Annotated in this window: 53 protein-coding genes and 1 pseudogene (1 of these 54 running past the window's edge); 14 read left to right on the top strand and 40 right to left on the bottom strand. The window is 71.7% G+C overall.

The annotated features are described in order from the left end of the window. A protein-coding gene (locus AC5L30_RS22980; protein WP_494869744.1) for an MFS transporter crosses the window boundary here: on the bottom strand, positions 1 to 817 show its 5' portion. 569 nt of this gene lie to the left of the window's left edge; 817 of the gene's 1,386 nt are visible here — the first part of the coding sequence; its start codon is at positions 815 to 817; the stop codon falls past the left edge of the window. A 156-nt stretch (positions 818 to 973) separates the two neighbouring features. Further along, positions 974 to 1,288, bottom strand: a complete 315-nt coding sequence (locus tag AC5L30_RS22975) for an MGMT family protein (RefSeq protein WP_494869743.1) — start codon at positions 1,286 to 1,288, stop codon at positions 974 to 976. Positions 1,289 to 1,349: 61 nt separating this feature from the next. Between AC5L30_RS22975 and proB the strand changes: the two genes are divergently transcribed. Then, positions 1,350 to 2,459, top strand: coding sequence for a glutamate 5-kinase (proB, locus tag AC5L30_RS22970; RefSeq protein WP_494869742.1), 1,110 nt, complete (start codon positions 1,350 to 1,352; stop codon positions 2,457 to 2,459). Positions 2,460 to 2,496: 37 nt separating this feature from the next. Continuing rightward, positions 2,497 to 3,738 (top strand): glutamate-5-semialdehyde dehydrogenase, encoded by a 1,242-nt coding sequence (locus tag AC5L30_RS22965; protein WP_494869740.1) that lies wholly within the window; start codon positions 2,497 to 2,499, stop codon positions 3,736 to 3,738. A gap of 10 nt (positions 3,739 to 3,748) precedes the next feature. Here the strand turns inward: AC5L30_RS22965 and AC5L30_RS22960 are convergent, their stop codons facing one another. The 6 genes from AC5L30_RS22960 to AC5L30_RS22935 form a co-directional block, all read right to left on the bottom strand. Beyond that, positions 3,749 to 4,636 carry a prenyltransferase/squalene oxidase repeat-containing protein gene (locus AC5L30_RS22960; RefSeq protein ID WP_494869868.1) on the bottom strand — a complete coding sequence of 296 codons (888 nt, stop codon included), beginning with the start codon at positions 4,634 to 4,636 and terminating at the stop codon, positions 3,749 to 3,751. A gap of 126 nt (positions 4,637 to 4,762) precedes the next feature. Then, positions 4,763 to 5,944 (bottom strand): adenylyltransferase/sulfurtransferase MoeZ, encoded by a 1,182-nt coding sequence (gene moeZ, locus AC5L30_RS22955; RefSeq protein WP_494869739.1) that lies wholly within the window; start codon positions 5,942 to 5,944, stop codon positions 4,763 to 4,765. Positions 5,945 to 6,067: 123 nt separating this feature from the next. Further along, positions 6,068 to 6,898: a DUF3152 domain-containing protein gene (locus AC5L30_RS22950; RefSeq protein ID WP_494869738.1), complete on the bottom strand. Its 831-nt coding sequence runs from the start codon at positions 6,896 to 6,898 to the stop codon at positions 6,068 to 6,070. 100 nt (positions 6,899 to 6,998) lie between these two features. Continuing rightward, on the bottom strand, positions 6,999 to 7,853 hold the full coding sequence (locus tag AC5L30_RS22945; protein ID WP_494869737.1) for a DUF3152 domain-containing protein: 855 nt from the start codon (positions 7,851 to 7,853) through the stop codon (positions 6,999 to 7,001). Positions 7,854 to 7,858: 5 nt separating this feature from the next. Further along, a complete protein-coding gene (locus AC5L30_RS22940) occupies positions 7,859 to 8,833 on the bottom strand; it encodes an alpha/beta fold hydrolase (RefSeq protein ID WP_494869736.1) in 975 nt (324 codons plus the stop codon). 23 nt (positions 8,834 to 8,856) lie between these two features. Further along, on the bottom strand, positions 8,857 to 10,968 hold the full coding sequence (locus AC5L30_RS22935) for a hypothetical protein (protein WP_494869867.1): 2,112 nt from the start codon (positions 10,966 to 10,968) through the stop codon (positions 8,857 to 8,859). Between the two features lie 1,322 nt (positions 10,969 to 12,290). Between AC5L30_RS22935 and AC5L30_RS22930 the strand changes: the two genes are divergently transcribed. Beyond that, a complete protein-coding gene (locus tag AC5L30_RS22930) occupies positions 12,291 to 12,929 on the top strand; it encodes a TetR/AcrR family transcriptional regulator (protein ID WP_030489514.1) in 639 nt (212 codons plus the stop codon). A gap of 64 nt (positions 12,930 to 12,993) precedes the next feature. Then, positions 12,994 to 13,221 carry a DUF3107 domain-containing protein gene (locus AC5L30_RS22925; RefSeq protein WP_494869734.1) on the top strand — a complete coding sequence of 76 codons (228 nt, stop codon included), beginning with the start codon at positions 12,994 to 12,996 and terminating at the stop codon, positions 13,219 to 13,221. Between the two features lie 96 nt (positions 13,222 to 13,317). Here the strand turns inward: AC5L30_RS22925 and AC5L30_RS22920 are convergent, their stop codons facing one another. Beyond that, the gene (locus AC5L30_RS22920; protein WP_494869732.1) at positions 13,318 to 13,959 is read right to left on the bottom strand and encodes a ferritin-like fold-containing protein; all 642 of its coding nucleotides are present in this window, start codon (positions 13,957 to 13,959) and stop codon (positions 13,318 to 13,320) included. Positions 13,960 to 14,362: 403 nt separating this feature from the next. Here AC5L30_RS22920 and AC5L30_RS22915 point away from each other — a divergent pair, with 403 nt between their 5' ends. Together AC5L30_RS22915 and AC5L30_RS22910 are read left to right on the top strand one after the other, a co-directional pair. Then, positions 14,363 to 16,051, top strand: coding sequence for a DEAD/DEAH box helicase (locus tag AC5L30_RS22915; protein ID WP_494869731.1), 1,689 nt, complete (start codon positions 14,363 to 14,365; stop codon positions 16,049 to 16,051). Between the two features lie 88 nt (positions 16,052 to 16,139). Next, positions 16,140 to 17,300 (top strand): class I SAM-dependent methyltransferase, encoded by a 1,161-nt coding sequence (locus tag AC5L30_RS22910; protein WP_494869730.1) that lies wholly within the window; start codon positions 16,140 to 16,142, stop codon positions 17,298 to 17,300. Here the strand turns inward: AC5L30_RS22910 and AC5L30_RS22905 are convergent. After that, positions 17,297 to 17,758, bottom strand: a complete 462-nt coding sequence (locus tag AC5L30_RS22905) for a hypothetical protein (RefSeq protein ID WP_494869729.1) — start codon at positions 17,756 to 17,758, stop codon at positions 17,297 to 17,299. The genes AC5L30_RS22910 and AC5L30_RS22905 overlap by 4 nt on opposite strands. Positions 17,759 to 18,006: 248 nt before the next feature. On the opposite strand from AC5L30_RS22905, the gene AC5L30_RS22900 reads away from it, so the two are divergent. Beyond that, positions 18,007 to 18,423, top strand: a complete 417-nt coding sequence (locus AC5L30_RS22900; protein ID WP_091402568.1) for a helix-turn-helix domain-containing protein — start codon at positions 18,007 to 18,009, stop codon at positions 18,421 to 18,423. Positions 18,424 to 18,478: 55 nt separating this feature from the next. Here AC5L30_RS22900 and AC5L30_RS22895 read toward each other — a convergent pair whose 3' ends face one another. Further along, on the bottom strand, positions 18,479 to 19,114 hold the full coding sequence (locus tag AC5L30_RS22895) for a TetR/AcrR family transcriptional regulator (protein WP_494869727.1): 636 nt from the start codon (positions 19,112 to 19,114) through the stop codon (positions 18,479 to 18,481). A gap of 147 nt (positions 19,115 to 19,261) precedes the next feature. On the opposite strand from AC5L30_RS22895, the gene AC5L30_RS22890 reads away from it, so the two are divergent. Further along, positions 19,262 to 20,041 carry a glucose 1-dehydrogenase gene (locus AC5L30_RS22890; protein ID WP_494869726.1) on the top strand — a complete coding sequence of 260 codons (780 nt, stop codon included), beginning with the start codon at positions 19,262 to 19,264 and terminating at the stop codon, positions 20,039 to 20,041. 252 nt (positions 20,042 to 20,293) lie between these two features. On the opposite strand, the gene AC5L30_RS22885 is transcribed toward AC5L30_RS22890, so the two are convergent. The 8 genes from AC5L30_RS22885 to AC5L30_RS22850 form a co-directional block, all read right to left on the bottom strand. After that, positions 20,294 to 21,220, bottom strand: coding sequence for a DUF8832 domain-containing protein (locus tag AC5L30_RS22885; protein ID WP_494869725.1), 927 nt, complete (start codon positions 21,218 to 21,220; stop codon positions 20,294 to 20,296). 320 nt (positions 21,221 to 21,540) lie between these two features. Continuing rightward, a complete protein-coding gene (locus AC5L30_RS22880; RefSeq protein WP_494869723.1) occupies positions 21,541 to 23,673 on the bottom strand; it encodes a RecQ family ATP-dependent DNA helicase in 2,133 nt (710 codons plus the stop codon). Between the two features lie 99 nt (positions 23,674 to 23,772). Further along, a complete protein-coding gene (locus AC5L30_RS22875; RefSeq protein WP_494869721.1) occupies positions 23,773 to 24,876 on the bottom strand; it encodes a branched-chain amino acid ABC transporter permease in 1,104 nt (367 codons plus the stop codon). Continuing rightward, positions 24,873 to 25,763 (bottom strand): branched-chain amino acid ABC transporter permease, encoded by an 891-nt coding sequence (locus AC5L30_RS22870; protein WP_238644447.1) that lies wholly within the window; start codon positions 25,761 to 25,763, stop codon positions 24,873 to 24,875. The genes AC5L30_RS22875 and AC5L30_RS22870 overlap by 4 nt, the downstream gene beginning before the upstream one ends. Continuing rightward, the gene (locus AC5L30_RS22865) at positions 25,763 to 26,542 is read right to left on the bottom strand and encodes an ABC transporter ATP-binding protein (protein WP_494869720.1); all 780 of its coding nucleotides are present in this window, start codon (positions 26,540 to 26,542) and stop codon (positions 25,763 to 25,765) included. Before AC5L30_RS22865 ends, AC5L30_RS22870 begins: the two co-directional genes overlap by 1 nt. Beyond that, on the bottom strand, positions 26,542 to 27,285 hold the full coding sequence (locus tag AC5L30_RS22860) for an ABC transporter ATP-binding protein (protein ID WP_238659585.1): 744 nt from the start codon (positions 27,283 to 27,285) through the stop codon (positions 26,542 to 26,544). Before AC5L30_RS22860 ends, AC5L30_RS22865 begins: the two co-directional genes overlap by 1 nt. A 2-nt stretch (positions 27,286 to 27,287) precedes the next feature. After that, a complete protein-coding gene (locus AC5L30_RS22855; protein WP_494869719.1) occupies positions 27,288 to 28,487 on the bottom strand; it encodes a substrate-binding domain-containing protein in 1,200 nt (399 codons plus the stop codon). Between the two features lie 414 nt (positions 28,488 to 28,901). Next, entirely contained in the window at positions 28,902 to 30,014 is a 1,113-nt protein-coding gene (locus AC5L30_RS22850; protein ID WP_494869718.1) for a glycerophosphodiester phosphodiesterase, read from the bottom strand. A gap of 139 nt (positions 30,015 to 30,153) precedes the next feature. On the opposite strand from AC5L30_RS22850, the gene AC5L30_RS22845 reads away from it, so the two are divergent. Continuing rightward, positions 30,154 to 31,488, top strand: coding sequence for a TrkH family potassium uptake protein (locus AC5L30_RS22845; RefSeq protein ID WP_494869717.1), 1,335 nt, complete (start codon positions 30,154 to 30,156; stop codon positions 31,486 to 31,488). A 68-nt stretch (positions 31,489 to 31,556) separates the two neighbouring features. Beyond that, complete coding sequence (locus AC5L30_RS22840) at positions 31,557 to 32,225, top strand: potassium channel family protein (RefSeq protein ID WP_494869715.1); 669 nt, start codon at positions 31,557 to 31,559, stop codon at positions 32,223 to 32,225. Positions 32,226 to 32,359: 134 nt separating this feature from the next. On the opposite strand, the gene AC5L30_RS22835 is transcribed toward AC5L30_RS22840, so the two are convergent. The 7 genes from AC5L30_RS22835 to AC5L30_RS22805 all read right to left on the bottom strand — a co-directional run bounded on the left by AC5L30_RS22835 (position 32,360) and on the right by AC5L30_RS22805 (position 41,050). Then, entirely contained in the window at positions 32,360 to 34,003 is a 1,644-nt protein-coding gene (locus AC5L30_RS22835) for a protein kinase domain-containing protein (protein WP_494869714.1), read from the bottom strand. A 70-nt stretch (positions 34,004 to 34,073) separates the two neighbouring features. Beyond that, positions 34,074 to 35,636: a fused MFS/spermidine synthase gene (locus AC5L30_RS22830; RefSeq protein WP_494869713.1), complete on the bottom strand. Its 1,563-nt coding sequence runs from the start codon at positions 35,634 to 35,636 to the stop codon at positions 34,074 to 34,076. A 36-nt stretch (positions 35,637 to 35,672) separates the two neighbouring features. Beyond that, the gene (locus AC5L30_RS22825; RefSeq protein WP_494869711.1) at positions 35,673 to 36,689 is read right to left on the bottom strand and encodes a coiled-coil domain-containing protein; all 1,017 of its coding nucleotides are present in this window, start codon (positions 36,687 to 36,689) and stop codon (positions 35,673 to 35,675) included. Between the two features lie 180 nt (positions 36,690 to 36,869). Beyond that, positions 36,870 to 37,679, bottom strand: a complete 810-nt coding sequence (locus AC5L30_RS22820) for an inositol monophosphatase family protein (RefSeq protein WP_494869710.1) — start codon at positions 37,677 to 37,679, stop codon at positions 36,870 to 36,872. After that, the gene (locus AC5L30_RS22815) at positions 37,672 to 38,124 is read right to left on the bottom strand and encodes a response regulator (RefSeq protein ID WP_088950306.1); all 453 of its coding nucleotides are present in this window, start codon (positions 38,122 to 38,124) and stop codon (positions 37,672 to 37,674) included. The genes AC5L30_RS22820 and AC5L30_RS22815 overlap by 8 nt, the downstream gene beginning before the upstream one ends. Next, positions 38,121 to 39,854, bottom strand: coding sequence for a sensor histidine kinase (locus AC5L30_RS22810; protein ID WP_494869709.1), 1,734 nt, complete (start codon positions 39,852 to 39,854; stop codon positions 38,121 to 38,123). Before AC5L30_RS22810 ends, AC5L30_RS22815 begins: the two co-directional genes overlap by 4 nt. Next, positions 39,851 to 41,050, bottom strand: coding sequence for a PP2C family protein-serine/threonine phosphatase (locus tag AC5L30_RS22805; protein WP_494869866.1), 1,200 nt, complete (start codon positions 41,048 to 41,050; stop codon positions 39,851 to 39,853). Before AC5L30_RS22805 ends, AC5L30_RS22810 begins: the two co-directional genes overlap by 4 nt. Positions 41,051 to 41,340: 290 nt before the next feature. On the opposite strand from AC5L30_RS22805, the gene AC5L30_RS22800 reads away from it, so the two are divergent. Then, entirely contained in the window at positions 41,341 to 43,761 is a 2,421-nt protein-coding gene (locus AC5L30_RS22800) for a M28 family peptidase (protein ID WP_494869708.1), read from the top strand. A 55-nt stretch (positions 43,762 to 43,816) separates the two neighbouring features. Here the strand turns inward: AC5L30_RS22800 and AC5L30_RS22795 are convergent, their stop codons facing one another. Beyond that, positions 43,817 to 44,305: a hypothetical protein gene (locus AC5L30_RS22795; protein ID WP_494869707.1), complete on the bottom strand. Its 489-nt coding sequence runs from the start codon at positions 44,303 to 44,305 to the stop codon at positions 43,817 to 43,819. A 281-nt stretch (positions 44,306 to 44,586) separates the two neighbouring features. Between AC5L30_RS22795 and AC5L30_RS22790 the strand changes: the two genes are divergently transcribed. Further along, positions 44,587 to 46,737 carry a tetratricopeptide repeat protein gene (locus AC5L30_RS22790; protein ID WP_494869706.1) on the top strand — a complete coding sequence of 717 codons (2,151 nt, stop codon included), beginning with the start codon at positions 44,587 to 44,589 and terminating at the stop codon, positions 46,735 to 46,737. A gap of 4 nt (positions 46,738 to 46,741) precedes the next feature. Here AC5L30_RS22790 and AC5L30_RS22785 read toward each other — a convergent pair whose 3' ends face one another. Both AC5L30_RS22785 and AC5L30_RS22780 read right to left on the bottom strand, forming a co-directional pair. Then, the gene (locus tag AC5L30_RS22785) at positions 46,742 to 47,683 is read right to left on the bottom strand and encodes a threonine/serine dehydratase (protein ID WP_494869704.1); all 942 of its coding nucleotides are present in this window, start codon (positions 47,681 to 47,683) and stop codon (positions 46,742 to 46,744) included. 16 nt (positions 47,684 to 47,699) lie between these two features. Then, on the bottom strand, positions 47,700 to 48,473 hold the full coding sequence (locus AC5L30_RS22780) for a 2OG-Fe(II)-dependent halogenase WelO5 family protein (RefSeq protein WP_494869702.1): 774 nt from the start codon (positions 48,471 to 48,473) through the stop codon (positions 47,700 to 47,702). Positions 48,474 to 48,694: 221 nt separating this feature from the next. On the opposite strand from AC5L30_RS22780, the gene AC5L30_RS22775 reads away from it, so the two are divergent. Next, entirely contained in the window at positions 48,695 to 48,943 is a 249-nt protein-coding gene (locus tag AC5L30_RS22775; protein WP_355429947.1) for a hypothetical protein, read from the top strand. A 113-nt stretch (positions 48,944 to 49,056) separates the two neighbouring features. Here the strand turns inward: AC5L30_RS22775 and AC5L30_RS22770 are convergent, their stop codons facing one another. Continuing rightward, positions 49,057 to 49,554, bottom strand: a complete 498-nt coding sequence (locus tag AC5L30_RS22770; protein ID WP_494869700.1) for an NUDIX hydrolase — start codon at positions 49,552 to 49,554, stop codon at positions 49,057 to 49,059. 83 nt (positions 49,555 to 49,637) lie between these two features. Between AC5L30_RS22770 and AC5L30_RS22765 the strand changes: the two genes are divergently transcribed. Continuing rightward, on the top strand, positions 49,638 to 50,045 hold the full coding sequence (locus AC5L30_RS22765; protein WP_494869698.1) for a hypothetical protein: 408 nt from the start codon (positions 49,638 to 49,640) through the stop codon (positions 50,043 to 50,045). A 181-nt stretch (positions 50,046 to 50,226) separates the two neighbouring features. Here the strand turns inward: AC5L30_RS22765 and AC5L30_RS22760 are convergent, their stop codons facing one another. The 10 genes and pseudogenes from AC5L30_RS22760 to AC5L30_RS22715 form a co-directional block, all read right to left on the bottom strand. Then, positions 50,227 to 51,450, bottom strand: coding sequence for a tyrosine-type recombinase/integrase (locus tag AC5L30_RS22760; protein ID WP_494869697.1), 1,224 nt, complete (start codon positions 51,448 to 51,450; stop codon positions 50,227 to 50,229). Position 51,451: 1 nt separating this feature from the next. Continuing rightward, entirely contained in the window at positions 51,452 to 51,640 is a 189-nt protein-coding gene (locus AC5L30_RS22755; RefSeq protein ID WP_350857699.1) for a helix-turn-helix transcriptional regulator, read from the bottom strand. A gap of 29 nt (positions 51,641 to 51,669) precedes the next feature. Further along, complete coding sequence (locus tag AC5L30_RS22750; protein WP_494869694.1) at positions 51,670 to 53,463, bottom strand: replication initiator; 1,794 nt, start codon at positions 53,461 to 53,463, stop codon at positions 51,670 to 51,672. Next, positions 53,463 to 53,729, bottom strand: a complete 267-nt coding sequence (locus AC5L30_RS22745) for a hypothetical protein (RefSeq protein WP_358086535.1) — start codon at positions 53,727 to 53,729, stop codon at positions 53,463 to 53,465. Before AC5L30_RS22745 ends, AC5L30_RS22750 begins: the two co-directional genes overlap by 1 nt. Then, the gene (locus AC5L30_RS22740; protein ID WP_494869693.1) at positions 53,726 to 54,433 is read right to left on the bottom strand and encodes a hypothetical protein; all 708 of its coding nucleotides are present in this window, start codon (positions 54,431 to 54,433) and stop codon (positions 53,726 to 53,728) included. Before AC5L30_RS22740 ends, AC5L30_RS22745 begins: the two co-directional genes overlap by 4 nt. Then, positions 54,430 to 54,837: an RRQRL motif-containing zinc-binding protein gene (locus tag AC5L30_RS22735; RefSeq protein WP_494869692.1), complete on the bottom strand. Its 408-nt coding sequence runs from the start codon at positions 54,835 to 54,837 to the stop codon at positions 54,430 to 54,432. The genes AC5L30_RS22740 and AC5L30_RS22735 overlap by 4 nt, the downstream gene beginning before the upstream one ends. Next, positions 54,834 to 55,136, bottom strand: a complete 303-nt coding sequence (locus tag AC5L30_RS22730; protein WP_494869690.1) for a hypothetical protein — start codon at positions 55,134 to 55,136, stop codon at positions 54,834 to 54,836. Before AC5L30_RS22730 ends, AC5L30_RS22735 begins: the two co-directional genes overlap by 4 nt. Continuing rightward, positions 55,133 to 55,573, bottom strand: coding sequence for a DUF6197 family protein (locus AC5L30_RS22725; protein ID WP_494869689.1), 441 nt, complete (start codon positions 55,571 to 55,573; stop codon positions 55,133 to 55,135). The genes AC5L30_RS22730 and AC5L30_RS22725 overlap by 4 nt, the downstream gene beginning before the upstream one ends. A gap of 86 nt (positions 55,574 to 55,659) precedes the next feature. After that, positions 55,660 to 55,869: a hypothetical protein gene (locus tag AC5L30_RS22720; protein WP_145789894.1), complete on the bottom strand. Its 210-nt coding sequence runs from the start codon at positions 55,867 to 55,869 to the stop codon at positions 55,660 to 55,662. Then, positions 55,866 to 56,060: pseudogene (locus AC5L30_RS22715) on the bottom strand (FtsK/SpoIIIE domain-containing protein); the annotation flags it as partial. The pseudogene AC5L30_RS22715 and the gene AC5L30_RS22720, both read right to left, overlap by 4 nt.

Here is a 56,060-nt window from a genome sequence, read left to right as displayed (position 1 = left end):
TCTCCTCGTCGCGCAGGATCTGCCCGGCGAAGTAGTTGACCCCGGCCAGGATCGTGGCGACCCCGGCGGACTGCACCACGAAGCAGATGAGCAGCGCCCGGAACGGGCGGTTGGCGCCGGCCACGGCGAGCTGGGCGCGCAGGGTCGGCTCGCTCTCGCCCACCGTGCCGGTCGGCGCGGACCGGGTGCCCAGGAACGCGCCGAGGGCGCCGAGGGCGATCAGCACCGCCACGAACAGCCCCATCCAGCGGTGCCCGGCCACGCCGTCACCACCGGCGCTCACCACCAGCGGCGCGACCGCGCCGGAGACCAGGATGGCCAGCGCCAGCACCGCGATCCGCCAGGTCATCAACCGGGTGCGCTCGGCGTAGTCGCCGGTCAGCTCCGCCGGCATCGCCACGTACGGCACCTGGAAGAACGCGAACGCGGTGGCGGTGGCGAGGAAGGCGAACGCCACGTACGCCGCGGCGCCCGAGCCGTTACCGAAGGGCGCGGCGAAGATCGACGCGAACAGGACGGCGAGCGCGAGGCCGGCGACGAGCAGGTACGGCCGGCGGGCGCCCCACCGCGACCGGGTGCGGTCGGAGATCCGCCCGGCGACCGGGTTGACCAGCACATCCCATGCCTTGGGCAGCAACACCAGCAGGGCGGCCAGCCCGGCGGCCACGCCCAGTGTGTCGGTCAGGTACGGCAGCAGCAGCAGACCGGGCACGGTGCCGAACGCTCCGGTCGCCAGGGAACCGAGCGCGTAGCCGGCGTGCACCGATCGGGGCAGCGAGCCGGTGGCTGACGAGCCGGCGCCCGGCGGCGTTTTCATGGGCCCGAATGTTACTCACGTTATTTCGAGGGCTGACCAACCTGCCGGCCCTGGTACGCACAGCCGAACAGTCAGGTTGACGGCAGCGCAGGCCCGCAACCGCCGTCACCGTCGGTGTGGCACGTCCCGCCCGCGACAGGTCACGCCCGCCGGTGGTCACATCCCCTCGTCCGGCGACCAGGCCGCCGCCGCGATGTCCACACCCTCGCCGCGCAGCGGCACTCCCTCGGCCCGCAGTCGGGCCCGCGCCTCCCGCTCGTGCCCCGGTGGCAGTCGACCACTCGCCGCCACCACCCGGTGCCACGGCACCGAGCCCCCGTGCCGGGCCATGATGTTGCCGACCAGCCGGGCCGAGGCACGCCCCGAGCGCTCGGACAGCGCGTCGGCCACCCCGCCGTACGACATGACCCGGCCCTCCGGGATCCGCTCGACCAGGTCGAGCACCGCCTCGACATACTCGTCAGGAGTCACAATCCGCCACCATATGGGAACGCTAGCGGGCGGTGCGTCCGTGACCACGCAGAATGGTCGGGTGCGCGACGCAGTCACGACGGCCCGGCGGGTCGTCGTCAAGATCGGATCCTCCTCGTTGACCACCGCCACCGGCGGGTTGGCCGACGAGCGCGTCGACACGCTGGTCGACACCCTCGGTCGGCTCACCGCCGAAGGGCGCGAGGTGGTGCTGGTGTCCTCCGGCGCCATCGCCGCCGGGCTCGCCCCGCTCGGGCTGCCCCGACGCCCGCGTGACCTGGCCACCCAGCAGGCCGCCGCCAGCGTCGGGCAGGGGCTTCTGATCGGCCGGTACGCGGCCAGCTTCGCCCGACACGGCCGCACCGTCGGGCAGGTGCTGCTCACCGTCGACGACGTGACCCGGCGAGCGCACTACCGCAACGCCTACCGGACGCTGCGCAAGCTGCTCGACCTGCGGGCGGTGCCGATCGTCAACGAGAACGACACGGTGGCCACCCAGGAGATCCGGTTCGGCGACAACGACCGGCTGGCCGCGCTGGTGGCCGCGCTGGTGCACGCCGACCTGCTGGTGCTCCTCTCCGACGTGGACGCCCTCTGGACCGGCGACCCCACCAAACCCGACTCGACCCGGATCGCCGAGGTTCGTGACGACGCGGACCTCGCCGGCATCACCATCGGCGGGGCCGGCCGCGCCGGCGTCGGCACCGGCGGCATGGTGACCAAGGTCGAGGCCGCCCGGATCGCCACCGGCTTCGGCATCCCGGTGGTGCTCACCGCCGCCGACCTGGCCACGCCGGCACTGGCCGGCGAACCGGTCGGCACGCTCTTCCACCCGCAGCGGCGACGCCCGACGGCCCGGCTGTTCTGGCTGGCCCACGCCACCTCGCCCCGGGGACGGCTGCACCTCGACCCGGGCGCGGTCGCCGCCGTCGTCGGGCGGCGCAAGTCGCTGCTCCCGGCCGGTATCACCGCCGTGGACGGCACGTTCACGGCCGGCGACCCGGTGGACCTGGTGGACACCGCCGGCGCGTCGGTCGCCCGAGGGCTGGTCAACTACGACGCGGTGGAGCTGCCCGGGCTGCTCGGCCGCTCCACGTCCGAACTCGCCGCGGCGCTCGGCCCGGCGTACGAACGAGAGGTCGTCCACCGCGACGACCTGGTGCTGCTGTGAACCGAGGACCTTCCCCCCACCACCGAGGAGTGCTGGCATGAGCGTCGTTGAGCAGGCGCGACGGGCACGGGACGCCGCCGCGGAGTTGGCCGTGGCCACGCGTACGGTCAAGGACGCCGCGCTGGTGGCGATGGCCGACGCGCTGGTGGCGCGTACCCCGGAGATCCTGACCGCGAACGAGACGGACCTGGCGGCCGGCCGCGAGGCCGGGCTGACCGCAGCCGTGCTGGACCGGCTCGCGCTCGACGCGGGGCGGGTGGCCGGCATCGCCGACGCGCTGCGCGAGATGGCCGCGTTGCCCGACCCGGTCGGCGAGGTGGTCCGCGGGTCCACCCTGCCCAACGGCCTGGAGCTGCGCCAGATCCGGGTGCCGTTCGGGGTGGTCGGCATCATCTACGAGGCGCGGCCCAACGTGACCGTGGACGCCGCCGGGATCTGCCTCAAGTCCGGCAACGCGGCGCTGCTGCGCGGGTCGTCGTCGGCCGCGCACTCGAACGCCGCGCTGGTCGCGGTGCTGCGCGACGCGGTCGCCGGGGCCGGTCTGCCCGCCGACGCGGTGCAGCTGCTCGACGCCAGCTCCCGCGACTCGGTCAAGGAGCTGATGCGCGCCCGAGGGCTCGTCGACGTGCTCATTCCGCGCGGTGGGGCGTCGCTGATTCGCACCGTGGTCGAGGAGTCGACAGTGCCGGTGATCGAGACCGGGGTGGGCAACTGCCACGTCTACGTCGATGCCGCCGCCGACCTGGCGAAGGCCGTCGCGGTGACGCTGAACGCCAAGACGCAGCGCCTGTCCACCTGCAACACGGCCGAGTCGCTGCTGGTGCACGCGGGCATCGCCGACGCGTTCCTGCCACCGGTGCTGGCGGCGTTCGCCGAGGCGGGGGTGACCGTGCACGGCTCACCCGAGGTGGCCGCGTACTCCGCCGCCGTGGTCCCGGCCACCGAGGAGGACTACGCCACCGAGTACCTGTCCGCCGACATCTCGGTGGCGGTGGTCGACTCGCTGGACGCGGCGGTCGCGCACATCCGCCGGTACGGCACCGGGCACACCGAGGCGATCGTCACCGACTCGGCGAGCGCGGCCCGCGACTTCGTGGCCCGGGTGGACGCGGCGGCGGTGATGGTGAACGCCTCGACCCGGTTCACTGACGGGGGCGAGTTCGGCTTCGGCGCGGAGATCGGCATCTCCACCCAGAAGCTGCACGCCCGCGGTCCGATGGGCCTGCCCGAGCTGACCAGCACCAAGTACGTCGTCACCGGGGACGGGCACCTGCGCTAGCGGCGGCGGCTCAGCCGGGCGGGGTGGGGCGGGCCGCCCGGATCGCGGCCAGCGTGGCGTGCACGTCGAACTGGTGGCCGTCGTCGCTCTCCCAGCCGCCGTCGCTGCGCTGGGTCTCGGCCAGCCGGCGCAGCGCCCGCACCATGATCCAGTCCTGTGGGTCGACGCCGGCTCGGCGCAGCGTGGCCGCCAGCCACGCCACGTCACCCGGGGACATCTTCGGCATCCGCTCGGCGAGCACCACCTGGATCCGGGCCGACTCCTGAAACATCTCCTGCCGGTGCAGCACGGCCGCGCTCAGCCAGCCGGCGGCGAGGAACGACGGCCAGCTACCGTCCGGGCGCAGCCGCGTGGCCAGCGAGTGGGCCGCTGCCTGCACCACCCCGGCGTACGCCCCACCGACCCGGTGGTCGAGCGGACCCGAGGCCCGGGCGTCCAGGCCGGCGACGGTGAGCCAGAAACCGGCGTTGGCCGACACGAGGAACCCGGCCTCCGGATCGCCGGGCCGGGCCCACTCCGGTGCCGAGTCGGCCAGCGACGCGTCCTCTTCCCAACCGCCGTCGGCCTGCTGTCGGGACGCCAGCCAGTCCAGTGCGCGCCGGGCGGCGGGACGGCCCAGCGCGCCCAGGTCGTCCAGCTCGGCGAGCCGGAAGCAGGTGGCGTCGATCGAGGCGACCTCGCCGCCCCAGGTGGCCGGCCAGCCGCCGTCTGGTGACTGGCCGACCTCGGCCGTCTCCAGCAACCCGTCGGGCACGGTAGTGCCGTTGCGGAGCCAGGAGAGGCGGGCGCGTTCCACCGCATCCCCATGCGCCACGACGAACCCGATCGCGGCTTCCAAGTCGACCACGGCGGAGACGCTACCTGCGCAGACGCGATGCCGCCTCGGAGAATCGGCCAGCCCGGACTGGCTGCGTCGCTCCGGCGGGACGGCCGCTCGGCGTGATCTGCGTCGATTTGCCGGGGCGGCCGGGTGGGCCGCCCCGGCTCGGCGACGTGGCCGAGTGGGCCCACCCGGCCCGATCGGTCAGTACGCCGGGAGCGACGGGTCGATCTGCTTGATCCAGGAGAGCACGCCGCCCTGCACGTGCACAGCGTCCTTGAAACCGGCCGCCTTGAGCGCGGCGAGCGCCTCCGCCGAGCGGACGCCGGACTTGCAGTGCAGCACGATCTGCCGGTCCTGCGGCAGCTTCGCGAGGGCCTCGCCGGAGATGATGTCGCCCTTGGGGATCAGGGTGGCGCCGGGGATCTGGACGATCTCGTACTCGGCCGGCTCCCGCACGTCGACGAGGAAGATGTGCTTGCCGGCGTCCTGCCACTCCTTCAGCTCCAGCGCGGTGATGGTCGAGTCGACCGTCGCCTCCTGGGCCTCCTCGGAGACCGCGCCGCAGAAGTCCTCGTAGTCTTCCAGCAGGTCGGTGACCGTCGGGTTGTCGCCGCAGAGCGCGCAGTTCGGGTCCTTGCGGACCTTGATCTTGCGGTACTCCATCTCCAGGGCGTCGTAGACCATCAGGCGGCCGACCAGCGGCTCACCGATGCCGGTGAGCAGCTTGATCGCCTCGTTCACCTGGATCGAGCCGATCGACGCGCAGAGCACGCCGAGCACTCCACCCTCGGCGCAGGAGGGGACCATGCCGGGCGGCGGCGGCTCCGGGTAGAGGCAGCGGTAGCAGGGGCCGTGCTCGGCCCAGAACACCGACGCCTGACCGTCGAAGCGGTAGATCGAGCCCCAGACGTACGGCTTACCGAGCAGCACCGCCGCGTCGTTCACCATGTAGCGGGTGGCGAAGTTGTCCGTGCCGTCGACGATCAGGTCGTACTGGGCGAAGATCTCGCGGACGTTCTCCCGGTCCAGCGCGGTGTTGTGGATCTCCACGTTGACCAGGGGGTTGATCTCGCGGATCGACGCGGCGGCGGACTCGGCCTTGGACCGGCCGATGTCGGAGACGCCGTGGATGATCTGGCGCTGGAGGTTGGACTCGTCGACGGTGTCGAAGTCGATGATGCCGAGCGTGCCGACCCCCGCCGCGGCGAGGTACATCAGGGCGGGCGAGCCGAGGCCACCAGCGCCGACACAGAGCACCCGGGCGTTCTTCAGCCGCTTCTGGCCGGTCACCCCGACGTCCGGAATGATCAGGTGACGTGAGTAGCGGCGGATCTCGTCTACGGTCAGCTCGGCGGCGGGTTCGACGAGCGGGGGCAACGACACGGTGGACTCCCCGGGATCGGCGGTGTGAACCGCGCCATTGTTGCTCGCGGGAGCCCCGCTCGGCCATGAGGGACGACACGTGGTCCGGTATGCGGGAGCGGGAATAACCGACGAGCCGGCCGATCAGGGGACGATGTCCCCCGCGTAGCGACGGCCGTCGAGGTAGGGCCAGGCGTTGGCGACGCAGCCGTGCAGGCCGTACGTCTGTTGTTGCATCACCGGGGCGGGCTCTCCCGGGCCGGGACACGCCTCGTGGTCCTCGCCGAACTCGTGGCCCACCTCGTGGTTGATGACGTAGGTCCGGTAGGTGTCCAGCGAGGCGCCGTAGTCGGGGACCGCCTCCATCCAGCGGGCCAGGTTGATGATGACCTGACCGGGCAGGCGGCAGGAGGTGTAGCGCTCGGTGGTCAACCCGCCCTCGGCGCACATCCGCTCGGACGTGACCGGGGTGGCCAGGTAGATGGTGAAGTCGGCGGCCTCGGCGTCGACCACCCGCTGCACCCGCAGCTCATCGGAGGCGATCCAACTGCGCGGGTCGGCCAGCACCTCGTCCACCCTGGCGGCGAAGACGTCGGCGTCCTGGCCGGCGCCGCGTTCGACGACGACCCGGTAACGGTGCAACGGCCCGTCCGTGCCGTGCACCGGTGTCTCGCCGTCGGCCGCTGTGAAGCGACCCGCTCCGACCGACGGGTAACTGGTGGGCGCCGGGTGCGCGGCCACCCCACCTCCATGACCCATTCCGCCCTGGGTGCTGGCCGGCGGCTCGCCTGACTGCTCACCGTCCCGGCTCGCCGTCACACCGATAGCGGCGGCGAGCACGAGCAGACCGAGCAGACCGAGCAGCGTGCTGCGGCGACGACGCCGGCCCATCCGAACAAGCGCGGGACGCACAGCCCGGAGCGCCGACCGGTGGTCGGGCGGCCGGGGCGGGCCGTAAGGGGACGACGGCGTCATGAGTCGAGCCTGCCAGATTATTCGGGCATTTCTCCATTATTATCGCTATTGCCGCAAGACGCCTGATGGGGGTGATCCTCGGTGGATCGGGCCGATCGACTCAGAGGGCGGGGCCGGTGTAACGACGCCCGCCGAGGTACGGCCACGGGTTGACCCGGCACCCGTTGAGGAAAAGCGTCTGCTGCATCATCACCGGCGCCGGCCGGCCCGCACCGGGGCACCGCTCGTGCCGGTGCCCAAGCTGGTGACCGACCTCGTGATTGACCACGTACGTCCGGTAGACCGTCAACGGCACGCCGGCCGAGACGAAGTGCGGCACCGACAACCGCCACCGATCCAGATTGATGATCACCTGGCCGGGTGCCCGACAGGACGTGTACGGCCGACCGCCGACCCGGATGTCCACCCCACCGTTGGCGCACATCCGACCCGCGGTGCGGGCGGTGGCCAGGTAGACGGTGAAGTCGCGAGGCGCAGCCCCCGGCACCTGCTGTAGTCGCAGCCGGCCGCTGTCGACCCAACTGCCCGGCCCGGCGAGCGCCACCTGAACCGCCTGGGCGAACTCGGCGGCGTCCTCGTCACTGCCCGACTCCACCGCGACCCGGTACCGCCGCAGCTCACCTGCCCGACCCAGCACGGGGCCGGAGCGGGCGTCGTAGCCGAAACTGCCCGTGCCGGCGCTCGGAACCGCGCCGGGCACCCGCAACAGCGGGGGCGGGCTGGACGGGACCGGGTCGGCGGGCGAGGGGTCGGCCGACGGCGGCAGCGGCCCGGCCACCAGCGGCGGTGGCGTGCCGATCTCCTCGGCGGCCAACCGGTCGGCGCCAGGATGCCCACCCGGCCCCTCGGCGATCACGGTCACCGCCGCGCCGACGGCCACCACCACCGCCACCAGTTGGGCGAGCAGCGCGAAACGTCGCCGACGGCGACCAGGGGGGCGGGCTGAGCTGGGCATCCAGGTCAGCCTGCCAGATCAGACCGCCCGGCGGCGTCCCCCGTTTCGGCGAGCAGGCCGACCACCGCGCGGGCAACCAGCCGGGGAACCTCCAACTGCGCCACATGACCGACACCGTCGAGCATCATCAATCGGCTGTCCGGAATGACCCGGGCGGTCTGCGGCGCGACCCGCACGTCGACCAGACGGTCCTGGCGACCGCCCACCACCAGGGTCGGCGCGCGTACCGCCTCGGCGAGGCGCCACAGCGACCCCGGCCCCGGCAGGTACGCGCGCAGAAAACTGGAGACCAGCCCACGGAACGTCCGGACGTACGCGGCGGCGTAGTGCTCGGCCTCGTACCGCACCCGGATCTCCTCCAGCGCCTCGGCCCGGCGCTGATCACAGATCCGGCTGAGGTCGGCGACGCACGCCTCCAGCACCTGCTGGGCCATCACCTCGGGCGCGAGCTGGGTGAGTCGCCAGGCGACCAGCCGTTCACCCCGTGGAATGGCGAGCACCGGCAGCATCCGCCCCTGCAACGAGCGCCGGAAATCCAGGAACGGCAGCGCCGGGGAGATCAGGGTGAGGGTGCGAATCAGGTCCGGCCGGAGCCCGGCGACCTGGACCGCGACCGCGCCGCCGAGCGAGTTGCCGAACAGGTGTACCGGACCCCGACCGGAATGCTCGATCCAGCGGACGACCAGATCGGCGAAGGCCGGAATCGTGTAGCGCGGGCCCGGCTCGCTACGGCCGAAGCCGGGCAGGTCGATGGCCTGACCGTCCAGCCGGTCGGCCAGCAGCCCGGCCAGGTCGGTCCAGTTCTGCGACGACCCGCCCAACCCGTGCACGTACAGCGCCGGCTCCGCGCCCGCCGCGGTGGCCGGGGTGTCCCGCACGTACGTGACCCGGCCGTCGAGGCGGACTTCCCGGCCCGGCCACGGCGGCGGAACGCGGTCGTCCGGGAGCAGGTGGTCCGGCCAGAGGGTGGCGCGTCTCATTCCTCCAGTTTGCCTTCAACCACTCAGGACAGCAGCGCCTCCAGCCGACGGTTGACCGCCGCCAGCGTCGCCCGGACCACCGCCTGACGCGGATCACCCGCGACCAGGGCCGACCCGGCGAGCTGCTCGACCCAACCCTCGCAGACCAACAGCGCCACCACGGTGGCCACCTCGCAATTGCCGAACGGCACCACCGCCGCGTGTTCGACGAAGCAGCGCCCCCGCTCGGCGTTGTCGGGGCCGCGTAGCAACTCGTCCACCGCGGCGGCCGCTGCCACCGCGCAGAGCCGCAGCACGTAGCCGTCCACCGCCGGTCCGGTGGCGTACCCGGAGGCGCTGTCGCCCCCGGCCAACAGCCGGACCTCCACGTTCGCGTCCAGGCCGAAGGTGCTGACCTGAACGTGGTCGATCACCACTCGGGGGCCCGGCGTGCCGCCGGTCTCCAGCGGCCGGGACGGGGCCGACTCCGTCGTGGTCACCTGACCACCGGAGTACGACGTGCCCAGCGTCGCCGGGCTACCGGTCGCGGCGCCGGCCGGCGCGGCCGAGACCGATCCGGGTTCCTCCACCGTGGCGCGACCCCGGTGCGGGGCGTTCGACCGGCGGCGGCGCGTCGGGTCCGTGCTGGTGCGCTGCTCCGGGCCGGCCGGCGGGGCCTCGACCCGAGCGCCGGGCGGGCGGACGACCGTCGGCGGCTCGGCCGCCCGAACCTCGCCGAGGTCGCGGGAAGCCGCGTTCTGAGTTTCCGGGGTACGCCGCTCGGCGGGTCGGGGCTCGGCCGCGCGACGGCGAACCGGCGCAGGTGGCGTGCTGGGCAGGCCGGGCACGTTCTGCGGGGCCGCGGCCAACCCCATCCGCTCCTGAAGAAGTCGGGCCACCTGCCGGCTGACCTCGGCCGGGTCGGCGCCGTCGGCCAGGTCCAGTCGCAGACTGTGCGCCCCAGCCGGGGTACGGCGCAGGGCCGCGTCGCGGACGCCGGCCACCTCCCGGACGGCGTCCAGGATGGCGTTGACGTCGAACCCCTCGGGGCGTTCCCGCAGTGGGGCTGGCTCGTCGTCCCGACGCAGGTGGGTGGCGATGCGGGCGAGTTCCGGGGTTTCGGCGGGTGGCTCCACGGCTGGCGGCTCCGGCACGACGGGCACGTCCGGTTCCGCGGGGACGCGCTGCGGCAGCACCACCGCGCTCGGGGCCGACTGCCGGCCGTCGCCGGCCGGCGACGTCGGGTCGGGGGCGGATCGGCGCGCCGCGTAGGAAGAGGCGGACGCCGGTGCGGGCTGGTCGCGGCGGCCGGAACCCTTCGTGGCGGTGGGCGGAACCGCTGCGGTGGGGGACGGTGTGGCGTCATTCGACAGCGGGTCGCTGGCCGGCGCGGCCGGTGGGGGCGACTCGACGGGTGACGGACCGGGCTCGGGTGTCGCCGGCCGGAGCCGGAACGGTGCGGTCGGCCGGACCTCGGGCCGGGACCGGCCGGGCGTCTCGCCACCGTCGCCCCCACCGGCGCTGGCCGCTCGGCTGGCCGGCCAGGACGGGCGCTCGATCGGCGTCGCCGGGATCCGGCCCTCGGACCAGTCCGGCCGCTCAACCCGGGAACTGCTGCTCGCCGTCGGCGAGCCGGCGGTCCAGGACGGGCGCTCCTCGACCAGCGACGGGCCTGCCGGGGCGGGTGGCGCCTCGGTCAGCGTGGGAGGTGGCCCGGCCGGTGCCGGAGGCGGTCCGGCGGGTGCCGGAGGTGACGGCTCGGTTGCTGCGGGCGGGTCGACCGGTGACGGGCTGGAGGCCCAGGAGGGTCGCGTCGGCGGGGAGCTGGCCGGTGCCGGATCGGAACCGCCGGCCCAGGACGGCCGCGTCGACGCCGCGCTGGTCGCGGGCGGTTCGGACCCGCCAGCCCAGGACGGTCGTACCGGCGGCACGCTGGTCGCCGCCTCGGACCCGCCGGCCCAGGACGGCCGCACCGGCGGCACGCTGGTCGGTGTGGGATCAGACCCCTGAGCCCAGGAGGGCCGCGCGGGCGGCGCGCTGGTGGGCTCGGGGTCGACCCCGCCCGCCCAGGACGGCCGGTCGGCCCGGGGCCCACTGCTCGCCGCGGACCCCGCCCAGGACGGCCGGTCAGCGGGCGGACCACTGGTCGGCGTCACACCACCCGCCCAGGACGGCCGGTCGGCCGGTGGCGCGCTGGTCGGTTCGGCGGGGCGCTCCGGCGCGGACTCGGATTCAGCCCGGCCGGGTTCGTAGGCACGGGGCGGATCGGCACGCACCGGCTCGTACGGGCGAGGCACCTCGGCGCGCACCGGCTCGTACGGCTGGTGGGGCTCACCGACCCAGTCCGGCGCCGGCTCGTCTCGTGCCGCCGGGCCAGCCGGTTCGTCGTCCTGGCGGGACCAGGGCGGGGCCCACCCGCCACCCCAACTCGGACGGTTCCAGCTCGGCCCCGACCAGTCGGGCTCGATGGCCGGCGACTCCCCGGCCCGGTGCGTGTCGCCGGGTCGGTGCGCGTCCCCGGCGCGATGCGTCTCCGCCGGCCGGGAACCCTCGGCAGCACGACCGGGCTCGCCCTCGTCGGCGGGCCCGGCCGGGCCCGGGGTGCGTCCCGAGGTCGCCGCGGGCTCCGGTGCGCGCGGGTCCCGCCAGTCGCGTGGGGCGGTCGGCTGCTCGTCGGCGGTCAGCCGCTCGCCGGTGGGCGCGTAAAAGCCGGGCGGCACCTCGAAACCCGACGCGGCGGTGCCGACCGGCGGCACCTGGACGGCCGGCGGGGCCGAGGTGGGCAACCCGGGCTCGGCCCAACGGGCCCGATGCGCGGCAGCCGGATCGACGGTGGAGTGTGGGGCGGGGCCCGGGTCGGGCTCGGCGGCACCCTGCTCCGTCGGCGGTGCGGGACGTTGGGCGGGCACCACGAGCCGGTCGCTGGCCGGGCGACCCTCGGCGGGCAGCCCGGGCGGTGCGCTCACCGGCGTGGGGCGTCCCGCGGGCGGTTCCAGACCGGGCTGGTGGACGCCGTTGACGTCGTCCGAGGAGTGCACGCCGTTGACGTGGTGGCCGTTGCTGCGGGCCGGCGACTCCGGGTCGCTCGACCGCCCGACCAGCGGCGATGGCAGGTCGCCATGCCGTGTCGAGGAGGTTCGCCAGCCCGACGCGGGGTCCGGCTGCCAGCGCGGCGCCTCGTCCCGGGCGTCCTCGCGGTCGGCGGCTCGGGGCCACCCACCCGCCGGAGGCGCCCACCCACTGACGGAACGGCTCGGGTCGTCGTGCTGACCCGCTCCGTCACCGTGATCTCCCGGGGTGGCGGCTCCGGGTTGCCCTGTTTCACTCACCGCGCGCTCCTTGGTCGCCCCCGCTGAGGCTACCGTGTGCCGAGAGTGGCGATAAGTTACAGCGGCGGGCCATTTCCACGACCGAGGTCACGGGCCTCGCCCGGTCTGGGGGGAAAATGCCGGCTCGTACGGAGAACTCGGAGGATCCCATGACCGCTGCGGGGAACGGTGCACAGACCGCTGGCCGGCCCACCCGCCTGCCCCGCTCCGCGCGTCGTAAGCAGCTTCTCGCTGCGGCGCAGGAGGTGTTCGTCGCGCAGGGCTACCACGCCGCCGCGATGGACGACATCGCCGAGCGGGCCGGGGTCTCGAAGCCGGTGCTCTACCAACACTTTCCCGGAAAGATGGACCTCTACCTGGCGCTGCTCGACACGCACTGTGACGCCATCGTCGCTCAGGTGCAGGACGCGATGCGCGGCACCAGCGACAACAAGGAGCGGGTCAGCGCGTCGGTACGGGCGTACTTCGACTTCGTCGACCACGAGAGCGAGGCGTTCCGGCTCGTCTTCGAGTCGGATCTGCGGAACGACCCGGCGGTGCGGCAGCGGGTGGAGCGGGTCGAGCAGGGTTGCATCGCGGCGATCACCGACACCATCATCTCGGACACCGGCGTGAGCCGGGCGCACGCCGAGTTGCTCGCCTCCGGGCTGGTCGGGGCGGCGGAGACGGCCGCGCAGTTCTGGCTGGCCGGCGGCCGGCAGGTGCCGAAGGCCGAGGCCGAGGCGTTGGTGGCCGCGCTGTCGTGGCGGGGCATCGCGAGCTTCCCGCTGCAAGGTGAGTCAGCCTGACCGCCGACCCCGTGATCGGATAGCCTTCGCAGGGCGGTTCTTTCGCCCCAGTTGAGGAGGCACAGTGGAGGTCAAGATCGGCGTGCAGTACGCGCCGCGCGAGCTGGTACTGGACAGCGCGCAGTCGCCGGCCGAGATCGAGCAGCTCGTGACCGACGCCTTCGCCGGCAACGGCGGCACGCTCTCCCTGACCGACGAGAAGGGCCGGCGGGTCATCGTTCCGATCGAGAAGGTCGCCTACGTCGAGATCGCCGAGGCGTCGCCCCGGGCGGTCGGGTTCACCGTCCGCTGACGGTCCGGCCATCGCGGCAGGTTGGCGCTCGGCCCACCTGCCGCAGGCCGGCACCGGCCCGCCCCGCCTGGCTGGTCAGTTGTTCAGCCCGGCGGCTCAGTTGTTCAGCCCGGCGGCGGCCATCCGCGCGGTGTGCGCGGTGGTGAGCCTGCCGAACAGCCCCGGCACGTCGACCCGGCCGTCCCGCGCGATCAGCGCGGTGAGGGTGGCCCGCTCGGCGGCGACGTGGCCGGCCTGCGAGAGCGCCTCTCCGACCAGCCGCCGGGCCCACATCGAGAGTCGGCCAGCCATCCGGGGGTCGTCGGCGACGGCCACCCGGATCTCGGCTGCGGCGAAGTCCGCGTACCGGGAGTCGTGCAGGACGTCCAGCACCAGCGCCCGGTCCGGTTCCTCCAGCGCATCGGCGATCTCGCGAACGAAGTCGTCGGTGATCGCGTCGCCGACGTACGCCTTGGTGACGACTTCCGCCCAGTCCCGTGGCTCGGTCGAATCGTGGTACGCCTGCAACGGCTCGACATAGGGCGCCATCGCGTCCTCCGGCCGCACGCCCAGCGCGGTGAGCCGGTCGGCGAGGCGCCGGTAGTTGGCGATCTCGGCCGCGGCCATCTCGTTCAGCGCGGCCCGGCGGCGCAGGTCAGGGGCGAGCCGGGCGTCACCGGCCATCCGCTCGAAGGCGAGCAGCTCACCAAAGGCGACCAGGCCCAGCAGGTCGGCGTACGCGGAACCGGAGGCGGACACGAGCGGCAGGCTACCGCGTGCCCGCCCGCACCCGCGTCCCGCGCCGTTCCGGTCGATCACGGAGCGGTGGTGCCCGCCTTGGCATGTCTCGCGAACTTCGCACCCCGGCTCAGCTACGAGATCGACACCATCGGGGTGGGGCGGACGGGGAGTTGATGTGGTGTGGGTCACATTTGCTTGCCCCGCGTGCCCAGGGGCCGGCTGGGAATCGGGACGGGGACCTGCCTGTTCAGGTAACATGGAGCAGTTGCCGTGGGCGCCGATCTGATCGAAGCTCAGCCCGCGGCGCGCGTGCGGCCCGGTCCGGCTCGGCAATCTGCCGCCGACCGTGTGGCCCGCGTCATACCGAACGCGCCCTGAGGACATGACGGGCGCACCCACGAGAGGGCACCCCCACATCCACATGAGCGACCTGACTCAAGATTTGCTGGACGGCCAGGAACTGGCCCCCACCGCCCCGGTTCGACCGGAGGCCCCCACGTTCGCCGCACTCGGCGCCCGCGCCGAGACCGTCGAGGCCCTGGCCTCGGCCGGCATCACCCGCGCCTTCGCCATCCAGGAGTACGCGATTCCGATCGCGCTGCGCGGCGTCGACCTGATCGGTCAGGCGCCGACCGGCACCGGCAAGACCCTCGGCTTCGGCGTTCCGCTGCTCGACCGGGTCTTCGCCCCGGGCGAGGGCAGCGACGGCGTCCCGCAGGCGCTGGTCGTCGTCCCCACCCGTGAGCTGGGCATCCAGGTCGCCAAGGACCTGGCCGCCGCCGGCCGGACGCGTGGCGTCCGAGTGCTGCCGATCTACGGCGGCGTGGCGTACGAGCCGCAGATCGACGCGCTGCGCAAGGGCGTCGAGATCCTGGTCGGCACCCCGGGCCGGCTGATGGACCTGCAGAAGCAGAAGCACCTCCGGCTGGACCGGGTGCACGCACTCGTGCTCGACGAGGCCGACCGGATGCTCGACCTGGGCTTCCTCGACGACGTCGAGAAGATCCTGGCGATGCTTCCGGAAGACCGGCAGACGATGCTCTTCTCGGCCACCATGCCGGACCCGATCGTCACCCTGTCGCGGCGCTTCCTGCGTCAGCCGATGACGATCCACGCCGGGCACACCGCCGAGACCGGCCCGTCGCCGCAGACCCAGCAGCTGGTCTACCGCACCCACTCGATGAACAAGGTCGAGGTGGTGGCGCGCATCCTCCAGGCGGAGGGGCGCGGGCTGACCATGATCTTCACGCGTACCAAGCGCGCCGCCGACCGGGTCGCCGAGGATCTCGACTTCCGCGGGTTCGCGGTTGCCGCGGTGCACGGTGACCTCGGTCAGGGCGCCCGCGAGCGGGCCCTGCGGGCCTTCCGGGCCGGCAAGATCGACATCCTGGTCGCCACCGACGTGGCGGCCCGTGGGCTGGACGTCACCGGCGTCACCCACGTCATCAACTACGACTGCCCGGAAGACCAGGACACCTACACCCACCGGATCGGTCGTACCGGCCGGGCCGGCGCGACGGGTGTCGCGGTGACCTTCGTCGACTGGGACGACATGCCGCGCTGGCGGATCATCGACAAGACCCTCGGTCTGGACATGCCGGAGCCGCCGGAGACGTACCACACGTCGCCGCACCTCTACACCGACCTGCACATCTCCACCGAGGTCAGCGGCACGCTGCCCACGGCTGAGCGCACCCGGGCCGGGCTGTCCGCCGAGATCGAAGAGGATTTGGGTGGAACGACCCGCTCGCGCCGGGGCGACAGCGGTGGTCGGGGCTCCCGACGCGGCGAGAGCCGTGGTGAGGGTCGCGGCGAGCGCCGTGGTCGGGGCGATGGTCGCCGCGACCGCTCCGACGCGGGCACGCCGGCCGTCGCCGAGGCACCTGCGGCCGACGCCGCCGACGAAGACGCCCGTACCCCCCGCCGCCGGCGTCGCCGCCGGGCCGGCGAGGTGGTCGCGGGCGAGGCCACCGCCGTGATCTCCGCCGACGCTGGCTCCGCCGAGCCGGCCACCGCGTCCGACGGCGAGGCGTCCAAGCCGCGCCGCCGCCGACGCCGCCGTGGTGGCGGTTCCGGTGCGGGTACGCCGGCCGAGGCGACCGCCGACTGACCACCAGTCACACCTGACATCCCCCGCACCGCCTCGCGCGGTGCGGGGGATGTTCCCTTCTCCCACCCCACCTGCCGAAGATGGAACGATGCCGGAACCACTGGACGCCGCCCTGATCGAGATCCGGGCGTTGCTGCTCGACCCCGCGCTGACCCGGGCGGTCGCCGCCGGACGTCGCCGCGGCCGCCGCCCCACCGTTGAGCGGGCCGAACTGCGGCCGGTGACGCTCAAGGCCGGGCCCCGGATGCAAATCACCACGTCCGACGGCGCTCGCCCGTACACCCGCAACATCGCCTCCGGTCCCGAGGCCGCTGCGGCGGTCGACGAACTGCTCGCCGAGCCGTTCGGCAACTGGCACGTGGAGACCACCGCCGCGACACTGCAACTACGGGTGACCAAGTCCGGCGAGGCGCAGGTGCACCGGGCCGTGACCGCGCGTCCGGCGGCGACGCCCGGCGGAAATGACCGGACGAAGGAGTATCTGCTCGACCCGGGTGACCCGATCTTCGCGGAGATCGGCGGCTCGGCGGCGAAACGCCGTCAGGTGGACGCGTTCCTGCGGGCCCTGGCCGCGACCCTGCCCGACGAGTTGACCGGCCCGCTGCGGGTGGTCGACCTGGGCTGCGGCAACGCCTACCTGACGTTCGCCGCGTACCGCTACCTGACCAGTCGAGGGCTCGACGTCCAGCTGATCGGCGTGGACGTCCGGGAGGACCAGCGGCGGCGCAACACCGAGCTGGCGCAGCGGCTGGGCTGGGCCGACCAGGTCAGCTTCGTCGCCGGGACGATCGCCGACGCCGTCGTCGACCGGGCCCCCGACCTGGTGCTGGCGCTGCACGCCTGCGACACCGCCACCGATGAGGCGCTGGCCCGCGCGGTGCGCTGGGAGGCCCGCTGGGTGCTGGCCGCGCCGTGCTGCCACCACGATCTGGCGAAGCAGCTCCGCGCCCACCCCGCCCCGGCCCCGTACGAGCTGCTGACCCGGCAGGGCATCCTGCGCGAGCGCTTCGCCGACGTGCTCACCGACGCCCTGCGCGCCGGGCTGCTGCGGGTGCACGGGTACCGGGCCGAGGTGGTGGAGTTCGTGGACTCGCAGCACACGCCGCGTAACCTGCTGATCCGGGCACGTCGTACCGGCGCCGAGGCGACCGAGCCGCAGCGCGCGGAGTATCGCGAGCTGGTGGACCAGTGGCGGGTTACCCCCCGGCTGGAGACCCTGCTGGCCGCCGGAGAGACGCCCGCCTCCTAGCTTCTGGGTGGCTGACGCCGACGGTCCCCGCGGTCCCGGCCGCCGTTGCGCTCGCTGGCACCACGGTCGAGGACCGACACCCGGTCGACGGCGGGCCGCTGGGCCCACTCGCCGTCGCTCGGGGCGGTCGGGAATGGTACGACCTTGCCCCCGGTCTCGGCGTTGCCGGCTGCCGCAAAGGCGTTCCAGGAGATGTCCACCAGCAGCTTCTTCACCTCGGCGTGCCGGATGGCGGCGTTGTGCTGCAACGCCATCCGGGCACCGAGCAGGACCGCGGCCAACGTGGTGGTGATGGTGCCGGTGGCGGCCAGCACCTGGAGACCGGTCGCGGAGTCGGTGCGGAGCACCAGGACCAGCAACCAGATCCAGAACGCGGCAGCGAAGACGCCGGCCTTGGCGACGAAGAAGAGGCTCACCGCACCGGGCTGGTACGGCTGGGGGCGGCTCGAATCGGCCATGGTGCTCCTCGGCGGTGGTCCGGTCGGACGCGGCAGGCGACAGACGCCATGTCGGGACGGGCACCGAGCTTAATGGAAGAACGATGAAGATCGCTGGATGCAATTTTCGTTCTGCACACACGCTTCTAGAGAAAAGTCTCGTCCACGGGACAGTTTGTGCGGTCAGTCAATTGTTTCCGCCTCCTGGCGTACTACCCTCGGAAGGCGCATCGTCCCGGTGCTCCGGCAGGAGGGGAAGACACACAGGGATGGGATCAGCCGACGTATCACCGCAGATGGCCTTCGCCCGCTTCGTCCGGCGTGCCATCGATGACGCTCGCGACGAACGTGGCTGGACCGTGACTGATCTTGCCTCGCACACGGGCGTGGGTCGATCCACCGTGTTTCGCTGGCTGGCCGGTGACTGGCAGGATTATCCGGAGTTGGCCAAGGTGCGCGGCTTCTGCGCCGCACTGGATCTACCGGTCGCCGCCGCGTTCCGCGCGCTCGGGCTGCCCGACGCCGGCCCGGCGCCCCGCCGACGCCACGACGACGGCCCGGTCGAGGCCGACGTCCGGGCCATTCTGGACCGACTGGCCGACCCGACGGTCCCCGCCGAGGAGAAGCACCACATCCGCGACCTGCTCCGCTACCTGGCCCGCCGCCCCATCCGCCGAGCCGGCTAGGGCGTGTCCTGCCGATCTGGTAGCGGTTGATCGTTGACGAAAGGCGCCGGGAACGTCATTCGCCTGATGCGCCGGTCGCGCCGTACCGTGCGGCGATGGTCTTGACTGCCTCGTCGACCACCTGCGCGATGCGTACGGCGCTCACCTCCCAGTCCGGCACGAGGAGTTTCGGCCAGAAGACGTAGTTGGAGATCATGCCCAGGAACTGGGTGGCTGCGACGTCCACGTCCTCAATCCGCACCGTTCCCGCCTCGTGCTCGGCCAGGAGGTAGCCGCGTACGGACTCAAAGTAGGGCATCTTCCCGTGCGAGAACTGCGCGTGGGCCAGTTCGGGGAACCGTGGCAGCTCGGCGATGACGATCCGGAACAGGTCGGTCATCTGGGGTCGGCTCAACAGCTCGGCGTAACGGTGACCGATGGCGCCGAGCCCGTCAACGACGTTGCCTGCCGGCGGGGGCTCCCCCTCGTCAGCGGTTGACCAAGACTCCGTGACGATGGCGTCGAACAGGGCGGCCTTGCTCGGGAACTGCTTGAACAAGGTGGCCCGCGAGACGCCCGAGCGGTCCGCTATCCGCGCCAGCGACGTCCGGTCGTAGCCCAACTCGAGGAACAGTGCGGTCGCGGCCGTCACGATCAGCGCGCGCTTCTCCTGGGCGACGCGCTGGTGGTACGTCGTCACGACCCTGCTCATGGACCGAGCATACGAGGTGAGTGGCTTGACTCGCCACTGCCACCGGCGTAGCGTCAGGCCAATGGTGAGTCGCTCGGCTCACCATCGGCCGGCGTTCATCGCCGATGATCCCCGGTCGGACACCCCCCCTTGGCGAAGGAACATCTGATGAACCGCTTCGACAACCAAACCGTGCTCGTGACCGGTGGGACCGGCGGCCAGGGCTCGAGCCACGTACGCGCCTTTCACGCGGAGGGAGCGAACGTGGTGATCGGGGACATCGACGCCGAGCGCGGCGCCGCTCTCGCCGGCGAACTCGGGCCCCGTGCTCGCTTCACCCGCCTCGACGTCACCGACGAGAGCTCGTGGGCCGCCGCTGTGCTAGCCGCCGAAAGCGCTTTCGGCGCCCTGAACGTGCTTGTCAACAATGCGGGTGTCCAGAACCCGCCGGCGCCGATCGAGAACACGGAGCAGGCGACCTGGTGGCGCATCCTCGACATCAACCTCACGGGGACCTTCCTCGGCATCAAGGTCGCCACCCCGGCTCTGCGCCGCGCGGCAGGGGGAGCCATCGTCAACATCGCCTCGATCATGGGCCTGGGTGGCACGGCTCACTACGCGCCCTACGTCGCCAGCAAGTGGGCGGTGCGAGGACTCACCCGAACGGCAGCGCTCGAACTCGGCCGCGACCACATCCGTGTGAACACCATCCACCCCGGCGTGATCTCGACGTCCTTCATCCATGAACCAGCGGCTGGCGCCACCGCAGCAATCGCCGACTTCTACTCACCCGAGCCGTTCGCCATCCCCCGCCTCGGCGAGCCGACCGACGTCACCCGTCTTCTCCTCTTCCTCACGTCATCGGACGCGGCGTTCATCACCGGTTCGGAGTACGTCATCGACGGTGGGCTCCTCCTCGGCCCCGCCCTTCAGAACGAGACCGCATGAGCACTCCAGACACGACCGGATCGAACGACTCCGACGCGTCTTTGTCCCATCTGCCCGACCCGATCACGACGCGCCGACCCCGAACAGGCCGGACCACACGCGATTGCGTGCGCGGCATGCACGATCGTTCGCGGGCTGACCGGTGGTGGTCAGCGCACTGATCGCTGACGTGATCATGAAGTTATTGCCACGACACGCCGTGGCGAGAGGCAATAACTTCATGATCACCGGGCCTGGGTGGGGGGCCGGGGCCTAGGGGACGGTGAGGGTGAATTCGGCGGTTCGGACTACGGCGTTGACCTGGAAGTCGAGGTAGAGGCGGTAGCGGCCCGGGCCGGGGGTGGTCAGCCAGAACTTGATCTGACCGTCCACCAGCTCGGTCTCCGGGTGCACGTGCAAATAGCCGAGGTCGCCCTCGCGCAACGCCACCAGGTGCCCGTATGCCCCGAGGTACCGCTCCAGCCGGGCGGCACCGCCAGCATCGTCGACCCGGAAGGTCAGCGGCACGGTCGTCCCGACCTGCGGGGTGCCCTGGTAGTCGACGGTGAAGCCGTCCACGGTCGTCGAGGTGGCCGGCCCCGGCAGTGGGCGGGGCTCGTAGTCGCCGGGCGCCACCAGGTCCGTGCCGAGGGTCACCGCGGTCTGCGCACCGGTGTCGGCGACCACGGTGAAGTCGGCGTACGCGCGCCAGAGGCCGGGCTGCGCGAGGGTCAACGGCACCGACCAGGTGCCGTCCGCCGCCATGGTCGGGTGCAGGTGCTGGTAACCGGTCAGGTCCCGCCGGACCACGATGAGGTGCATCGGCTTGTCGTGCACGATGGCGAACCGGGTGACCGGCCGGCGCTGCGCGTCGCGCACCTGGAAACGGAGCTGACCGGGGCGACCCACCGCGAACTCGGTGGCCAGGGGGGCCAGAGTGAACCCGGCCGCGCTGACCGCCAGACCACCCGGCTCGGTGGCCGCGCCCTGATCGACTCCTGCGGCGCTGCCATGGTTGTGCGGTGCGACGCCCGGTGGGTCGGTGTGCTCGGCGGCCAGCGACGGGCTGCCGGTGGCGGCACCGTTGGCGTTCAACCGGCCGAGGCCGTAGCCGAGGAGCACCGCCAACACCAGCCCGCCGACCACCAGCGCCAGCCGCAGTGTGCTCCGGTCCGGCCCGGCGGAGACCTGGTCAGACACGCCCGACGCCCTGCGCCTGGCTGGCCTCGTCGCCGACGGTCAGGTCCGCGCCGGGGTACGGGCGGCGGACGGGCTGCTGGTCGGTCATGCCGCCCACGGTACCGCCGCGTCCGGCCGGGTCAGGCCGACGCCCGGACAGCGTGGCGACCGTCGCACTCGACGCCGCCCGGGAACTTCCCACCCGACGGGCGCAACCCGCGCCACCCGACGGGCGCAACCCGCGCCGCAGCGTCGGGCAACGCCCCGACCCGGGCACGGACGCCGACGCGGACCCGAGCAGCGTCGAGGACCGGCCGCGCGACCGGCACGAGGCCAGCGGGTCAGCCGGCCACGGCGAGGGCGAGTGGGAGCACGTCGGTCGCGCCGGCCCGGCGCAGGGCCCGAGCCACCAGCGTCATCGTCCAACCCGAGTCGATCAGGTCGTCGACCAGCAGCACCGGGCCGTCCAGCCCGGCCAGCGCGTCGGCCAGATCGGTCGACACGGTGAAGGCGTCGTGCAGCGCGCGTACCCGTTGGGCGCTGTTGCCGCGCGGCCCGGCTGGGCCGCCGGGGCCGGCCGCGGTGACCTCGCCGAGCAGCGGCAGCCGGCCCACGGTGGCGATCCGCTCGGCGAGCGAGCCGAGCAGCCGGGGCCGGCGCCGGGAACCGACCGCGACCACCGCCACCGGCCGGCGGGGCCACGGGTCGTCGCCGTGCGCCCACGCCTTCAGCACCTCCACGACCGCGCCGGCGACGTCGTCGGGCAGCGGCGCGTCCGGCGCTTCCGGGCCGACGAGATCACGCAGTCGACCACCCCAGCCCAGGTCGGAAAGGCGGCCGACGGCCCGGCCCGGCAGCGCCTGCTCCGCGGGGGCGATCCGGCCCTTGAGGGGTACGCCCACCGCGTCGAGCCCGGTCGGCCAGAGCTTCTTCGGCGCGATCTCCACGCCGGGTCGACCCAGGAAGGTCTGCGCGGCGGCGAGCGCGGCCGTCGACACGTCGGCGGCGAAGAGTGGGTCGGCGCACCTGTCGCACCGGCCGCAGTCGGCCGCCTCGGTGTCGTCCAGGCGTTCCCGTAGATACCGCATCCGGCAGTCGGACGTGGTCGCGTACTCCCGCATGGCCTGTTGCTCGACGGTGCGCGCCTCGGCGACGCGGCGCAACCGGGCCTCGTCGTAGACCCACGGCTCGCCGGTGGCGAGCCAACCACCGCGCACCCGGCGGACCGCGCCGTCCACGTCGAGCACCTTGAGCATCAGCTCCAACCGGGCCCGACGCAGGTCGACGAGGGGTTCGAGGGCCTGGGTGGAGAGCGGGCGGTCGGTGTGCAGGGCGGCCAGCACGGCCCGGACCTGCTGCTCCGGTGGGAACGCCAGCGAGGCGAAGTAGCGCCAGATCGCGGCGTCCTCGACGCCGGGCAGCAGCAGCACCTCGGCGTGCTCGACGGCGCGGCCGGCGCGCCCGACCTGCTGGTAGTACGCGATCGGTGAGGGTGGCGCGCCGAGGTGAACAACGAAGCCCAGGTCGGGCTTGTCGAAGCCCATGCCGAGGGCGCTGGTGGCGACCAACGCCTTGATCTTGTTGTCGAGCAGGTCCTGTTCGGCGGCGCGCCGGTCGGCGTCGTCGGACTGCCCGCTGTACGAGGCGACCGGGTAGCCCCGGGAGCGCAGGAACTCGGCCGTCTCCCCCGCCGCCGCCACGGTCAACGTGTAGACGATGCCCGAGCCGGGCAGCTGGTCCAGGTGGTCGGCGAGCCAGGCCAGCCGGTGCGCCGGGCTGGGCAGGTCGAGCACCCCGAGGCGCAGCGACTCGCGGTCCAGGGTGCCGCGCAGGATGAGGGCGTCGCCCAACTGCTCGGCGACGTCCTGGGTGACCCGGGCGTTGGCGGTGGCGGTGGTCGCCAGCACCGGGGTGCGGTCGGGCAGCTCGGCGAGGAACGTCCGCAGGCGGCGGTAATCGGGCCGGAAGTCGTGCCCCCAGTCGGAGACGCAGTGCGCCTCGTCGACCACCAGCAGGCCGGTGGTGGCGGCCAACTTCGGTAGCACGCCGTCGCGGAAGTCCGGGTTGTTGAGCCGTTCCGGGCTGATCAGCAGCACGTCCACCGCGCCGGTCTGGATCTCGGCGGTGATCTCGTCCCACTCGTCGAGGTTCGCCGAGTTGATCGTGCGGGCCCGGATGCCGGCCCGCGCGGCGGCCTCGACCTGGTTGCGCATCAACGCCAGCAACGGAGAGACGATGACGGTCGGCCCGGCCTGGTCGCCGTGCTCGCGGTCGCGGAGCAGGGCGGTGGCCACGAAGTAGACCGCCGACTTGCCCCAACCGGTCCGCTGGACGCAGAGCACCCGTCGCCGGTCGACGACCAGTGCCTCGATGGCCCGCCACTGGTCCTCGCGCAGCCGGGCGTGGTCACCGGCCAGCCGGCGCAGCACCGCCTCGGCCCGCTCCCGTACCCCTGCCCGCTCTGCTGTCTCCACCCGGCATTTCTACCAGCGCCGTCCGTCATCCCCCTGTTGATCAAGAGGTTTGCGTCATCATTCGGCCGGATTCTGACGCAAACCTCTTGATCAACGGGGTCAGCGGCGGGTGCGGAGGGCGCGCGTCAGGTGGGACAGGCGGGGGGCCAGGCTGGTCAGGCCGCCGGGGAAGAAGTAGACGGCCAGGATGAAGACCGTGCCCAGCACGAACAACGGCTGGCTCAGCGGACGGCTGAGCACGGCCGGCAGATTGTCCACCGCGTCGCTCGTGCCGAAGGCGGTGAGCCGGTGGTCCAGGTACATGTAGAGGACACCGCCGAGCACCGGACCCCACCGGGTGCCCGGCCCGCCGAGCACCACCATGACCAGCAGCGACAGGGTCAGCTCGGATGAGGTGATGTGCGGCGACGCGCCCCCGACGATCAGGACGTAGACCACCCCGCCCGCCGACGCCAACCCGCCGGCCAGGGTGAACGCCACCAGCTTGTAGCGGTACGGGTCCAGCCCGAGCACACCGATCCGCCGCTCGTCGTCGCGCAGCCCGGCGAGCACCCGCCCGGTCGGCGACCCGCTCACCCGGTGCACCACGAAGACCACCAGGGTCAGGTACGCCAGCGCCAACCAGTACAGGTTGACCGTGTTGGTCACCCCCACCAGCCCGGCGGGCAGCCCGGACACGTCCAGCGGCAGTCCCTCCTCGCCGCCGGTGAGCCCGCCGAAGTCCCGGGCCACCAGGATCGCGCCCACCTGGGCGAAGGCCAACGTGACCATGGCGAACGCGATGCCGACAGTGCGCAGCGCCACCGCGCCGAGCAGCGCCGCGAGGATGGTGCCGCCGGTGATGGTCAGCAGCGCCGCCTGCCACAGCGGCAGACCGGCCCGGGTGACCAGGATGTCGGTGCCGTAGACACCGGCGGCGAAGTACAGCGCGTGCCCGAAGGAGAGCATCCCGGTCCGGCCGAAGAGCAGGTCGTACCCGGCCGCCAACCCGCCGAAGATCAGGCAGATGGCGAGCAGTTGCAGGGTGCCGGGTGAGTTGACCGGCCCCTCGAAGATCCCCGGCAGGGAAATCGTCGAGTACGGCAGGATCGCCAGCACGACCAGCGCGACCAGCGGCAGGAACGGGCGGACCCGGTGCCACCGCCTTCGCTGCGGACTCAGTTCGTCGGGCACCTGCGCGCGAGGCGCGTCGATCACCGTCATGCCGTTGCCACCTTTCCGGCGATGCCCTGCGGGCGCAGCAGCAGCACCACGGCCAGCAGCCCGACCACGCAGATGTCGCCGAGCCCGGACGTGCCGTAGTAGTTGACGAACTGCTGCACCAGCCCAACCACGACCGCCGCGTACGCGGAGCCGACCACCGAGCCCATCCCGCCGATCACCACCACGATGAACGCGAAGATCAGCAGCGAGCCGCCCTGCCCGGGCGAGACGGTGCCGAAGTAGACCCCGCCGAGCGCCCCGGCGAGCGCGGCGGCCGCCCCACCGATCGCGAAGACCAGGGTGAACGCCTTGCGGACGTCGATGCCCAACGCGGTCACCATCTCCCGGTTCTCCACCCCGGCCCGAATCACCAGGCCGTACCGGGTCCAGCGCAGGAACGCCAGGATCGCGCCGAGCACCAGCACCGCCGCGATGATCAGCAGCAGGCCACCGTTGGGCACCTGCGCGCCGAGGATCCCGGTCACCTGCCGGGTCCAGTCCGGACGCGGAAACGGCCGAGCGTCCGCACCCCAGGTGGCCTGGAGCAGCGCCACCCCGGCCAGCGATAGCCCGACGGTGACCAGCACCTGCTCGATGGTGCGGGAGTACAGCGGGCGGATCAGCACCAGCTCGACCAGGATCGCCACCAGCGTGCCGGCAGCCACCCCAAAGGCGACCGCGAACACGAAGCCGAACCCGTCCGAACCGGCGCCCGGCAGGTTGCCCGCCGCCCACCAGGTGCCGTACGCGCCGACGCCGAGGAACAGCCCGTGCGCGAAGTTGAGCACGTCGGCCAAGCCGAAGACCAGGGACAGACCGGAGGCGACCAGGAAGTACAGCGCCGCCAGGCCGAGCCCGGTCAGCGCCAACAGGATCACGGTGCCCATCAGAGCTGGTCCTTCCTCGCGACTGCGGGGCTCGCAAGCTCACTCCTCGCGCTCGGCGCAGCCACCTCCGCCGAGCCGACACCGAGCAGCGACTTCGTCAACGCGGTCTCCAACAGCAGCTCGTGCGCGTCGCCGGTCCAGGCCACCTTGCCGGCCGCCAGCACGACCGCGTCGCGGGCCAGTCGGCGTACGACGGCGAGGTTCTGCTCGACGAGCAGCACCGGCACCGACTCCGCGACCCGTTCCAACACCTCGGCCACCTCGGTCACCACCTTCGGCGCCAACCCCTTGGTCGGCTCGTCGACGAGCAACAGCCGGTTGTCGTTGAGCAGCACCCGACCGATGGCGAGCATCTGCTGCTGCCCGCCGGAGAGCGAACCGGCCCGTTGCCGTCCGCGCCGGTCCAGCTCCGGGAAGAGCGCGAAGACCTTGTCGTACGCCGGGGTGGTGCCGCGCCGCTCGGCGAGCCGCAGGTTCTCGGCGACGGTGAGCCCGGCGAACACGCAGCGGTCCTCGGGCACGTAGCCGAGCCCGCCCCGGACCAGCCGGTGCGTCGGCCGGGCCAGCAGGCTCTCCGCACCCATCCGGATGGTGCCGCGGACCTCCCCGGCGGGCGGGGTGAGGCCGACGATCGCGCGCAGCGTGGTGGTCTTGCCGACGCCGTTGCGACCGAGCAGGACGGTCACACCGGTCGGGGCGACCGTGAAGGACACCCCTTGGAGGATGTGCAGCCCGGAGATCCGGACCGACAGTTCCTCCACACTGAGGATCGGTTCCATCAGAGCGACTCCCCCAGGTATGCCTCTTGCACCGTGGGGTTGGCCATCACCGTCTCCGGGGTGTCGCAGGCCAGCAGCGCGCCGTGGTGCATGACGGCGATGCGGTCGGCCAGCTCCAGGATGACGTCCATGTGGTGTTCGACCATCAGCACCGCCCGGCCGCTGTCGCCGGTCAACGACTTGATGACGGCGACCAGCTCCGGTACGTCCTCGGCGCTGACCCCGGCCATCGGCTCGTCCAGCAGCATCACCCGCGGTTCACCGGCGAGCAGCAGGGCGATCTCCAGCTTGCGCTTCTCGCCGTGAGCCAGGGTGCCGGCGAGGGCCGTACCCCGGTGGGCGAGGCCGACCCGGTCGAGCGCCGCGTCGGCGGCGGCGGCGACCTCCCGGTCGGCCGCCGCCCGCCTCCACAGCGCCATCGAGCCCCCGCGGTGCGCCTGCACGGCGAGCCGGACGTTCTCCCGCACGCTCAGCGAGCCGAAGACCGAGGACGCCTGGAAGGTGCGGCCCAGACCGAGGCGGGCCCGCCGGTGCGGCGGGAGCTCCCCGATGTCCTGCCCGTCCAGGGTGATCCGGCCCTCCGTGGCCCGGCGCAGACCGGTGATCAGGTTGAACAGTGAGGTCTTACCGGCGCCGTTCGGCCCGATGACGCCCAGGAACTCCCCGGGCGCCAGATCGAGGTAGACGCTGTCGACGATGGCGACCTCACCGATCCGCCAGGTCAGACCGCGGGTGGCGAGCATGGTCAGCCCTTCATGGCCATGGCCGGCGGCGCGGTCTCGTCACCGGTGAGGCTCTTCTGCGCGGTCGCGGTGAACGCGGTGCCGCTGCCGGTCAGCTTGGCCTGGAACATCGGCTGGAGCAGCGCGTGGTCGGCGGCCCGGATGGTCATCTTGCCCTTGACCCCGTCGAAGCTCCAGCCCTCCAGGGCGGTGACCATCTTGTCGACGTCGTCCCCACCCTCCTGCGCGGCACGGACCACCATCTGCGCGGCGGCGAAGCCGTCCGGGTGGAACAGGTCGATGGTGTTGACCTTGGCCTTCAGCGCCTTGCTGGCCTCGGTGTCGCTGGCGCCGTCGAAGTAGTGCGACAGGAAGGAGATCTTCGCGCCGGCAGCACCGAAGGTCGGCCACGAGGCGCGGATGTCCAGGCCGGTGACGACCGTGGTGGACGAAAGCACACCCTGCTGGTCGAGGGTCTGCCACATGGCCGGGGCGGTCGTGCCCGCCCACGCCACGAAGAGCAGGTCCGGCTTGGCGGCCTTGATCTGGCTGGCGAACGGGGTGAACTCGGTGGCGCTGGCCGGGGCCCGGACACTGCTCACGGTCGCGCCCGCGCTGCCGATGACGGCCTTGACGGCCGCCTCGTTGGCGTCGCCGAACGCGCCGTCCTGGGCGAAGACCACGACCTTCTTGCCGGTCGGGTCGCCGATGAACGACTTGGCGGTCACCACATCCTGGTAGGACTGCCGACCGGAGCGGAAGGTGTACTTGTTCGCGCCGGTCACCGCGTCCGTGGCGGCCGGGCCGGAGATGAACAGCACCTTGTTCTGTGCCGCGATCGGCGCCACCTGGAGCGCCACGCCGGAGGCGGTGGAGCCGGCGATGATCTTCGTACCCTTGCCGATCAGGTCCTTCGCCGCGGAGACCGCCTTGGCCGGATCGCCCGCGTCGTCGACCTCGGTCAGCTCGATCTTGCGGTCACCGACCTTGCCGGTGCCCTGGGTGGCGAAGTCCAACCCCGCCTTGAACCCCTCGATGTACTGCTTTCCGTAGCTGGCCAGGGCTCCCGACTGGGAGTACACCAGGCCGACCTTGACCGGCGCGGCACTGTCGCCGCCGCCGGTGGCGGTGTCCTGCGGGCTGCCACAGGCCGTGGCGGCGAGCGCCGCGGCCATCATCGTGGCGGCGGAGAGGAACGCCCGCCGCGTCGTCCGGACCGTCATTGCGACTCCACATGAGGACTCAGAGGGAGAGAACTTCTTCGTGACGGCTCACGCTAGAAGTGACGTCACCCACGAGCTATGTGGCGGAAACACACAAGTAACAGGAATGAGGTGGCCGAGGGTAACAACGGGCCGCACTACCAGCCGGGAGCCCGCGCCCTCGATGGCCCGAACCCCCACGGACCACCCGAGCCGTGTGTCGCTCCGCGCCATTCGCCCGCTTCCTGGATCGGGCACGATCTTGCGGCTGACGGGGGTGCGAGGAGCGGTCATCATCCTGCGCTTGCGCGCGATCTTGGCCGGACGTGCCGCTGGCCCGTCGTCCGGGTGGCGGACGACGGGCCAGCGTGTGGACCGGGCGTGATCGGCCCGGTGGTCGGCTAGGAGCGGATCAGCTCCGGGCCGAGGTTTGGGTCAGCGGCCGGCGCGGGCGGCGACGGCAGTATCCGGGTGGTCGCTGAAGACACCGTCGAGGCCCAGGCCGAGGAAGAGTTCGTACTCGGCGGTGATGTCGCCGCGCGCGTTCGGGTCGGTGCCAATCCGGAAGTCCACCGGGAGGAACTGGTTCTCGGCGCGGAACGTCCAGGAGTGCACGAGCAGGTGCTCCCGGTGCGCGTCACGCACCACGGTGGTCGGGGCGAGCAGGGCGCCGGCGGCGTCCCGGGGGACGATCAGGTTCTTGTTGGCGCCGATGCCGTCGGCGTACCCGGCGATCCACTTCAGCCCGGCCGGCGTGGCCAGGTCCTGGTAGGTACGGGCGTCACCGGCGACGGTGAAGTCGTAGGGGCGGCCGGCCGCGTCGAGCAGTTGGACCAGCTTCACGTCGGTCAGCCGGCTCAGGCGGCGCAGGTTGGCCGTCTCGAACGACTGGATGAAGACCGGTGAGTTCTTCCGGTCCAGCTTGTTCTGCCGCAGCACCCGGAGCAGCGGCTCCTCCAACGGCAGGTTGATCGAGGCGAAGTAGCTCGGGTGCTTGGTCTCCGGGTAGATGCCGATGGTGCGGCCCCGTGTCCGCCCCTCGGTCCGGGCCAGGTCGATGACTTCCTGGAGGGTGGGCACCTCGAAGCGACCGTCGAAGGCGGTGTTCGCCACGCGTACCTGCGGCAGCCGCTCCTTGGCCCGCAGTGTCTTCAGCTCGGCGAGGGTGAAGTCCTCGGTGAACCAACCGGTCACCGCGACACCGTCGATGGTCTTCGTCGCCTTCCGGGCCGCGAACTCCGGGCGGGTCGACACGTCGGTGGTGCCGGAGATCTCGTTCTCGTGCCGGGCGACCAGCACGCCGTCGGAGGTGGAGACCAGGTCCGGCTCGATGTAGTCGGCCCCCATCCGGATCGCCAGCCGGTACGCCTCCAGCGTGTGCTCCGGCCGGTAGCCGCTGGCGCCACGGTGGCCGATCACGATTGGCCGGTCGTTGGCCCGGGATTGCTCCGCGTTCGCGGTCGGTTCGGCCGCGGCCATGGTCGGCAGGGCCACGGCGGCAGCGAGCAGCGCGCTGGCCACGCCGAGGGTCGAGAGGGTACGTCGCAACGCCGTCTCCTGTCATCGGTGGTCCGGGTAAGCAGACCGCTCGCGATTTGCCAGGAGTTGGTCGATGGCTGGCCGGCAGATGAATCTCCGGAATGCCCGTTCCCACTCCAGGGTCGTGGGCGGGCAGGAAGATTGTCTGGTGCGCCGGTTTTTCCGCAATCCCGTGCGGCTGGTGCCGTTCGCGTTCCTGGTGCCGATCCTGCTCGGCACCGGGTTGCTCATGGCGCGCTGGGCGACCGTCGAACACGTACGCCCACCCGTGGTCACCGCGCTCTTCACCGCCACCTCGGCCGTGTCGGTCACCGGCATGGCCATCACCGACACACCGAACTACTGGTCCGGCGCGGGACTGGTGGTGATCACCCTGCTCACCCAGCTCGGCGGCCTCGGCATCCTCACCGTCGCGGCGTTGGTCATCCTGGTGGTCTCCAGTCAGCTCGGGCTGCGCAACCGGTTGCTGGTGCAGGCCGAGACGGCGGAGTTCGGCATCGGTGAGGTGGGCCGGTTGCTCCGCCGGATCGCGCTGACCGTCTTCGCCTGCGAGGCGGTGATGACCGTGCTGGTCGCCGGTCGACTCTGGCTGACCTACGACTACCCCTTCGGGCAAGCTCTCTGGTCGGGCGTCTTCCACGCCGTGCAGGCGTTCAACAACGGTGGCTTCGCGCTCTACACCGACGGCTTGTTGGCCTTCAGCCGTGACCCGTGGGTGTCGCTGCCCCTGTCGATCGGCGCGATCGTCGGTGGTCTCGGGTTTCCCGCGCTGTTCGAGGCGGTCCGCGAGTGGCGTCAGCCGGCGCACTGGGCGGTGGCGACGAAGTTGACCATCTGGGGCAGCGTGGTGCTGCTGCTGGTCGGCTTCGCTGGCCTGCTCGCCGCCGAGTGGACCAACGCGGGCACGATCGGCCAGTACGACGTACCGGGCAAGGTCCTCGCGTCGTTCACCCAGATCGCGCTGAGCCGTACCGGTGGCTTCAGCGTCCTGGACATCACCGCCCTTCAGGAGGAGAGCTACCCCCTGCTGATCGTGTTGATGTTCATCGGCGGCGGCAGCGCCAGCACGGCCGGCGGCATCAAGGTCTCCACGTTCTTCCTGCTGGCGTTCACCATCTGGGCGGAGCTGCGGGGCGAGCCCGACGTGACGATCGGGCACCGGCGGGTGGCCACCGCGAGCCAGCGGCAGGCGGTCGCCGTGGCGCTGCTCAGCGTCGCGTTGGTAATGGCCGGGACGATGGTGTTGCTGCTGCTCACCGAGGGCGTCCGCTTCGTCGCGGCCCTGTTCGAGATCACCTCGGCGTTCAGCACCACCGGTCTGACCATCGGTCTGGCCGCCGAACTGCCGGCCGGCGGCCAACTGGTGCTGACCGTGCTGATGTTCATCGGCCGGGTCGGGACGCTCACCCTGGGGTCGGCGATCGCCCTGAACACCCGACGCCGGCTCTACCGCTATCCCCAGGAGCAACCCATTGTCGGCTAGGGCGTGTTTCGGAAGTGTCGGCGGGCCAGCACGTCGGAAACGCGGCCTTGGAAGCAGGGAGGGTCGAGGTGTCGGCTAGAGGGGCGGACAGCGGCGGCATCGTGGTGATCGGGTTGGGTCGATTCGGTTGTCACCTGGCCGGGTCGTTGGCCCGGATGAACCGCGAGGTGTTGGCGATCGACCGCAGCCCGGAGAAGGTGCAGCGCTGGTCGGCGCAGCTCGACCGGGTGGTTCAGGCCGACTCGACCGAGGAGGGGGCGCTGCGGCAGCTGGGCATCACCAGTTTCGGACGGGCGGTGGTGGCCATCGGGGCCTCGGTGGAGGCGAGTGTGCTCACCGTGTTGGCGCTGGTCGAGCTGGGTGTGCCCCAGATCTGGGCGCGGGCCACCTCGCAGAAGCACGCCAAGATCCTGGCGTCGGTGGGCGCACACCACGTGATCTTTCCGGAGGCGGAGACCGGAGACCGGGTCGCCCACCTGATCGTCAGCCGGTTGCTCGACTTCATCGAGTTCGACGACGACTTCGCCATCGCCACCGTCCGGGTGCCGGAGTCGCTGGTCGGGCGCACCCTGCTCGACCTGAAACCGGAGCAGCGTTACGGGGTACGCGTGGTCGGCGCCAAGCTGCCGGGCGAACGCTTCCGGTACGCGTCCGACGACACCTCACTTCCACAGGGCGGGGTGCTCATCGTCGAGGGTGGGATCGACCAGGTGCAGCGATTCGCGGGGATGCGCTGACCTGGCACGCTCCGCCCGACCCGGCACGACCCGCAGGGCGTGACCGATCAGGGCCGACGGACCAACTGGACCGACCGCCCTCGTCGACACGGTGTGGCCTGCTTACTTCTTCCGGTGACCACCCGGCCCCTTGGTCACCTTCCCGCTTTTCCCTGACCACCACCCGCGACCTTCGGCTTCGCGGGGCCCTTCGGCGGCTTGGCCTTCGTCGCACCGCTGCCCGAACCGGAGCCGCTCCGCACCGTCGCGGCCTTGGGCGGGGCCTTCGTCGTGGCGGCCTTGCTCGGCGGGGCCGTGGACGGCGCACTGCCGGCGACCCCGGACACCCGGACCCCGCAGGTAGCCTCGCCGAGCCGGAACTCGACCGGCAACGGGTTCGCCCCGCTGTACTTACCCGTGAGGGTCACCTTCTCGGCCGCACCGGGGGCCAGCGTGGCGCGCTGGGCCGCCGGACGGATCAGCACCGTGCTCCCCTGCTGGTGCACCGGCGCGGGCTCCGCCTTTGTCACTTTCTGCTGACCGGGGAAGGCGAAGGTCATCGTCCAGTCCCGCAGCTCACGACCACCGGTGTTGGTCAGGGTCAACTCGGCGGCGAACTCGGTGCCGGAGTCGGCGCGCAGCGCGTACGCCACCTCGCAGGGCGCCGCCGCCGGCAGACCCATCCGAGCCTCGGTGGTCGGCCGGTCCCCGCCGCTCGCCGGGCTGCGCGAGGTGAACCCCCACATCGCCCCGGTGACCGCGATCAGCCCGACGGCGGCCACCCCGGCCTCCACCCGCCGACGCCGGGTCACCCGCTGCCGGGTCCGACGGTCCCGGTTGCGGGTCCGCGACAACGGCAACGCGTCGGTCGCCGCCGACCAGGGCAGGATCGTGGTGCGTGCACTGCCGAGCAGGGCCTCGTCCAGCGGCCCGGCGGCCGGGGAGACCGGCACCGCCGCGAGCATTCCGGCCGCCTCGGCGAGCGTCCGGGTCAGCTCGGCGGTGGCCGGTCGATCCTCGGGCCGCTTGGCCAGGCAGCGTCCAACCAGGTCGGTCACCCCCTCGGGCAACCCCGGGACGGTGGGCATCGGCTCCGGGTCGTTGTACATGTGGGCACGCAGCATCTGGGTGGTCGTACTGGCCTGCCACGGCAGTCGGCCGGTGAGCATCCGGTAGAGCAGCAGCCCCACGGCGTACACGTCGGTGGCCGGGGAGACCTGGCCGTTGTCCAGCCGCTCCGGGGCGAGGTACGCGGGAGTGCCCAGCAGCGCGCCGTCCGGCCCCCTCTCGCTCTCCCCCACGAGCGCGGAGATGCCGAAGTCGACCACCTTGACCCCGGTCGACGTGAGCATGACGTTGCCCGGGGTGACGTCGCGGTGCACCACACCCCGGGCGTGCGCGGTAGCCAGCGCGGAGCCGACCTCGGCGCCGATCGTCACCGCCTCCCGCCACGGCAGCCGGCTCTCCCGGCCCAACCGGCTGGCCAGCGAACAGCCGTCGACCAGCTCCATCACCACGTACGGCACGGTCAGCCCGACCTGCTCGGACTCGCCATAGTCGTACACGTTGGTGATGTTGGGGTGGCAGAGCCGCGCGGCGGCCTGCGCCTCGATCCGGATGCGGTGCCGGAAGGCCCGGTCGCTGGCCAGCCGGGAGGCCAGCACCTTCACCGCGACCTGGCGGCCGAGCACCTCGTCGTAGCCACGCCAGACCACGGACATCCCGCCCGCGCCGAGCTGCTCGATCAGCCGGTACCGCTCATCGAGCAGCTGCGCGCCGTTCCGGTCCCCACTACCCATGGTGAGCGTTGTTGCCCAGGAACGGCCCGCCTACACCTGGAGTATCGGAATCGGTCAGGATGTCACCCGTTCAGGCGGTGGCCAGCAGTTGGTCCACCGGGGCGTAGTCGTCGGTCAACACCATCGCCCCGTCGACGAAGTCCGTCAGCGCCGTGCCGGAGAGCAGGCTGACCTTCGGGTCCACCTCGGCCAGCCGAGCCTGGACGGCTTCCAGCGGCAGCGGCGCGTCGGAGCCGACGATGAGGAAGTTGGCGCCCTGCTCCTCGGCGAGCGCCGCCGGCGGAGCGATCAACGCGACGTGCCCGAACTCGGCGGCCACCGTGGCCAGCTCGGCGCGGATGAACCGCAGCGGCGGATAGTCGATGACGTTCTGCACGTACACGCCGCCTGGGCGGGTCACCCGCCGGACGTCGGCGGCCATCTCCCGGGTGGCCAGGTGCCAGGGCACCACCAGGTGCCCGAAAGCATCTCCGACCACCAGGTCACGGCTGTCGGTCGGCTCGCCGGCGACCAGCATCCGGGCGTCACCCACCACCGCCCGCAGCTCCGGCCCCGGCCGTACGCCCAGCTCCTGCTCGCTCAGCTCGACCAGCCCGCCGTCGATCTCGAACACCAGGTTGTCGGTGCCCGGTCGGGTGGCGGTCAGATAACGCGGCACGGTGAACCCGCCGCCGCCCAGGTGCAGCGCGTCCACACGCTGACCGGCCGGCGCGGCGACGTCGGCGACCGCTCCGATCCACTTCGTGTACGCGTACTCCAGGTGCTTCGGGTCGGCGAGGTCCACGTACGAGTGCTGGGCGGAGTTGAGCAGCAGGGTCCGCCCGCTGGGGCGGGCGGGGTCCGAGGTGACCCGGGCGCAGTGGTACGCCGTCTCGATGTCGCACGGGTTGGGTGCCACGGTGGTCAGCCCCGCCCCGGCCAGGCCGAGCACGGCCAGCGCGGCCCGGGCCCGGGCCGGGCCGGGCAGCTCGGTGGGCTCCTGCCGGCGCAGGTACCAGCCGAGGCCGATGCCGACCAGCCCGAGCGCGAGCGCCAGGGCCAGCAGGATGACGGTGCTGCGCAGGGCGGCGACCAGCACGAACCCGGTGAGCAGCGTTGCCGTGATGCCGCCCAGGGTGCCGATCCCGGAGAGTCGACCGACCACCTGGCCGGTGCGGCGCAGGTCGGCGAGCTGGAGTTTCACGACCAACGGGGTGACCGCGGCCAACAGCGCGGCCGGCACGAACACGGCCAGCGCGACCAACAGCAGGATGCCGCTGGCCGCACCGCCGCGCAGCACCTCACCGGCGTACCGGACGACGGGCAGGGTGACCGCGGTGGCGATGCCGGCCAGCACCAGCGCGGGCGCCAGCAGGCTGCGAGGGTTGCGCCGGTCGGCCAGCCAGCCGCCGGACCACGCCCCGTACGCGATCGCGGCCAGCGCGATGCCGATCACCGAGCTGGTCACCTGAAGGGTCACCCCGACGTACGGGCCGACCAGGCGCAGCGCGACGGTCTCCAGCACCAGCACGGCACCGCTGGAGAAGAAGACCAGGAAGGCGGCCAGGCCGTTGGGCAGCGCCCGGCCGGTGATCGGCACGGGCGGAGCCGGGGAAGCCAGCGGGGCCGCTACGTCGGACGGTGGGGAACTCATCGTCGCGATGGTACGCAGCGAAGCTGGTGCAACGGGTCAGTACATCGAAAGATGAACATGGTTCGTGTGATCTGCGGCCGGGCTACCACTGCCGCTGTACGAGCGCCACCCGGTGCCGGGGTGCCAGATCTGCCGGTACCAGATCACGTAGAGCACACCCAATCGACTGGCGTTGCGCACGTGCCAGGCGGCCAGGCTGTCCCCGTACGCCTTGTCGCCGCCGGTCGCCGAGCGGTCCTCGAAGCCGTTCGTGGCAGCCGCGAAGTCGCAGGCCCGGCCCTTCGGGTGCTCGCCGCCACCGCCGCTGCGGTGGCAGGAGACGTGCCGCTTGTAGCCGGCCGCCTGGGTCTGCTTGAGCGCGTTGAGGGTGCGCGGGGTGATGCAGCCGGAGGTGGTCGGGTCGTTCACGGAGCAGGATTCCGACGGCCAGGACCCGTCGGAATTACGCGGCGCCGGCTTCGCCGAGGCGGAGTTGCCACCGCTGAAACCGTTGCTGCCGCCGGAGCTGACCTCGGCGAGGGCCTCCTCGGCCTCTTTCTTCTTCTTCGCCATCACGGCGAGTTGCTTCTGCTGCTCGCGGACCTCGGCGTCGATGGCCACCTTGGCCTGCTGCGCCTGCTGCCGGGCCTCGGTGAGGTCACGCAGCCGCTTGCTGTCCCGCTGGGCCATCAGGTCGAGGTCGCCCGCGCGTTGCAGGAACGCCTCCGGCGTGGCGGTGTTGAGCAGCATCGAGGCCGCGCTCAGCCGACCCATCCGGTACGACTGGGCGGCCACCTCGCCCACCTGGCTGGTGAGCCCGACCAGCCGACCCTCCAGCGTCGTCAGCTCGCCGGTCAGCGCCGTCTGGCGGCGCTTGGAGTTGTCCAGCTTGGCCTTGGCCTCGATGTGGCCCTTGGCGGTCAGCTCCAGCGCGTCCCGCAGCTTCTTGCTGCCACCCTCGCCAGGCTCCGCGTACGCGGGCACGGCGGCACCGCCGAGCACCAACGCGACGGCGGCGAGCAGGGCGAACAGAGCGCGGCGACCGAGCCGCGGGCTGAGCCTGGTCCTGGGCACGAAAGCGTCCTTCCGTCGACCGCCGGCCCCCGATGAACACTGCACGACGGCGCCGGTCGGCGGCCTGCTGGCGGAGACCGCCGGTCACGATACCGGACCGCGGGCCGGTGACCAGCCCCCTGACCCCCGGGTTGCCTCGATGTCGACGGAGCGTCGCAGCGCGGTCGCGCAGCGCGCGGATCAGGTGCTGAGAAGCGCGTCGCGCACCTCGGCCCAAATCTGCTCGTTGGCCGCGACGAGCAGACCGCGGCCGTCGTCGGCGGGGTGGTAGTCGACGCCGTCGAACCGGCGGGCGACACCCCCGGCCGCCCGGACCAGCAGGGTGCCCGGGGCGTGGTCCCAGGGCAGGGTGCGCCAGAACAGGGCGAACTGCTGCTCGCCGGTGAGGATGTCCAGGTATTCCCGACCGGCACAGTGCTGGCCGGGCAGCAGCTCACCGAGCCGCCGACCGCCGGCGCGGACCCGGTCACGGGTCTCCGGCGGCAGGAACCGGGTCATCGCCGCGCCGCGCAGCTCGCCGAGCGGCGGCACCGAGCCGGCGCCGTCCACCGGACGACCGTTGAGCAGGGTGCCCTCGTCCGCCGAGCCGACGGCGAGAGTGTCGGCGAGCGGGTCGAGGATCCAGCCGGCGGTCGGCCGCCCGTCGCTCAGCAGCGACACCATCAGGGCGAACGGTCGGCGACCGGCGGCGAAGTTGGCGGTGCCGTCGACCGGGTCGACCAGCCAGACGTCCCCGCCGTCGCGCAGGTGCCGCAGCAACCCCGGATCGTCGGCGACACCCTCCTCCCCGACCACCATCGAGCCTGGTCGCAGCCGGCGCAACCCCGCCGAGAGCAGCTCCTCGGCCCGGCGGTCGGCGACGGTGACCACCTCGCCGGGCGCCTTCTCCGACACGTCATCGTCGTCGAGCTTGCGGAACAGTGGCAGCACGACCTGGTCGGCGGCCTCCCAGAGCAGGCCGCCGACGTCGTCCAGCAGGGTGTCAGCCACGCGGCGGCAGCTTGACCACGCTGACGAAGAACTCGTCGATCTGACGGACCACCGAGATGAAGCGCTCGAAGTCCACGGGCTTGGTCACGTAGGCGTTGGCGTGCAGCTGGTAGCTGCGCAGAATGTCCTCGTCGGCCTGCGAGGTGGTGAGCACCACCACCGGGATCCGGCGCAGCTCCTCGTCCTTCTTGATCTCTTCCAGCACCTCCCGGCCGTCGCGTCGGGGCAGGTTGAGGTCGAGCAGGATCAGGTCGGGGGCCACCGCGTCGGCGTACTGGCCCTCCCGCCGCAGGTAGGCGAGCGCCTCGGCCCCGTCGGAGACGACGGTCAGCCGGTTACGCAGCTTGTGCTCCTCGAACGCCTCCTGGGTCATCAGCACGTCACCCGGGTCGTCCTCCACGAGCAGGACCTCGATCGGGCTCTTGCCATCCGCCGGCGCGGTCATCCCACCGTCTCCCTCATGTCACCCGTTCTACCGCTTCGCGGCGTCTCGTCGGCCCGGTCCGGCTGGTCCGACCCGTCGGCCTGCTCCGCCAGCGTTGCCGGCGCCTCGGCCGAGGACGTCGTGTCGCCCGCGCTGAGAGCGTCCGGCTGCGTCGCCGAATCGGCAGCCGCTGCCGCCTCGACGTCCTCGGGAAGTGCCGGCAGGGTGAACCGGATCGCGGTGCCCTCCGGCAGGTCGGTGTCCACCCAGACGCGACCGCCGTGGTACTCGACGATCTTCTTGACGATCGCCAACCCGATGCCGGTGCCCGGGTAGGCGTCCTTCGAGTGCAGCCGCTGGAAGATCACAAAGATCTTGTCGGCGAACTCCGGCTCGATCCCGATGCCGTTGTCCTGGCAGGTGATCTCCCACTCGGCACCCACCAACCGGGCCGAGACGTGCACCTTCGACGGTACGTCCGGACGGCGGAACTTGATCGAGTTGCTGACCAGGTTGGCCAGCAGGTTGGTGAGCAGCGGTTCCTCGCCCGAGATAACCGGCAGCTCGGTCCAGGTCAGCTCGGCGTCCGCGTACTGCCGGGCCGCCTCGGTCTGGCCGGCCACGTCGCCCATCACCTTGTTGAGGTCGACCTCGACGAAGCCGGTGGTGAGCCGCCCGATCCGGGAGAACGCGAGCAGGTCGTTGATCAGGCGCTGCATCCGCTGCGCGCCGTCCACCGCGAAGGCGATGTACTGGTCGGCCCGCTCGTCGAGCTGCCCGGCGTAACGGCGCTGGAGCAACTGGCAGAAGCTGGCCACCTTACGCAGCGGCTCCTGCAGATCGTGCGAGGCCACGTACGCGAACTGCTCCAGGTCACGGTTGGACCGGGTCAGCTCCTCGGCCTGCTTCTGGAGCTGACTGTTGACCCACTCGATGCGCTCGCGGGCGGCCCGGACCTCGGCCAGGTCGGCGGCAATCTTCTGCCGCATCGCGTCCACGTCCTCGCCGAGCTGGATGAACTCCGGCGGGCCGACGGTGGCGATGCGGTGCTGGTAGTCGCCCTCGGCGACCTCGCGGACCTGGGTGGCCAGGCCGGTCAGTGGCCGGACCACCATCCGGTCCAGTGAGAGCAGCAGCACGGCACCGGCCACCACCACCACCAGGGCGGCGACGATCAGCAGGACGACCAGCACGTTGCTGCTGGTACGCACGTTGTTGGCGGTCTGCTCCCGGGCGGCCAGGACCTCCCCCTGAAGGTCGTTCACCGCCGAGCGCACCTCGTCGAACTGTTGCCGGGCCGCTTCGGTGACCAACGCCTGGCCGGCGCTGGTGCCGCTCTGCTCGGTGGTGGTGATCACCGGTTCCGCAACCGACTGCCGCCACTGCGTGACACGCTCCTCGACGGTCCGCAGCTCCTGGCTGATCTGCGGATAGTCGTCGAGCAGCTTCTGCATCGAGGCGGTGACGCTCTTCTCCTGGGCGAGCCCCTCCCGGTAGGGGTTCAGGTCGTCCGGGTCACCGCTGACGGCGTACCCCCGGATCGCCGTCTCCTGGTCGAGCAGCGCGTTGAGCAGCTCCTGGGACTGCACCCGCAACGGGCCGGTCTCGTTCAGGACGGCGTCGATCTGGGTGCGGTTGCGGGCGGCCATCGCCGCTTCCGCGCTGGCCAGCCCGATCAACAGGAAGCCCACGACGGTGAGCAGGGTGATCACCCGGCGGCGCAGACTCCAGCCGCCGATCACCGGCCTCACCGGCCACCGCCCCGGCTGACCAGCAGCATGGCCACGTCGTCGGCGAGCGGGCCTCCGTTGAGCCGCTCGGCCCGGCCGACCAGCCACGCCGGCAGCTCGGGCAGCGACACCGAACGGTTGGCCGGCTCGTCCAGCAACCCACTGAGGCCCGGCACGTCGAGCCGTTCGTTGCCGGCACCCACCCGCCCCTCGATCAGGCCGTCGGTGTACATCAGCAGGGACCAGTCATCGGTGTCGAACTCCAGGTCGTAGGCGATCGGCCGGCGAGGGCGTACGCCCAGCAGCCGGCCGCCGGGCGCGGGCACCGGGGCGACCCGGCCGCCGGAGAGCAGCAGCGGTGGCGGGTGCCCGGCCAGTCGGACGGTGGCCCGGTTGGCGGCCAGGTCCAGTCTGACGGTGGCCACCGTCGCGAAGATCTCCTGGAGGCGGCGCTCACTCATCAGCACCTGCTCCAGGGCGGGCAGCACCTCGTCGTCCGGCACCCGGGCGATCACCAGGGCCCGCCAGGCCACCCGCAGCTCCACCCCGAGCGCGGCCTCGTCCACCCCGTGCCCGCAGACGTCGCCGACGATCAGGTCGAGGCGGTCCGGGTGGGTCTGCACCACGTCGAAGAAATCCCCGCCGATCAACGCGGCGTGCCGGCCGGGCCGGTAGAAGGTGTGCACCGCCACCTGGTCGGTCGTCATCAGCGGTTGGGGCAGCAGGCCGCGTTCGAGGCGGGCCGACTCGGCCTGGCGCAGCTCCACCTCGCGCAACCGGCGGGCGTTCTCGTCGGCGCGCTTACGCTCCACGGCGTAGCGCAGCGCCCGGGTCAGCAGCACCCCGTCGACCTGGCCCTTGACCAGGTAGTCCTGCGCACCCTCAGCGACCGCCACGATGCCCAGGTGCTCGTCCGTGCGGCCGGTCAGCACGCAGACCGCGGCGCCACTGGACATCTCCAGCACCTGACGCAGCCCGTCCAGCCCCTGCGCGTCGGGCAGACCCAGGTCGAGCAGCACGCAGTCGACGTCGCCGATCCGCTGCCGCGCCTCGCGCAGGCTGGTGGCGACCAGCAGGTCGATCATCGAGTTCGTCTCGGCGAGCAGCTCACCGACGAGGAAGGCGTCGCCCTCGTCGTCCTCCACCAGCAGCACCCGCAACCGCTCACCCGGCGGCAGGTTGGCGTGCCGCGCCAGGCCACCGTGCGGGTACGGCACAACTGGGGAACCGGCCAAGCCGGCCCCCCGGTGCGGCCGGGTCACCGCCGCGAGACGCGGGAGTTCGCTGGTGATGTCGGGCTCCTTCCGAGTGCCCTGCTGATCCTGTATTAGACAACGGTCGCACACAACACGACGCCTGCGGCGCGGGCGGGGATGGGCCGCATCACTGCCCGCCCGATGACAAACCGGGCGGCTGGTGGACGCGGGGCGTACCGGCCATCCCATCCGCAGCCGCTGACGGGCAGGATGATCCCACCCCAGGCCCCACCACCCCCCGAGGAGTTCCCGTGGGCGCACCCACCACCCCGGCCACGACGGGCAGGACACCCCGTCCGATTCCGGGCGTACCCCCGGCCGACCGCGCGCTGACCCGGCCGCGTCGGCGGCTCGTGGCCGCCGCGGCGGCGCTGGTCGCGCTGGCCGCGGTCGGCGCCGGCAGCCTGCTCGACCTGCGCACCCCGGCTCCGAAGCCGGCCGACGCGCCGGCGGACGCGTTCAGTGCCGGCCGGGCGTACGAGGACGTCCAGGTGATCGCCGCCCGGTCCCACGTCGCCGGCAGCCCGGCGAACGAGCAGGTCCGCGCGCACCTGGAGCAGGAGTTGCGAGGGCTGGGCCTGGAGACCGAGGTGCAGGACACCGTGGCACCGGAGGCCGGTCAGCTCAGCGGGGCGGCGGGCGGGGCAACCCTGGCCCAGGTCCGCAACGTGGTGGCCCGGCTGCCCGGCACCGACTCGACGGGTCGAATCTTCCTGGTCGCCCACTACGACTCGGTACAGACCGGGCCGGGTGGCAACGACGACGCGGCCGGCACGTCGACCATCCTGGAGGTGGCCCGCGCGCTGTCCACCGGCCCCCGGCCCCGCAACGACATCGTCTTCGTGCTGACCGACGCCGAGGAGGCGTGCCTCTGCGGCGCGGCCGCGTTCGCCGCCAGTCACCCGCTGGCCGCCGACGGCGGTGTGGTGCTCAACCTGGAGGCGCGGGGCTCCACCGGGCCGGTGATCATGTTCGAGACGTCCCGGAACAACGCGAAGCTGGTGGAGATCTTCGGCCGGGCCGCCCCACACCCGGTCGGCACCTCGTTCGCGGTGGAGATCTACCGCGCGCTACCCAACGACACCGATTTCACCGCTTTCCTCGATCAGAAGTTCGTCGGGCTGAACTCGGCGTACATCGACGGCGGGGCGATCTACCACACGCCGTTGGACACCCCGGCCGCCATGGACCGGGGCAGCCTCCAACACCACGGGGACAACGCGTTGGGCCTGGCCCGGGAGTTCGGTGGCACCGACCTGACCGACCTGCGCTCCGGGCACGACGCCACCTACTTCCCCGTCCCCGGTGGGCTGGTCCGCTACCCGGGTTGGCTCACCCTGCCGCTGGCCCTGCTCGCGATGGTCGCGGTGGCCGCCCTGGGCTGGCTGACCCGCCGCAGCGGCCGGGCCAGCACCGGCCGGCTGGCCGCCGGCTTCGCGCTGACCCTGGTGCCGATCGTCGCCGCGCCGGTCGCCGCCCAACTGCTCTGGCTGGCGATCACCACGGTCCGACCGGGGTACGCGGAACTGCTCGACCCGTACCGGCCGATCTGGTACCGGCTGGCCGTCCTGGCGCTCGCCACCGCCATCCTGTTCACCTGGTACGCGCTGACCCGCCGCCGGATCGGCCCGGCAGCGCTCGCCGTCGGCGGGCTGGCCTGGCTGGCCCTGCTCGGGGTGCTGCTCGCCGTGGCGGTGCCGGGTGGGGCGTACCTCACCACCGTGCCGGCGCTGGCCGGCGCCCTCGGCGGGCTGGTCGCGCTACGTACCCGGCAGGCCGGACCGTGGCCGGTGGTGGCGGTGACGGCCGCCGCGGCCGTCGGTGTGGTCATCCTGCTGCCCACCGTGGTGCTGCTCTTCCCCGCGCTGGGGATGGCCATGGGCGGGGTGGCCGCGCTGGTCGCGGTGCTGCTCGGCCTGGTCGCCCTGCCGGTGGTCGACCTGCTGCACCCGCAGGCCGGCGGCCAGCGTGGTCTGCTCGCGCTGCGGGCCCGGCGGCTCGCGATGCTGCCGGCCGGTGCGGCCGCCGTGGCGGCGGTGGTGCTCGCCGGGGTCGGCCTGGGCGTCGACCGCTTCGACGCCGCCCACCCCGCGCCCACCCACCTGATGTACGCCATGGACGCCGGCACCGGCCAGGCCCGTTGGCTCAGCCACGAGGACGACCCGCAGCCGTGGACGGACGGCTACGTGGCCGCGGTCACCGACGTCGGCGACGACTTCCCCGGGCTCGGCGACGGTGAGCTGCGGGCCGGCCCGGCGCCGGCAGCGAACCTTCCGGCGCCGAAGCTGGAGGTGCTGGCCGACGCCACTGCGGGCGGCGAACGCACGCTGCGGCTGCGGCTCACTCCGCAGCGGGCGGCCCGGCTCGCCACCCTGCACGTCGACACGTCGACCGCCACCGTGCTGCGCGCCGACGTGGCGGGGCGGTCGGTGCCGGTGGAGCCCCGCGCGGGAAAGTGGGGCTTCGGGCTGGTGTTCCACGCCCCGCCGACGGAGGGCGTCGAGGTCGTGTTGACCCTGCGCCCGATCGCCGGGCAGGTGGCGCTGCGGGCGATGGACGCCAGTGACGGGTTGGACGCGCTGCCCGGCTTCCGCCCCCGGCCGCCGGCGGTCGGCGTCGTCGGGTCGCACAGCTCGGAAATGCTGGCGGTCGCCCGCACCTATCCCCTCTGACCGGAACGGTGGTCCGGCGGATCGATTCGCCGGACCACCGGTTCACCTCTTCCGGTCAGCCCACCGGTTCGGGTTGACCGGCACCGACCCGGTGCCAGCGATTACCCTCGTGATCGGTGAAGGTGAGGTCCACCAGAACGGTGTCAGCCGGGCGTAGCCGGTGCTCCGCCCCGACGGTGACGAAGAGGTCGTGCACCTCGCGGCCGGGGATCCGACGGACCTGTTTCGCCGCGGCCAGCCCGACCGGCGGGGCGTCCGGGTCGTCGGGCGGGACGAGCCGAGCCAGCACCACCACGTCCAGCACCGGGGCGTCACTTTCGTTGGCCACGGCGACCCGCAGCACCGAGGTGCCGCGAATCTCGGCCACCGCCGATACCAACCGGGCCTGGGTGGCCCGGATCCGCAGGTCGTCGTTGCGACGAGCGCGGATTTCCCGCCGCAATCCGAGGTAGACGAAGAGCACGCTGGCGATGGAGCCGACCGCGCCGAACCAGTCCGGCACGGTTCCCCAGTCGATGACGTCCTGGATTGGCGACCAGTTCATAAGTCCATCGTGGATGCCCGTGTCGAGTGCCACGCACGGCGGATCGGCCGGAATCAACCGCGAATTGGGAATTCCGGCACCGATTTTGGTCAACCGGGCGGCCTAAACGGAGAGTGTGCAACCCAGTACGGCGGTGGATACGCTTGCGGTCGACATGGTGTGGGTGGCAATCCCTCCGACTGTCCACTAGATGGACAGGATCTTTCGCCGCCGGCCCATTGTGAATTCGCCACCGAAGGGGGACCGCATTGACTGCGGACGTTCCACCCGAGGATGCCGGCGTGCCTCGGCCAGCGTACGACCGGCCGAGTCGGGTCTCCGTCGATCCACCGCTCGGGCGACTGGACAGCCCGTTGCACGGGCGCGACGAGCTGATCGACCAAATCGTGCAGCCGGGGGGAAACGCCGAGGGCCGGCCCGCTGTGCACATCCTCTGTGGCATGGGCGGCTCCGGCAAGAGCCACGTCGCGCTGGAGATCGCCCGCCGGGCCCGGGCTGGCGGCCGGACGGTCTGGTGGGTGCAGGCGGGGCGGCTCAACTCCGGAATGCGGGAGGTGGTCAGCCAACTCGGCGCGTCGGAGACCCAGGTCGACCAGGCCTGGGCCGGGATGATCAGCGCGACCGACCTGGTGTGGCGCTACCTCAACCAGGCCGCGCAACCCTGGCTGTTGATCTTCGACAGTGCGGACGAGCCCGCCACGCTGGGCCCCACCGACGGAGTGCTCGCCGACGGCACCGGCTGGCTGCGCAGCCCCGAGGCCGACGAGGGCATGGTCATCGTGACCAGCCGGGATGGCAACCGGGCCACCTGGGGCACCTGGTCGACGCTGCATCAGGTGCGCCCGCTCGACGCCGACGCCGGCGCGCTGGTGCTGATCGACCGGGCCGGCGCCCAGGCCGGCGGCCCCGCCGACGCCCGGGAGCTGGCCCGGGAGCTGGGCGGGCTACCCCTCGCCCTGCGCGCCGCCGGCAACTACCTGCGGTCGGTCAACGCCAGCCCGGTCTGGCGCGGCTCGTCCACCATCACCACCTTCGCGGACTACCGGACGGCCGTGCAGCGCCGGTTCCGCTCACCGCGCGACGCCGCCGACGTCGACCTCGACGAATCCCTGGGCCTGGAGATCGTCCGCGAGGTCGACGACATCTCCCTGGACCTGCTGGCCCGCCGCCAGCTCCAACAGAGCCGGCCACTGCTCAACGTGCTGGCCTGCCTGAGCATCTCCCCGGTGCCCTACGAGGTGGTGCTCAAGCCGGCCATCCTGGCCGAGTCGCCACTCTTCAAAGGGCTCACCGGCCGGCAGCGGGTGAAGGTGCTGGAGGGCATCGGCAACCTGGCCCTTGTCGACTTCGACGTCCAGGAGGAGGTCACCGACCCGGCGTTCGCGCACGTGCTCTCGCTGCACCCGCTGGTGCACGCCATGTTCCGGGACCGCGACGAGGTCCGTGAGCAGATCGCCGAATACCACGGGCTGGTCATGAAGCTGCTGCTCGCCGCCACCGAGGGGCAGAACCCGGACGACTCGGCGGCCTGGACCAACTGGGACGTGCTGGTGCCGCACCTGGTCGAGGCCGTGCGGGAATACCTGGTGCCGCAGAAACACAAGCACGACCCCGAGACGGTACGCCGCGCGCTGGAGCTGACCCGACTCACCGCCCGCTACCTCATCGCGATCGGCCTACCCGGCTCGGCCTTCGACATCCTCGACCCGATCGTGCGCGGCTGCGCCGCGTACGACCACGACCTGGACCGGCCGCAGGTGCTGGCGTTACGCCACGAGCTGGGCCGCACCTGGCTGGAGCGCAACCAGCCGGAGATGGCCGACCGGGTGCTCCGCGAGGTGATCGCGGACCGCACCAGGGTGCTGGGCAGCGACAACGCCGACACCCTCGCCAGCCGGCACAAGCTCACCAAGGCGATCATGGCGCAACGCCAGTGGCCGGAGGCCGAGTTGGAGCTGCGGCAGATCGTCGCCGCCGAGGACCAGGTGCGCGGCCCGGAGCACTGGGACACCATGATCGTGCGGCACAGCCTGGCGTTGGCGGTGCTCGCCCAGCAACGGGCACCCGAGGCCGAGGAGATGCTGCACGCCATCCTGGAGGTCCGCTACCGGCTGTGGCCGCTCAACCAACCGGAGACCTGGCAGGCCCGGCACACACTGGCCCGCTGCATGCAGGCGCAGGGCCGGCTGGCCGAGGCGGAGGCCGAGCTGCGGGCCACCCTGGCCACCGTGGAACCCCGGCACGCCGACCGCAGTGAGGTGCTCGCCATCCGGTCCACCCTGGCCCTGGTGCTGCTGCTGGAGGAGCAGGTCGACGCGGCGATCGAGGTGTACGAGCAGTTGCTGGCCGACCGTCGGCGACTCCTCGGCGACACCCACCTGGACACCCTCCAGGTGGAGCACGCGCTACGCCGGCTGCGCAACGGCGACTGAACGGTCAGTGCGGCGCGGCCGGGCCCAGGTCACTCGGATCGGTGTTGCCGCCACAGATGATCACCGCCACCCGCTCCCCCAGCTGCGGCACGTACGCGCCGCCGACCAGCGCGGCCAGCGCGGCGGCACCACCCAACTCGGCCGCGACCCGCAGCTCCGACCAGAGCAACCGGCGCGCCCGCACCAGGTCCTCGTCGCGGACCAGCACAGACACCACCTCGGTGCGGCGGGCGGTGTCGAAGGCGATCTCGCCGATCCGCCGGGCACCCAGCGAGTCGGTGGCGATGCCACCCACCTCGATGTCGACCGGCCGGCCCGCCTTGAGGGCCGAGTGCAGGGTGGGGATCTGCTCCGGCTCGACCGCGACGACGCGCACCGACCCGTCGAACCAACTGGCGACGCCGGACACCAACCCACCACCACCGACCGCCACCAGCACGGTGTCGATCCCGTCCACCTGCCGCTCCAGCTCCCGGCCGACGGTGCCCTGACCGGCCACCACCTCCGGCTGGTCGTACGCGTGCACGACCAGCGCGCCGGTCTCCCCGGCCCGCTGGGTGCTCGCCGCCAACGCCTCGGCGTAGTGCTGGCCGACCTGGCGCACCTGGGCGCCCAGCCCGGCCAACCGCTGCACCTTCACCGGCGAGGCGGTGACCGGCACGAAGACCTCCGCCGGCACGCCCAGCGACCGGGCCGCGTACGCGACGGCGAGGCCGTGGTTGCCACCCGATGCGGCAATCACCCCGGCCGAGGGCAACGACCCCTGGAGCATCCGGTTGAACGCGCCACGCGGCTTGAACGAGCCGGTGTGCTGGTGCAGCTCCAACTTGAGGCTGAGCTGCCCGGGCACACCCAGATCGGCACCGTCGACGGCGATCACCGGGGTTTCCCGGACCCGCCCCTCGACAAGGGCCGCAGCCGCCTCGACGTCGCTTCTGTCCACCATGGGGAAACGCCCTTCACTACGACCAGAGGGCCAGTCGACCATCGTCGGTGAGCCCGACGAAACATCCTATGGAGATCCGTCGGCCATCCGACGCGGGACGCACCGTGTGGTAGTGCCGCGGATCAAACAGAAAGCCCTCCCCGAGCGTGGGACGCAACGTCAACGACTGCGTGTCGGCGGCCACCGCCTCCTGGAAGCCGTACCCGCCGGGGATCCGCAGCGGCTCGTCGTTCGGCTGCCAGCGTCGCCGCCACAGCACGGTCTCGCCACCTGTCGGTGGCACCCGGATGTAGATGTTGAACGCCAACTGCGCCACCACCTCGCTGTCGAGCAGCCGACCCGCGTACTCCCGGACCGCGTCGTCGAAGTGCACCTGGAGCCCCGCGTTGATCTCGCGGACGATGCCGACGTGCATCTCCCGGTGCTGCCGCCTGCCCGGTGCGACGTCCGGCCACGCGCTGCGGAACGCGGCCAGGCACAGGTCCCGGGGCGAGTCCGCCAGCCCCAGCGTCGACCAGCTCTTCTCGGCCGCGCGGGCCGCGTCCCAGTAGTCCTCGCGGAGTTCACCGGCGTCCCGGTGATCGTTGATGGCCGGGCCGAACTTGGCGACGACGGGAAAGACCCGGCTCTCGTCGTAACGGTCCATCGGCGCGTTGGCGAGGGCGGCGGTGATCGCCTGGCAGCGGGCCGCGGAGAGCAACCCTGGCACCCGGACGGCGGCCAGCCGCCCCGCGATGAGCCCGGCGACGTCCGCCCGGGTGATCGACTCTGATTCGACGGCGACGAACAAGGGATCGATCCTGCTCGAATGCTGCACGGCGGTCCTCCCGTAACGAAGATCCCTCACCGGACTTGTCGCGCCCCCCGATCCGCGCACCGTGCAATGTACAAACCGCAGGCAAGGCGAGGAATCCGCAGTTCCGGGTGAGTTGGCGCGGCCACCGCTACCATCGGCGCAACCGGGGTACGCGACACCGAACCGTACGGCGGAAGCTTTCCACCGATCGGGGAATGGTGACGATTCTCGGCGTGACGCATGATGCGACTAGTTCGAACGCTGACAAGGAGTTCGAGATGGCAGGCGCCGGCCCGACGGATCTTGACATGCACGTCGACCGCCTGGAAATGGCGCGTCGAATAGCCCGGGAAATGATCGAGTCCGACCATCAGGCTCTGGAGCTCGCTGTCCGGCAGCGCCCACAGTGCTGGTCCCGACGCCCCGCCGGCCACGGCACCCGCGCCGACGCCCTCGCGGGCTGACGCTTCCTCGCGCAACAGCGGACATTCCGGCGATGACCCTGTCACCGCCGCACACCGACACCTCCCACACTCGATCGGACTACGCCGGGCGCTACGTCCGACAGCGGTGTGGTTCAGAGGCCAAGCGCGACGGGTTGGGTTGGTACTCCGTCAGCGATCAACGCGGCCAGCGGCGTGGCGAGGTCGCGTGGCGAGAACAGTTCGGGGCCGCGGTGTTCCCTGATCTCTGACAGCGACCACCAACGCCAGCCGATGACGTGCTCGGCGGCGAGTTCTTCATCGCTCATAAAACCGCGCGGCGCGAACGACGCGGTCTGAACGAGGAAGTAGTCGTTCACGACGCCATCGTGGCCGGGTGCGAACCCGACGGCGACTATCTCCTGGCGCCAGACCTGAGGCGGGTCGGCATCGAGAGCAAGACCGACCTCTTCGCGCAGCTCTCGCCGCAGGGCGGCCAAGGGTGTCTCGCCGTCTTCGACGCCACCCCCGGGGGTGATCCACACGGCGATCGTGCCAGCCGGATCGGGAATGGCGAGTCGGAGCAGCAGAACACGGTCGTCCTCATCGACGACGACCGCACGCGCCGAACGCCGCAGGCTCACCGTCGACATCAGGACACCCTACGGGTCAACGATCGCCGTCGACGCCCGTCACGGCGCCGAGAGCGGGCGGCAGTGATAAAGTCGAATGTCCAATGCGCCCTGTCCTGAAATCAGGCCGCCCGGAGGCGCGTCTGGTGTGGGAGGAAGCCGTGGGCTACAAGGAACGACGGGCCAAGATGATCGCCATGCGGGCGACACCGCACTTGGAACCCGGCGAGCAGATCCAGACGGGCTTCGTCACGCTAGCCGGTTCGGGGATCTTCACGGTGCCGGCGGAGACCTTCGTGGTCACCGACCGCGCGATTCTCGTTCTGGGCAGCAGCGGGGTACAGCGTCTCGCGCGCGATTTCTGGTTCGGCAAGCCGACCGGGCTCTACTACAAGTTCGAGCTCGACCACACGTACAAGGTGCACCGGCAGTGGTACCCGGAAGTCATCGCCGCCGACGAGGCGCTGCGCGAAATGCAAGCCCAAGACGATCCGGCGGTCGGCGAGCACTGACTCAGGAACCGGCAGGCTTCGTACCCGGAAGTGGTTCCCGGAAGCGCCCGGAACGGAGGTCAGGGGCTGTGACGCTGGCTATTTCCAGCGGAACTGTACGAACCAAAGCAGACCAGCGCGTTGACCTGCGGTGCAATGCCAACCGGAGATTGCGGGAACAGATCGGGCACAGCTCGGCCCATCACCGGCCCACCGCCAACCGAGCGCCAGATAGGGCCGCGTCGACCAGGTTCCGCGTCCGGTCGATCGCCTCCGGCCACTCCCCCGCATACGTGTTCAGGGTGATGATCGGCGTCGCATGCCCCAGCGCCATCTGAACCGTCTTCACGCTCGCCCCGCTGTGGATCAACAGTGTGGCGAAGTAGTGGCGCAGACCGTGATAGCCGAACCCCTCCGGTACCCCGTCGACCGCTTCCACAGCCTTCTTCCATGGGTACGCCCACCCGGTTCGCTGGATCGGGTTGCCACGGCCGCTCGTGAACAACAACCTCACCGTGCGAGTCACCGGCTTGCGCGGGTTCGTCTCATCGAGAAGCTCCACGTCGATCGGCGGGAAGAGTTCGATGTGCCGGGCGAGCGCATCGGCGACCACCTGGCCCATCTCGACGGTTCGCCGACTGGTCGCAGTCTTCAGCGGTGCGAGCCGTGGCGACTTGCCCGGCGGGGTGACAATCTGCTGAACGATGCGGATTTCCCGGCGCAGGAAGTCGACGTGCTCCAGCTCCAGGCCCCAAGCTTCGCCCTGACGCAGACCAGCGCCGGCAGCCAGGTACACCAGCGCCCGATATCGCTCCCGGCTCGGCTTGCCCGGTTCCGGCTTGACGCTGAACGCGTCAGCAAGTGCATGCACCTGTTCGGGTGTGGGAATGAACCGTTCCGCGCGCTCGATCTCCGGTAGCCGAATGCCGACACACGGGCTACGGCCGATTACCCGGTCACGTGTCGCCGCCTCGAACATTCCGACCAGCACGTGGTAAACGACTCGCAGTGAGGACGGCGCGAGCACCCTCGCCCGGTCCTTCACCCACGCTTGAAGGTGCGACGGGCGGACCTGCGCGAGCTGCATCCGACCAAGGATCGGTTCGACATGCACGCGCAGTGTCATCTCGATGCGCGCCGCAGTCGCATCGCGGTGCAACTGGTGCTTGCGCCACTGCTCGCCGTAGGCCGTCACCGTGACCTTGCCGGCGGCCGGGTCGACGTACTGGCCTCGGGAGACATCGGCCCGCGTGTTCACGTCGAACTGGTCCGCGTCAACCCTACGCTCGAACAGCTTCTGCTTAGGCTGGCCGGCGTCGTCGACGTACCGGACCCGCCAGCGCTTCCCCCGGCCATGCCGCTTGGACGGTAGCCGCTTGCCGTCCGAACCACGCTTGCCCAAGTACCAGAGGTCATCGACCGGCATCTCAGGATGCCTGCCTCTCGACAAGCCAGGCCCGTACGTCGGCCGCGTCGTAGCGCAGGTGGCGACCGACGCGTGATGCGGGCGGGCCGACGCGACGGTGACGCCACTGATACAGCGTGGCGACGGGTACGCCGAGGTAGGCGGATACCTCCTCGACGGTCCAGAGCGGTTCGATTGTGCGCCTAGTCATTGATCTTGTGCTCCTCACTAGCTGACGGGTTACGCGGCTACCGGCGCAGCGCCGGCCGGGGTGGTGGCGAGTTCGTGGGCGAGTTCTTCGCGGCCGGTGGTTCGTCGTTCGCGGGCGAGGGCGGCGGCGGTGTTGGCGAGGAGGGCGTCTCCGGTGGTGTGCCAGCCGACGCCGGCGAAGGTGAGGGTGCCGACGATGAGCGTCGTGTCGTCGTCGAGGTGGTCGACGGCGCGGAGGGCGCCGGGCTGCTCGTCGGCCTGGTGCTCGTGCTCGTGGCGCCGGAAGGTGACACGCGTGTCGCGCAGGAGTTGGAAGGTGACGGAGTAGCGGCGGGCTTTGGTGAGGAAGTGGCCGCCAAAACCGAGCATGTGCGCCCACCGGCGCAGCCGGGCGTAAGGGTTGCCGGTCACTGGTTTCGCCGGTTCGCTGTCAAGGACGGCTTGACGGTGGGCGACGCAGACAGGGCAGGCGGCGTAGCGGGTGTGGGTGCCGCAGTCGGGGCACTCCCAGCGCTTCACGTAGCCGGGTGTGGGCCGGTGGTCCCGGGGCCGTTCCGAGAGCGGGACGGGTGTGCCGGTGGGTCGGCCGGTGTGCCAGCAGGCGTCGATGAGGCGGGCGGTGTGGTCGCCGTCGGGGTCGGCGTAGTCGCCGATGGAGTCGGCGTCGAGCCTGACGGAGCGGTGCCCGGTTACCTCGGTGCTTTTGGTGGCGTACTTGGCAAGGTAGCCGGCGACCATGCTGTCAGTGACCTCACCGTCTCCGGTGAGGCTGATGGGTCGGATGTCGAGGCCCTTGCCCGGGTCACCCCAAGCGATCGACCAACCACCGGATCGGTCGGGGTGCGTGGGGCTGGTGAAGGCAACCTGCTCGACGGCGGCCCGGATCGCGTCGTCGAGATCCGCGACGGTGAATCCGGCCGGTGGTGGAATGACGGCGGTCGGGTCGTCGGGGTGGACGCCGTCGAGGCGCACCAGGGCGTGGAAGTGCACCGCGCCGCGTGTCTGGAACTCGGCGACCTTTCCGTGCGAGAGCCGGACCGGTGGGACCGTGCGGATGTTGCCGGAGGCGGTGACGACGTGGACGCGGGGGATGCCTCGGCGGCGGGCGAGTTTGGCGAGCCATCGTTCCGCGGCTTGCTTGGTGCGGTGCCACAATTCGCCCGAGAAGAGGTTCCACACGACTTGGTGGGTGTGGTCGTAGCAGTCCAGGCACAACGGCTGCCCGAGCACCTGGTCCCCGGTCTCGTGCCTAGCCCAGCAGACGGCCGGTTGGCCGTGCTCGCAGAGGCCGGTGTCGCGGCGGGCGTGGCAGGGTTCGGCGCGGCAGTCGCAACGCTTCCGGTTGCCGCAGGTGTGCCGCTTAACCGCCCGGGTGTGCACGATTCCGAAGGACGGCGCGGTGAATGTGGCGAACACCGCCGGATGTGAGGCGACCGTCTCGGGGACACCCTTGCCGCCAATAAGGCCAGCGCGTAGGAGTTGGAAAGCATCGCGTTGGTAGGTGTGGGCGCAGGCGGGGCAGACGGTGGCGCGTCGATTGCCGCAGGCGGTGTAAATCGCCGCATCCGGCATGGCATCGGTGTGCCGCTGCTCCAACACCCGTCCGGTGCCCTGCTCGACGGTGAGAAGTTGCCCGGCGAGGCGGATGGGTCGGGTGCAGCCGGCGGCGGCGCGGACGTGTTCTAGCCACCCGAAGTAATCCGGTTGGGTGGCGCGGGTGAAAGCGGAACCAGTGGCGGTGTAGTCGTGGACGGGGATGGTGTCGGCGTTCGAGCCCACACCCCGGGCCGAAGCTCGGGGTGTGAGGTCCAGCGTCGAGGCCATCAGCCGCGTACCTCGGTGAGGTGGCGGGTGGTGATGGTGCGTTCGGTGACGATGACCCGGCAGGCGCCGCACTGGCGCTTGACCGGTTCGTGCCTGCGGCACGGGATCAGGGCGGTGGTGTCACCGCAGCGGATGGTGACCGGTGCCCGGCAGGGGCCGCCGGGGATGACGTCGATGAGGGTTCGGCGGATGTCGAACGGGTGGGCGTCGGGGTAGGCGGGGCAGGTGTGGGTGACCTGCTCGATGTCGACCAGAACGATGGTCATCGGACACCGCCGATGGTGGTCAGGAGTTGCCCAGCGACGGCCGGGGTGATGTCGAGGCGGTCGGCCAGCTCGGTGGGCGTGATGGGTTGACCGGTGGCCTGTTCGTGCTGCACGGCTGCGAAGCGGGCGGTAGGCAGCAGGTGGGCGGGGACGTCGACCGGCTCCGAGGCCGGCACGGTGACGGCTGGGGTTGGTTCGGGTGCCGGGGTGATGGCGGCCGGTGGTGCCAGCTCGGTGGTGACCTGCTCGGCCACCTGAACGCGGATCGGCGGTGCCGGCTCAGAGGGAGCCGTCATGGGTTGCGCGGTGGGTGCGGGAGCAAGGACGAGTTTCACCAGGGCCATGAACGCCAGCGCGGGAACAGCCGAGAGAAGCCACCCGGACGGGCCGGGCTTGGCAACCGCCAACTGTGCGGCGAGGGAGAGGCCGGCGGCGGCGATGAGCAGGACCATCGGGTACCCGATGGGAGCGCCAACCCGGCGGCGTCGGCGGATGGTGAGTAGGGCGGCGATGGGGACGAGTTCGGAGATGACGGCGTTGGCCCAACCGAACCATCCCGGGGTGTTGTCGGGGCTGTTGGCCATGGTCCAGTCGTGAACGTGGGTGAACGAGGCGGCCCCGGCGGAGCCGCCGACGACGATGAGGATGAGGACCAGGACCAGGCCCTCCAAGCGGGTGCCGGCGCTAACCGGGGTGGTGGTCATGAGTGGCCTCCGTGGCAGTCGAGGCAGCAGCCGTAGCGGCGGGGGATGTAGTAGGGCTTCACCTGGCCGCAGTACCGGCAGGTGCGGCGGGCGAGCAGGGCTTTGGCGATGGCCTCCCGCTGCGCGGGTGTGGCGGTGCGCTTCGCCTTGGCGAGGTCGGTGCGGTAGAGGTAGGCGACCCGCCGGTTGGAGCGGTGCCGCCAATAGATTTGGGCGACCGGGTCGTGTCCGCCGGGTCGGAGGCCGGCGGCGCGGAGTTGCCGCAGGGTGGCCAGCCCGTTAGGGGCGCAGTGGTAGGGGAAGGTGGGGAACCCGTAGCGGGTGCCGAGCGGGTCGTAGAACTCGACCCGGATGCCGGTGCGCTCGGCCAGATCATCGAGGTCGACGGAGCGGAGGTCGGTCATGGCTTGTCACCGCCCCAGCGCTGCTGAGCGGCTTGCCGGGAGATGCCGAGGCGTGAGCCGATTTCGGCCCAGGAGTAGCCGAAGGCCCGCAGGCCGATCACGGCTTCCCCGATGGCGTCGTCGATGACGGAAGACAGGGCGATGAGGTCGCGGAGTGCTTCGACGTCTCCGGTGGCGACCCGTCGGCCGTGGGCACGGATGATGCGCCGAGCGAACGAGGCGAAGGCGTCGTTCTCGACGACGTCCCGACGCCGTTGCCGGGGCAGGTTGGGCGTCGAGGGCTTCTTGACGGTGTTCATCGGATCTCACCTCCGGTGCTGCGGAGGGAGTCCCACTCGTTGGCAGCCGCCTGGAGGGCGGTGATGACCTGGTCGGCGGTGCGGGCCGGGTCGTCGTTCCAGGAGTAGGGGGAGGTGTGCTCGTCGAGGAGGTAGCCGTCTTCGTCGATGAAGAAGATCGGCGCAGTGGTGTCGAGGTAGTCGACGAACACGCCCAGAGCGGCGAGGTAGTCGGCGAGGGCGTCGGCGTCGAGCTGGGAGAAGTGCTCCACCGTGTGTCCGGCGCAGGCGATGCCGATGGCCCCGGCGGCGCAGGCCGGCGGGGTGAGGGTGTCGGGGTTCTTGGCGTAGTAGGTGCCCTGGTGCCAGCCGTGCCGGCGCAGGTAGAGGGCAGCCATCCGCAGCAGATCAGCAGGTGTGACCTGGACCTGTGTGGGTGGGTTTTGGGTAGCCTTCATGGCAACCACGTCCTTTCGGGGGCTGTCGGTTGGTGGTCGGCAGGACCAGCGGTTGCTGGCAGGCGTTGACTGGTCCTGTCGACCGGCTATCGGGCGCGGAGCCGCAGGTAGCGGCGGTGCCGGTTGTCGTCACCCGGCATCTGAGTGGGCGCGGAGAGGTAGACCAGCCGCCCACTGCGGGCGACGGCCTGGACCAGAGCGGCGATGTCCTCGGGACTGCCGGTGATCCACAGCTCGGTGAACTGGGCGGCCCGCTGGTTGTTCGCACGGGCGTAGGCCCGCTCGCGGGTGGTCATGCCGCCATCTCCCACTCAGTGGGGTTGACCGCCGGGGTGCTGGGGCCGGGGCGGCGGGTCCAGGCGGCGTAGTCGGCGATGTTGTAGATGTCGGTGTCGGTGAGGTAGGCGGCTTTGATGCGGCGGGGGACGCCGCCTTCGGCGAGGAGGTAGGCCGCGCCTTGGTTGGTGGGTGAGATGTCGGAGGCGGT

Source organism: Micromonospora sp. BQ32 (genome assembly GCF_059358895.1).
Note: the sequence above shows the minus strand (reverse complement) of the source record. Positions and strands in the feature narration are given on the sequence as shown.

Excerpts from the sequence above, each read along its gene's own strand:
- AC5L30_RS22750 (WP_494869694.1), bottom strand. The coding sequence starts at position 53,463 with ATGGCCTCGACGCTGGACCTCACACCCCGAGCTTCGGCCCGGGGTGTG.
- AC5L30_RS22855 (WP_494869719.1), bottom strand. The coding sequence starts at position 28,487 with ATGACGGTCCGGACGACGCGGCGGGCGTTCCTCTCCGCCGCCACGATG.
- AC5L30_RS22915 (WP_494869731.1), top strand. The coding sequence starts at position 14,363 with ATGAGCGACCTGACTCAAGATTTGCTGGACGGCCAGGAACTGGCCCCC.
- AC5L30_RS22755 (WP_350857699.1), bottom strand. The coding sequence starts at position 51,640 with ATGACTAGGCGCACAATCGAACCGCTCTGGACCGTCGAGGAGGTATCC.
- AC5L30_RS22815 (WP_088950306.1), bottom strand. The coding sequence starts at position 38,124 with ATGACCGCGCCGGCGGATGGCAAGAGCCCGATCGAGGTCCTGCTCGTG.
- AC5L30_RS22875 (WP_494869721.1), bottom strand. The coding sequence starts at position 24,876 with ATGACGGTGATCGACGCGCCTCGCGCGCAGGTGCCCGACGAACTGAGT.
- AC5L30_RS22895 (WP_494869727.1), bottom strand. The coding sequence starts at position 19,114 with ATGAGCAGGGTCGTGACGACGTACCACCAGCGCGTCGCCCAGGAGAAG.
- AC5L30_RS22965 (WP_494869740.1), top strand. The coding sequence starts at position 2,497 with ATGAGCGTCGTTGAGCAGGCGCGACGGGCACGGGACGCCGCCGCGGAG.
- AC5L30_RS22830 (WP_494869713.1), bottom strand. The coding sequence starts at position 35,636 with ATGAGTTCCCCACCGTCCGACGTAGCGGCCCCGCTGGCTTCCCCGGCT.
- AC5L30_RS22940 (WP_494869736.1), bottom strand. The coding sequence starts at position 8,833 with ATGAGACGCGCCACCCTCTGGCCGGACCACCTGCTCCCGGACGACCGC.
- AC5L30_RS22930 (WP_030489514.1), top strand. The coding sequence starts at position 12,291 with ATGACCGCTGCGGGGAACGGTGCACAGACCGCTGGCCGGCCCACCCGC.
- AC5L30_RS22865 (WP_494869720.1), bottom strand. The coding sequence starts at position 26,542 with ATGGAACCGATCCTCAGTGTGGAGGAACTGTCGGTCCGGATCTCCGGG.
- AC5L30_RS22720 (WP_145789894.1), bottom strand. The coding sequence starts at position 55,869 with ATGACCACCCGCGAGCGGGCCTACGCCCGTGCGAACAACCAGCGGGCC.
- AC5L30_RS22950 (WP_494869738.1), bottom strand. The coding sequence starts at position 6,898 with ATGACGCCGTCGTCCCCTTACGGCCCGCCCCGGCCGCCCGACCACCGG.
- AC5L30_RS22730 (WP_494869690.1), bottom strand. The coding sequence starts at position 55,136 with ATGAACACCGTCAAGAAGCCCTCGACGCCCAACCTGCCCCGGCAACGG.
- AC5L30_RS22775 (WP_355429947.1), top strand. The coding sequence starts at position 48,695 with ATGGTGACGATTCTCGGCGTGACGCATGATGCGACTAGTTCGAACGCT.
- AC5L30_RS22760 (WP_494869697.1), bottom strand. The coding sequence starts at position 51,450 with ATGCCGGTCGATGACCTCTGGTACTTGGGCAAGCGTGGTTCGGACGGC.
- AC5L30_RS22835 (WP_494869714.1), bottom strand. The coding sequence starts at position 34,003 with ATGGGTAGTGGGGACCGGAACGGCGCGCAGCTGCTCGATGAGCGGTAC.
- AC5L30_RS22740 (WP_494869693.1), bottom strand. The coding sequence starts at position 54,433 with ATGACCACCACCCCGGTTAGCGCCGGCACCCGCTTGGAGGGCCTGGTC.
- AC5L30_RS22765 (WP_494869698.1), top strand. The coding sequence starts at position 49,638 with ATGCGCCCTGTCCTGAAATCAGGCCGCCCGGAGGCGCGTCTGGTGTGG.
- AC5L30_RS22905 (WP_494869729.1), bottom strand. The coding sequence starts at position 17,758 with ATGGCCGATTCGAGCCGCCCCCAGCCGTACCAGCCCGGTGCGGTGAGC.
- AC5L30_RS22735 (WP_494869692.1), bottom strand. The coding sequence starts at position 54,837 with ATGACCGACCTCCGCTCCGTCGACCTCGATGATCTGGCCGAGCGCACC.
- AC5L30_RS22860 (WP_238659585.1), bottom strand. The coding sequence starts at position 27,285 with ATGCTCGCCACCCGCGGTCTGACCTGGCGGATCGGTGAGGTCGCCATC.
- AC5L30_RS22900 (WP_091402568.1), top strand. The coding sequence starts at position 18,007 with ATGGGATCAGCCGACGTATCACCGCAGATGGCCTTCGCCCGCTTCGTC.
- AC5L30_RS22745 (WP_358086535.1), bottom strand. The coding sequence starts at position 53,729 with ATGACCATCGTTCTGGTCGACATCGAGCAGGTCACCCACACCTGCCCC.
- AC5L30_RS22870 (WP_238644447.1), bottom strand. The coding sequence starts at position 25,763 with ATGGGCACCGTGATCCTGTTGGCGCTGACCGGGCTCGGCCTGGCGGCG.
- AC5L30_RS22770 (WP_494869700.1), bottom strand. The coding sequence starts at position 49,554 with ATGTCGACGGTGAGCCTGCGGCGTTCGGCGCGTGCGGTCGTCGTCGAT.
- AC5L30_RS22725 (WP_494869689.1), bottom strand. The coding sequence starts at position 55,573 with ATGAAGGCTACCCAAAACCCACCCACACAGGTCCAGGTCACACCTGCT.
- AC5L30_RS22945 (WP_494869737.1), bottom strand. The coding sequence starts at position 7,853 with ATGCCCAGCTCAGCCCGCCCCCCTGGTCGCCGTCGGCGACGTTTCGCG.
- AC5L30_RS22795 (WP_494869707.1), bottom strand. The coding sequence starts at position 44,305 with ATGAACTGGTCGCCAATCCAGGACGTCATCGACTGGGGAACCGTGCCG.
- AC5L30_RS22910 (WP_494869730.1), top strand. The coding sequence starts at position 16,140 with ATGCCGGAACCACTGGACGCCGCCCTGATCGAGATCCGGGCGTTGCTG.
- AC5L30_RS22890 (WP_494869726.1), top strand. The coding sequence starts at position 19,262 with ATGAACCGCTTCGACAACCAAACCGTGCTCGTGACCGGTGGGACCGGC.
- AC5L30_RS22785 (WP_494869704.1), bottom strand. The coding sequence starts at position 47,683 with ATGGTGGACAGAAGCGACGTCGAGGCGGCTGCGGCCCTTGTCGAGGGG.